53 protein-coding genes (1 of these 53 cut by a window edge) are annotated in these 56747 nt (G+C 63.8%); 22 read left to right on the forward strand and 31 right to left on the reverse strand.

What is annotated here, in order from left to right:
- Window positions 1-213 precede the first annotated feature (213 nt).
- From SZ63_RS04980 to SZ63_RS05010, 7 genes are all read right to left on the reverse strand, one after another.
- Window positions 214-4077 carry a DNA-directed DNA polymerase II large subunit gene (locus SZ63_RS04980; RefSeq protein ID WP_048182085.1) on the reverse strand — a complete coding sequence of 1288 codons (3864 nt, stop codon included), beginning with the start codon at window positions 4075-4077 and terminating at the stop codon, window positions 214-216.
- A gap of 88 nt (window positions 4078-4165) precedes the next feature.
- A complete protein-coding gene (locus SZ63_RS04985) occupies window positions 4166-4759 on the reverse strand; it encodes a CheB methylesterase domain-containing protein (RefSeq protein ID WP_048182087.1) in 594 nt (197 codons plus the stop codon).
- Window positions 4760-4771: 12 nt separating this feature from the next.
- Window positions 4772-5158, reverse strand: a complete 387-nt coding sequence (locus tag SZ63_RS04990) for a response regulator (protein ID WP_048182090.1) — start codon at window positions 5156-5158, stop codon at window positions 4772-4774.
- A gap of 76 nt (window positions 5159-5234) precedes the next feature.
- Window positions 5235-7100, reverse strand: a complete 1866-nt coding sequence (locus tag SZ63_RS12395; protein WP_052959063.1) for a sensor histidine kinase — start codon at window positions 7098-7100, stop codon at window positions 5235-5237.
- Window positions 7101-7129: 29 nt separating this feature from the next.
- The gene (locus SZ63_RS05000) at window positions 7130-7657 is read right to left on the reverse strand and encodes a HEAT repeat domain-containing protein (protein ID WP_048182093.1); all 528 of its coding nucleotides are present in this window, start codon (window positions 7655-7657) and stop codon (window positions 7130-7132) included.
- A gap of 26 nt (window positions 7658-7683) precedes the next feature.
- The gene (locus tag SZ63_RS05005) at window positions 7684-8883 is read right to left on the reverse strand and encodes a HEAT repeat domain-containing protein (protein ID WP_048182096.1); all 1200 of its coding nucleotides are present in this window, start codon (window positions 8881-8883) and stop codon (window positions 7684-7686) included.
- 57 nt (window positions 8884-8940) lie between these two features.
- The gene (locus SZ63_RS05010) at window positions 8941-9495 is read right to left on the reverse strand and encodes a type 1 glutamine amidotransferase domain-containing protein (protein ID WP_048182101.1); all 555 of its coding nucleotides are present in this window, start codon (window positions 9493-9495) and stop codon (window positions 8941-8943) included.
- Between the two features lie 175 nt (window positions 9496-9670).
- Between SZ63_RS05010 and SZ63_RS05015 the strand changes: the two genes are divergently transcribed.
- Both SZ63_RS05015 and SZ63_RS05020 read left to right on the forward strand, forming a co-directional pair.
- The gene (locus SZ63_RS05015; RefSeq protein WP_048182106.1) at window positions 9671-12391 is read left to right on the forward strand and encodes a cation-translocating P-type ATPase; all 2721 of its coding nucleotides are present in this window, start codon (window positions 9671-9673) and stop codon (window positions 12389-12391) included.
- Between the two features lie 215 nt (window positions 12392-12606).
- Window positions 12607-13887 (forward strand): ArsB/NhaD family transporter, encoded by a 1281-nt coding sequence (locus SZ63_RS05020; RefSeq protein ID WP_048182111.1) that lies wholly within the window; start codon window positions 12607-12609, stop codon window positions 13885-13887.
- A 7-nt stretch (window positions 13888-13894) separates the two neighbouring features.
- On the opposite strand, the gene SZ63_RS05025 is transcribed toward SZ63_RS05020, so the two are convergent.
- The 3 genes from SZ63_RS05025 to glnA form a co-directional block, all read right to left on the reverse strand.
- A complete protein-coding gene (locus SZ63_RS05025; RefSeq protein WP_048182117.1) occupies window positions 13895-14149 on the reverse strand; it encodes a HEAT repeat domain-containing protein in 255 nt (84 codons plus the stop codon).
- Window positions 14150-14212: 63 nt separating this feature from the next.
- On the reverse strand, window positions 14213-14485 hold the full coding sequence (locus SZ63_RS05030; RefSeq protein ID WP_048182122.1) for a HEAT repeat domain-containing protein: 273 nt from the start codon (window positions 14483-14485) through the stop codon (window positions 14213-14215).
- A gap of 164 nt (window positions 14486-14649) precedes the next feature.
- Window positions 14650-15978, reverse strand: coding sequence for a type I glutamate--ammonia ligase (gene glnA / locus SZ63_RS05035; protein WP_048182127.1), 1329 nt, complete (start codon window positions 15976-15978; stop codon window positions 14650-14652).
- Window positions 15979-16086: 108 nt separating this feature from the next.
- Between glnA and SZ63_RS05040 the strand changes: the two genes are divergently transcribed.
- On the forward strand, window positions 16087-17142 hold the full coding sequence (locus tag SZ63_RS05040) for a class II glutamine amidotransferase (RefSeq protein ID WP_048182133.1): 1056 nt from the start codon (window positions 16087-16089) through the stop codon (window positions 17140-17142).
- Window positions 17139-18647 (forward strand): glutamate synthase-related protein, encoded by a 1509-nt coding sequence (locus SZ63_RS05045; protein WP_048182138.1) that lies wholly within the window; start codon window positions 17139-17141, stop codon window positions 18645-18647. The genes SZ63_RS05040 and SZ63_RS05045 overlap by 4 nt, the downstream gene beginning before the upstream one ends.
- 263 nt (window positions 18648-18910) lie before the next feature.
- Here the strand turns inward: SZ63_RS05045 and SZ63_RS05050 are convergent, their stop codons facing one another.
- From SZ63_RS05050 to SZ63_RS05065, 4 genes are read right to left on the reverse strand one after another with little or no spacing between them, the layout of a single operon-like run.
- Window positions 18911-20071, reverse strand: coding sequence for an aconitase X (locus SZ63_RS05050; protein WP_048182141.1), 1161 nt, complete (start codon window positions 20069-20071; stop codon window positions 18911-18913).
- Window positions 20072-21313 carry a UbiD family decarboxylase gene (locus tag SZ63_RS05055; RefSeq protein ID WP_048182144.1) on the reverse strand — a complete coding sequence of 414 codons (1242 nt, stop codon included), beginning with the start codon at window positions 21311-21313 and terminating at the stop codon, window positions 20072-20074. It abuts the gene before it with no gap.
- Window positions 21306-21860, reverse strand: coding sequence for a UbiX family flavin prenyltransferase (locus tag SZ63_RS05060; RefSeq protein ID WP_048182146.1), 555 nt, complete (start codon window positions 21858-21860; stop codon window positions 21306-21308). The genes SZ63_RS05055 and SZ63_RS05060 overlap by 8 nt, the downstream gene beginning before the upstream one ends.
- A gap of 14 nt (window positions 21861-21874) precedes the next feature.
- Window positions 21875-23083, reverse strand: a complete 1209-nt coding sequence (locus tag SZ63_RS05065) for an HD domain-containing protein (protein WP_048182149.1) — start codon at window positions 23081-23083, stop codon at window positions 21875-21877.
- 408 nt (window positions 23084-23491) lie between these two features.
- On the opposite strand from SZ63_RS05065, the gene tcmP reads away from it, so the two are divergent.
- The gene (gene tcmP / locus SZ63_RS12625) at window positions 23492-24463 is read left to right on the forward strand and encodes a three-Cys-motif partner protein TcmP (RefSeq protein ID WP_082122655.1); all 972 of its coding nucleotides are present in this window, start codon (window positions 23492-23494) and stop codon (window positions 24461-24463) included.
- Here tcmP and SZ63_RS05070 read toward each other — a convergent pair.
- Together SZ63_RS05070 and SZ63_RS12900 are read right to left on the reverse strand one after the other, a co-directional pair.
- Complete coding sequence (locus SZ63_RS05070) at window positions 24460-25191, reverse strand: SPL family radical SAM protein (protein WP_338151812.1); 732 nt, start codon at window positions 25189-25191, stop codon at window positions 24460-24462. The genes tcmP and SZ63_RS05070 overlap by 4 nt on opposite strands.
- Window positions 25188-25376 carry an AbrB/MazE/SpoVT family DNA-binding domain-containing protein gene (locus SZ63_RS12900; RefSeq protein WP_156168371.1) on the reverse strand — a complete coding sequence of 63 codons (189 nt, stop codon included), beginning with the start codon at window positions 25374-25376 and terminating at the stop codon, window positions 25188-25190. Before SZ63_RS12900 ends, SZ63_RS05070 begins: the two co-directional genes overlap by 4 nt.
- Before the next feature lie 276 nt (window positions 25377-25652).
- Between SZ63_RS12900 and SZ63_RS05075 the strand changes: the two genes are divergently transcribed.
- Window positions 25653-26555 carry a 2-phospho-L-lactate transferase CofD family protein gene (locus tag SZ63_RS05075; protein WP_048182155.1) on the forward strand — a complete coding sequence of 301 codons (903 nt, stop codon included), beginning with the start codon at window positions 25653-25655 and terminating at the stop codon, window positions 26553-26555.
- Window positions 26556-26865: 310 nt separating this feature from the next.
- Window positions 26866-27768, forward strand: a complete 903-nt coding sequence (gene cofD / locus SZ63_RS05080) for a 2-phospho-L-lactate transferase (protein ID WP_048182158.1) — start codon at window positions 26866-26868, stop codon at window positions 27766-27768.
- A gap of 9 nt (window positions 27769-27777) precedes the next feature.
- Here the strand turns inward: cofD and nifU are convergent, their stop codons facing one another.
- From nifU to SZ63_RS12905, 3 genes are all read right to left on the reverse strand, one after another.
- Complete coding sequence (nifU, locus tag SZ63_RS05085; protein WP_082122656.1) at window positions 27778-28167, reverse strand: Fe-S cluster assembly scaffold protein NifU; 390 nt, start codon at window positions 28165-28167, stop codon at window positions 27778-27780.
- Between the two features lie 124 nt (window positions 28168-28291).
- Window positions 28292-28540: a sulfurtransferase TusA family protein gene (locus tag SZ63_RS05090; protein ID WP_082122657.1), complete on the reverse strand. Its 249-nt coding sequence runs from the start codon at window positions 28538-28540 to the stop codon at window positions 28292-28294.
- Window positions 28541-28555: 15 nt separating this feature from the next.
- Window positions 28556-28726 carry a hypothetical protein gene (locus SZ63_RS12905; RefSeq protein WP_156168373.1) on the reverse strand — a complete coding sequence of 57 codons (171 nt, stop codon included), beginning with the start codon at window positions 28724-28726 and terminating at the stop codon, window positions 28556-28558.
- Window positions 28727-28962: 236 nt separating this feature from the next.
- On the opposite strand from SZ63_RS12905, the gene SZ63_RS05095 reads away from it, so the two are divergent.
- From SZ63_RS05095 to SZ63_RS05110, 4 genes are all read left to right on the forward strand, one after another.
- Window positions 28963-30135 carry a HEAT repeat domain-containing protein gene (locus SZ63_RS05095; protein ID WP_052959064.1) on the forward strand — a complete coding sequence of 391 codons (1173 nt, stop codon included), beginning with the start codon at window positions 28963-28965 and terminating at the stop codon, window positions 30133-30135.
- Between the two features lie 287 nt (window positions 30136-30422).
- Complete coding sequence (locus tag SZ63_RS05100; RefSeq protein ID WP_048182165.1) at window positions 30423-30965, forward strand: pyruvoyl-dependent arginine decarboxylase; 543 nt, start codon at window positions 30423-30425, stop codon at window positions 30963-30965.
- Window positions 30966-31088: 123 nt separating this feature from the next.
- Window positions 31089-32378 carry an aspartate--tRNA(Asn) ligase gene (gene aspS, locus SZ63_RS05105; RefSeq protein WP_048182167.1) on the forward strand — a complete coding sequence of 430 codons (1290 nt, stop codon included), beginning with the start codon at window positions 31089-31091 and terminating at the stop codon, window positions 32376-32378.
- Window positions 32379-32439: 61 nt separating this feature from the next.
- A complete protein-coding gene (locus tag SZ63_RS05110) occupies window positions 32440-33342 on the forward strand; it encodes a methionine synthase (protein WP_048182172.1) in 903 nt (300 codons plus the stop codon).
- Window positions 33343-33376: 34 nt separating this feature from the next.
- On the opposite strand, the gene SZ63_RS05115 is transcribed toward SZ63_RS05110, so the two are convergent.
- Together SZ63_RS05115 and SZ63_RS05120 are read right to left on the reverse strand one after the other, a co-directional pair.
- Complete coding sequence (locus SZ63_RS05115; RefSeq protein WP_048182175.1) at window positions 33377-33961, reverse strand: RAD55 family ATPase; 585 nt, start codon at window positions 33959-33961, stop codon at window positions 33377-33379.
- Window positions 33962-34039: 78 nt separating this feature from the next.
- On the reverse strand, window positions 34040-35581 hold the full coding sequence (locus SZ63_RS05120; protein ID WP_048182178.1) for a class I adenylate-forming enzyme family protein: 1542 nt from the start codon (window positions 35579-35581) through the stop codon (window positions 34040-34042).
- 143 nt (window positions 35582-35724) lie between these two features.
- Between SZ63_RS05120 and SZ63_RS05125 the strand changes: the two genes are divergently transcribed.
- Entirely contained in the window at window positions 35725-36195 is a 471-nt protein-coding gene (locus SZ63_RS05125; protein WP_048182181.1) for a GNAT family N-acetyltransferase, read from the forward strand.
- A 121-nt stretch (window positions 36196-36316) separates the two neighbouring features.
- Window positions 36317-37207, forward strand: a complete 891-nt coding sequence (locus SZ63_RS05130; RefSeq protein WP_048182184.1) for a CPBP family intramembrane glutamic endopeptidase — start codon at window positions 36317-36319, stop codon at window positions 37205-37207.
- 141 nt (window positions 37208-37348) lie between these two features.
- Here SZ63_RS05130 and SZ63_RS05135 read toward each other — a convergent pair whose 3' ends face one another.
- Window positions 37349-39766 (reverse strand): CDC48 family AAA ATPase, encoded by a 2418-nt coding sequence (locus SZ63_RS05135; protein ID WP_048182186.1) that lies wholly within the window; start codon window positions 39764-39766, stop codon window positions 37349-37351.
- Window positions 39767-39812: 46 nt separating this feature from the next.
- Between SZ63_RS05135 and larC the strand changes: the two genes are divergently transcribed.
- Complete coding sequence (larC, locus tag SZ63_RS05140; RefSeq protein WP_048182189.1) at window positions 39813-41006, forward strand: nickel pincer cofactor biosynthesis protein LarC; 1194 nt, start codon at window positions 39813-39815, stop codon at window positions 41004-41006.
- Window positions 41003-41680, forward strand: coding sequence for a DNA repair and recombination protein RadB (gene radB, locus SZ63_RS05145; RefSeq protein WP_048182191.1), 678 nt, complete (start codon window positions 41003-41005; stop codon window positions 41678-41680). The genes larC and radB overlap by 4 nt, the downstream gene beginning before the upstream one ends.
- Here radB and dapF read toward each other — a convergent pair.
- Complete coding sequence (gene dapF, locus SZ63_RS05150; protein WP_048182194.1) at window positions 41667-42485, reverse strand: diaminopimelate epimerase; 819 nt, start codon at window positions 42483-42485, stop codon at window positions 41667-41669. The genes radB and dapF overlap by 14 nt on opposite strands.
- Before the next feature lie 84 nt (window positions 42486-42569).
- Entirely contained in the window at window positions 42570-43505 is a 936-nt protein-coding gene (locus tag SZ63_RS05155; protein ID WP_156168377.1) for a hypothetical protein, read from the reverse strand.
- Window positions 43506-43791: 286 nt separating this feature from the next.
- On the opposite strand from SZ63_RS05155, the gene SZ63_RS05160 reads away from it, so the two are divergent.
- On the forward strand, window positions 43792-44076 hold the full coding sequence (locus SZ63_RS05160) for a DNA-directed RNA polymerase subunit L (RefSeq protein ID WP_241481247.1): 285 nt from the start codon (window positions 43792-43794) through the stop codon (window positions 44074-44076).
- Window positions 44077-44083: 7 nt separating this feature from the next.
- Window positions 44084-44716 carry a class I SAM-dependent methyltransferase gene (locus tag SZ63_RS05165; protein WP_048182200.1) on the forward strand — a complete coding sequence of 211 codons (633 nt, stop codon included), beginning with the start codon at window positions 44084-44086 and terminating at the stop codon, window positions 44714-44716.
- On the opposite strand, the gene SZ63_RS05170 is transcribed toward SZ63_RS05165, so the two are convergent.
- The 3 genes from SZ63_RS05170 to ilvC form a co-directional block, all read right to left on the reverse strand.
- The gene (locus SZ63_RS05170; protein ID WP_048182201.1) at window positions 44697-45314 is read right to left on the reverse strand and encodes a translation initiation factor IF-2 subunit beta; all 618 of its coding nucleotides are present in this window, start codon (window positions 45312-45314) and stop codon (window positions 44697-44699) included. The genes SZ63_RS05165 and SZ63_RS05170 overlap by 20 nt on opposite strands.
- Window positions 45315-45426: 112 nt before the next feature.
- A complete protein-coding gene (locus SZ63_RS05175; protein ID WP_048182204.1) occupies window positions 45427-45921 on the reverse strand; it encodes a flavodoxin family protein in 495 nt (164 codons plus the stop codon).
- A 183-nt stretch (window positions 45922-46104) separates the two neighbouring features.
- The gene (gene ilvC / locus SZ63_RS05180; protein ID WP_048182206.1) at window positions 46105-47094 is read right to left on the reverse strand and encodes a ketol-acid reductoisomerase; all 990 of its coding nucleotides are present in this window, start codon (window positions 47092-47094) and stop codon (window positions 46105-46107) included.
- A 129-nt stretch (window positions 47095-47223) separates the two neighbouring features.
- Between ilvC and mptA the strand changes: the two genes are divergently transcribed.
- The 5 genes from mptA (at window position 47224) to frhB (ending at window position 52091) form a co-directional block, all read left to right on the forward strand.
- Window positions 47224-48165 carry a GTP cyclohydrolase MptA gene (mptA, locus tag SZ63_RS05185; RefSeq protein ID WP_048182209.1) on the forward strand — a complete coding sequence of 314 codons (942 nt, stop codon included), beginning with the start codon at window positions 47224-47226 and terminating at the stop codon, window positions 48163-48165.
- Window positions 48166-48389: 224 nt separating this feature from the next.
- Window positions 48390-49757, forward strand: a complete 1368-nt coding sequence (frhA, locus tag SZ63_RS05190; RefSeq protein WP_048182212.1) for a coenzyme F420 hydrogenase subunit alpha — start codon at window positions 48390-48392, stop codon at window positions 49755-49757.
- A 10-nt stretch (window positions 49758-49767) separates the two neighbouring features.
- The gene (frhD, locus tag SZ63_RS05195; protein WP_048182215.1) at window positions 49768-50328 is read left to right on the forward strand and encodes a coenzyme F420-reducing hydrogenase, FrhD protein; all 561 of its coding nucleotides are present in this window, start codon (window positions 49768-49770) and stop codon (window positions 50326-50328) included.
- 103 nt (window positions 50329-50431) lie between these two features.
- Complete coding sequence (frhG, locus tag SZ63_RS05200) at window positions 50432-51193, forward strand: coenzyme F420 hydrogenase subunit gamma (RefSeq protein WP_048182220.1); 762 nt, start codon at window positions 50432-50434, stop codon at window positions 51191-51193.
- 10 nt (window positions 51194-51203) lie between these two features.
- Complete coding sequence (frhB, locus tag SZ63_RS05205; protein WP_048183658.1) at window positions 51204-52091, forward strand: coenzyme F420 hydrogenase subunit beta; 888 nt, start codon at window positions 51204-51206, stop codon at window positions 52089-52091.
- A gap of 706 nt (window positions 52092-52797) precedes the next feature.
- Here frhB and speD read toward each other — a convergent pair.
- The 4 genes from speD to SZ63_RS05220 form a co-directional block, all read right to left on the reverse strand.
- Complete coding sequence (speD, locus tag SZ63_RS05210) at window positions 52798-53244, reverse strand: S-adenosylmethionine decarboxylase (protein WP_048183660.1); 447 nt, start codon at window positions 53242-53244, stop codon at window positions 52798-52800.
- Window positions 53245-53800: 556 nt separating this feature from the next.
- A complete protein-coding gene (locus SZ63_RS12910; RefSeq protein WP_156168379.1) occupies window positions 53801-53953 on the reverse strand; it encodes a C2H2-type zinc finger protein in 153 nt (50 codons plus the stop codon).
- Window positions 53950-54543: a DNA polymerase ligase N-terminal domain-containing protein gene (locus SZ63_RS05215; protein ID WP_048182222.1), complete on the reverse strand. Its 594-nt coding sequence runs from the start codon at window positions 54541-54543 to the stop codon at window positions 53950-53952. Before SZ63_RS05215 ends, SZ63_RS12910 begins: the two co-directional genes overlap by 4 nt.
- A 322-nt stretch (window positions 54544-54865) precedes the next feature.
- On the reverse strand, window positions 54866-56747 hold the 3' portion of the coding sequence (locus SZ63_RS05220) for an ATP-binding protein (RefSeq protein ID WP_048182225.1). 455 nt of this gene lie beyond the right edge of the window; the window shows 1882 of its 2337 coding nt (coding positions 456-2337); its start codon lies beyond the right edge, outside the window; the stop codon is at window positions 54866-54868.

A 56747-nucleotide genomic window follows, 5' to 3' on the forward strand; every position in this document is an offset into this window, starting at 1 on the left:
GAGCACCGTCAGGTGAGAAGTGCGATGTTCCGTCAGGAACAGAGCTCGAGCACCGTCAGGTGAGAAGTGCGATGTTCCGTCAGGAACAGAGCTCGAGCACCGCAAGGTGCGAAGCCCAGTGTCCAGGTGGTGCTAACTCCGTTTTAAGTCGTCACACGAGGCTGCATTGCTCAATACCGGATGTCAAAATCAGTGAAGTGGTGCAACCCGCTCTCACATAAAATCCGCGAGCCCGAGCTGCTTCTCCGGGGGCTCGCCGAAGGTCGACTCGATCTGCATGAAGAGCACCTCCACCCGCTGCTTCGTGTACTCGGTTATCGCGTAGGTCCCGCAGATGTTGCGCGACATCTCCAGGTACTTCTTCACCGAGCCCTCGTGAACGGTCGGGATGACGTTGCCGCCGCAGCGGGTGCACTTCCCCGCAAGCGGCATCCGCCGGTACTTCGCGTTGCACTTCATGCACCGGACCTTTTGCTTCGAGAACGCGTTGAGGTTCCCCTGGAGGTCGCGGATGAAGTGGGTGTTCAGGACCCGCTCGGCGACGTCGTCCTCGTCCACGGCACGGATCCTCTTCGCGAGGTCGAGCTCCGCCTCGAGTTTGTCGAGCATCGACCCGAGTTTCGTGTAGGTGGATTCGAGCGGCCCTGCCGAGATGTTCGAGGTCGGGTGAGTGAAGGAGAACCCCTCGCACTGCGCCGGGGTCCCGAGCCGCCGCTCCACCCGGTCGACGTACTCGTCGAGGTCTTTCGGGTGGGCGTAGGCGAGGCAGCCGTTGTAGACCTCCAGCGGATAGCGGTCGCAGACGTCGACGTTGTGGCTCTCCTTGTCGACTTCCGACGGATCGATCCGGGTCGTCAGGACGAGCGGCGCGTCCATCGTCCCGCCCCGGGTCTCGGGGAGATAAGCGCGGGAGAAGTTGATCAGCCCGTCCAGGAGGAGCATCACGCAGTCCTCGTCGCCGTCGCACTGCCCGCAGAAGACGCCGTTTGCGACCAGGGTGTGGTTGTCGGCGACCGTCAGGCAGTAGACCCGGTCGTCGAGCGCCTGCACCGTCTCGCGGGAGACGACCTCGTCCGCCACGACGAGCCCGCCCTCCTCCACCGGGACGCGGTCGCCGACCGCGACCTCGAGGGCCTTGATCTTGCGGAGATAGTCCGTGTCCCAGACGAGCATCGCGTGGTCGGGCGTCACCGTAAGGACTTTCCCCCGCCTCGTCGCGAACCGGACGAGGTGCGCCGGGGCGCGGTGGACGGAGACGGACGTCACCTTCTTCAGGGCGGTCTTCCCCTGCGGATCGATGCTCCGGACGTAGAACGGCTGGCGGGGATCGGAGTAGAACGTTCCCACGTGGTCGATCCCCGGTTTCGAGAGATCGAAGTTCTCCGTCACGAACTGCCGGATGGGGACGGTCGTCCACTGCCGTCCGTCGGAGACGGTGATCTCCGTGTCGCCTGCAAAGCAGTTCCGCCGTTTCGCCGCGTGGAAGAACGGGTGGCCGTAGCCGACCGGCGCCTTCGAGAACCCGATAAGCCGGGCGAGAACCCCGGCGCTCGTGTGCGGGGCAAGCCCCATCAGGAGGTGGCCGACGAGGTCGAGAGGTTTCTCCGCCCGGTAGAACGGCTCGAGCCCGTAGATCCGCACCAGGAGATCGTCGACGAACTTCGCCACCCGGACGAGCCACTCGCCGCAGTCCTGCGAGACCAGGATGTCCTGGTGGCGGAGTTCCAGCACCTGGTCGTCCGAGACGAGTTCCCGGCCGTAGGTGTCGTGGGTGTAGCCGAGTTCACGGAGCCGTTCGATGGGGACGCCGACCTCGTCCGGCCGGAAATGGGTCAGGGGAAGGTCGATCATATCGTAGCGGACGGTGCCGTCCTTGAAGACATAAAGGTTCTGCAACGCCCGGAGGATCCCCTTCTCGATCGGCTCCACCGGCCGCTCGCGCGAGATCAGGCCCTTCACGCCCTTTAAAAGCGCGACCGAGGACTCGCGCACCCCGAGGCTCTCCATCGCCGCCAGGTACTCCGCTTTCACGTTGATCGTGACCTTCTGGAGACAGACCGTCGGCACGTTGCACCGGGGGCAGACATCCTGGCCGACGTCCTTGTTGCACTTCGGGCACCGGAAGACCGGGTTCGTGTGCGCCCCGCACTCGCAGAGGTTCTTGTAGGTGAAGGCACCGCAGGCGGGGCACTGCCGCTCCCCGACCTCCGCCTCGATCACCCCGCCGTCGGTGTTCGACCGGGGTTTCGAGGAGCAGGCCGCCTGGAACGACCGGCGGGCGCCGCCGTCGTCGCCGATCGGAAAGAGGGAGTGGGGCGGCGGGCGCATCTCCCGCGGCTTCGACTTCCCCGGCCGCCCCATCCGGCCGCCGATCCGGGTTCCCGCCCGCGAGCGCACCGAAAAGCCCGAAAGGTGCATCACGAGGTCGAGCGGGTTCTCCATCGGCGCGTCCTGCCACGCCGGCCGCTTCGTGAGTTGCAGCGTCAGCCCGAGACAGGCGAGGAGCACCAGGTGCTCGCCGATCGCCAGCCGGTCCCCCGAGAGGTGATGGGGAACCAGGATCTCCTCGAGGATCGCCTTCGTCTCCGGGGTGTTTCGGATCATCAGCATCCCGTCCTCGATCGTCCCGTCGGCGCTGACCGCCTCCGCGAGGCGGGCGATATCGGCCGGGGCAATGTCGTCCCACATGTAGGTGTAGTCGGGGTGGAGCGGAGCCCCATCGAGCGCGAACTCGATCGCTTCGAGCTCGTTTTCAGGGTGGCGGGGGCCCCCCTCGAGCATCCACCACTCCTCGCAGTAGGCCGGGGGCATCAGCGGGTGGTTGTTCTCCATGAACTCCCCGAAACTGACCAGCATCTCGCCGACGTCCAGGATCTCGTCCACCTGCCCCGCGAGCCGCCGGGCCTCCGCCGCGTCGTCCACCCGGCGCACCTCCCCGCTCCGGAGTTTGACCGTCGGCCCCTGGATCGAGTCCACCGGCACGACCCCCGCCGCCTTCCCCGGCCGCTCGACCTTCATCTGCGTCCCGACCGCGAGGAAGTCGCCGAGGATGTGCAGCGTCGCCGGGTTGAAACCCGCGGCCGCAAACCCGGTGTTCCGCGCCCGGCCGAGGCGCAGCCGGAACCCGCCCTTCCGCATCGGGTACGAGAAGACCGGCCGGCCGCCGATCAGGTCGCGGATGTACTTGTCTTTCGGCTTGATCGCGGAGCTCGCATCGTCGTCGTCGCTCTTCGCCGAGGCGCCGCCGCCGATCAAGTCCTCGAGCCAGTCCCAGCCCTGTATCTTCATCTTCCGGACGTTCTTCTGGACCTTCGGGGCCTTCAGCGCCAGCCCTTCCGCGACGACGAGCGCCATCCCGCCCCGGACGGTGTTCGTCTCCACCCGCTCCAGATTCCGGTAGCCGCTCACCTCCTGCTGCTCCGTCGGCTCGCCGTCGATGCAGACCGGACAGTTCTCGATGATCATCCGGAGTTCCTTCTCGCTCGGGAGATACTGGAGACTCATGATGTTGTTGTACTGCCGGATCTCCTCGATGTAGCGCTCCACCTCCTCGGGGCGGGGGATGTAGCGGTTGATCCCGAGCGTCTGGCGCACGTAGTCGCCCACCAGCACCGAGAGCGCCTGCGCCGTCCCGCCGGCGCTCCGGATGGGGCCCGCGTAGTAGATCTTCAGGTATTCCGTCCCGTCGTCGTTCTTTCCGAGACTGACCTTTCCAATCCCCTCCGTCGGGGCGGCCACCACGCCCTCCGTCAGGAGCGCCATCGCCGCGCGGATGGCGTGGTCGAGGATCTCCTCCGGCGTGGTCTCGCCGAACTTTCGTGCCGCAAAATCGTCGCCGATGCGGAGCGCCGCCTCTTCGCGGGACATCTCCTGCTCGAGCTCCCGTATCCGGGCCGCGATCCCCTTGTAACCGAGGAGCGCCTCCACGCGGTCGGCGAGGTCGCTTGCCACCGGGATCTCGACCTCCGTCCTCGGATCGAGTCCCCGGGCCCGTGCGGCGGCGGCGAGCCGCATCGCGGACTCAAGCCCGGACATCAGTTCCTCGAAGTACCGGGCGGTAGCAGGCGAGACCTCCATGCATGAAGTATGGGCCCTTCACGCATTTAGAGCAGTCGTTTACGTCCGCGGACCCCGGTTCCGGCAGGCTGTAAAAGAGGGTTGAGCGTCAGAGAATCCCGGCGAAACGGATGATATTCTCGCGGATCCCTTCCGGCGGGAGCATCTGGTCCACCCGCCCGGTCGCGAACGCGGCGCGGGGCATGTAGTGGATGGCGCATGTCCGGAGAGCCTGTGCGAAGGTGGTCCCCCCGATGGATTTGATGTGGGAGATCCCTTCGGCGCCGTCGCTCCCCATCCCCGAGAGGATCACCCCGGCGAACCGGTCGCTGCCGCGCCGCTCGAGCGACATCATGGCGACGTCGATCGAGGGCCTGACGTACTGCACCTTCTCGTCGTTGAAGAGGCAGATCTTCCGGTTTTCGACGAGTTTTAAGTGGACGTCACTCGGGGCCACGTAGATCTTGCCGTGCTCGATCTCTTCGCCGTCCTCCGGAACCCGGACATCCATGAACGAGATCTCTTCGATATGCCGGCAAAGCGCGCTGTTCATAGAGTGCGGCATGTGCTGGACGAGGATGACGGCGGCATCGACAAGCGGGAACTGGGAAAAGACGACCTCGAGCGTTCGCGCCCCGCCGGTCGACGAACCGATGACGACGATCGTCCGTCTGTCGCGGGGAAAGGATAAGGAATACTCCATGCAATCTCCCCCTTACGGAAGGTAATTGAGGTACCCCTTCACGAGGGCCACGATCTCGTCCGGCTCGAACGGTTTCGTGATGTAATCGATGACCTGCTCCTTGAGACATTCCAGTTCCGCGTCCGGGACGTCTTTTGCCGTGAGCATCACGATGACGTTCCCTCCCATGAGATCGCGGTCGATCATCTCCTGGATCGTCTCCCATCCGTCCTTATGGGGCATCATGATATCCATCAGGATGACCCCCCGAAACCCGCCTGTAAGTTCCGCGATACAGGCATCGCCGCTCTCTGCGGCAACGACCCCGATCCCCTCCGGTTCAAGAAGTTCCTCCATCACCTCGAGGATGAAGACGTCGTCGTCGACGACCATAATCCGCCGGCTCGATTCCTCCGCCATCTGCTCCCTCCCCGGGACCCGCCGGGTTGTTCAGTAAATTCTCTCGCCCGGAACAGTATATAACCCTGCGGATTCTTTACAGCGTTTCTACCGCCTCGATGGTGAATATGATGGTCGAACCCCTCCCCTCTCCGGCGCTCTCGGCCCATATCCGCCCTCCGTGCCGTTCCACGATCCGCCGGCAGATCGTGAGGCCGAGGCCCGGCGAGTCGAGGTTGTGCCGGGAGGCGTCGGCCTTGTAGAACTCGGCAAACGCCTTGTCGAGCTGCTCGCGGGTCATGCCGATCCCGGTATCCCTGACCGAGACGACCACGGCTTCCCGCTCGCGGGCGGCGTCGATGGTGATCGTCCCCTTCTCGTCCTCCATGTACTTGACGGCGTTGGCGATCAGGTTGTTGAAGACCTCCCCGAGGAGAACCCGGTCGGCCCTGACGGTGATCCCGGCCGGGATGTTGTTGTTGAGGGCGATGGCCTTCGTCTTGAAGAGGACGGCGTAGTTCCGGAGCGTGTTGTCGAGTTCCGTCTTCAGGTCGAGGGGTTCGAGATCGAGTTCGACGTAAAGGGAGTTCATCCGGGCGAGCTGCAGGGTCTTCTGGACCAGGTCCTTCATGTAAGTGACGTTGTGGCCGGCGATCTCGAGGAGGCGCCGGAGATCCGGGTCCTGCTCCCGCGCGACGATCCTCGGCATGAGCGCGACCAGCGGCGTCAGGGGCGTCTTCAGGTCGTGACCGAGCTGCGATATGAACTCGTCCTTCTGGGCGAGGAGTTTCTCCACGTCGGCGGTCCGCTCCCGGACCATCGCGTCGAGTTCCTGGTTGACGACGGAGAGCTGGCTCCGCAACAACTCCAGTTCCCGGTTCTTCGCCTGGAGGTTCCCGGCAAACCCTTTGAGCGCCTCTTCCGCCTGCACCCGCTGGGTGATGTCGATCCCGAGCTGCAGCATCAGGGGCGACCCGTCCGTATCGGTGAACGGGTAGGCGTGAACCTCGTAAGTCTTCCCGTTCGTATGATCCCACTCCCAGTGCTGCGGGCTCCGGAGGGTGAAGACCATCGCCCCCTTGCAGGGTTTGCAGGGCCTTCGGGAGCCGCGCTGCACCTCGTAGCAGAGCCCGCCCTCCGGATCGCCGAAGGTCTCCCGGAACGCCCTGTTGGCGAACCGGACGGTGTGATCCTCCCCCTGCAGGGTGACGTAAGCGGGAAGGGTGTCCAGGATCGAGAAGAGACGGCGGCGTTCGGCGTTCAGGGCCGCTTCCGCCTCCTTGTACCGGGTGATCTCCGAGACGCGGCAGGTGACGACGACACCGTCGAGGCAGCGCCCCCAGAGAACGAGCCAGCATGTTCTGCCGTCCCGGCCGAGGAACTGCGTCTCGACGACCGCGTTGCCTGCGCCCGGTTGTGCCTGCGCAAAGAATCGCTCGCGGTCGTCGGCGTATGGCCATATCTTCGATACCGGGAGGTTCTCCAGGTCTCCTCTTGCATACCCGAGGAGTTCCGCGAAGTCGTGGTTCACGTCCGCTACCGTTTCGTCCTCCCGCCGGATAAGAAACGCGCCGCCTGGAGCCCGTTCCATGGCCTCCCTGTAGTGGATCTGCTCCCGGGCCGAGTAGCCGACGGTCGAGGCGAGCGACGCAAGAGCAACCATGGCGACGAAGGGGAGAAATATGCTCGGGTTCGGGGGATAGGCGCGCCCTGCCGTGGCGCCGAGATAGGCGAGCCCGAGCACGGTGGCGGCAACGATTCCCTTCTCGCGGTAGAGGTAGCCGACCGCCGCGGCCGGGACGAAGAGAAGGGCCCAGAGAACGAGGTTGGTGCCGGGCGGCTCCACGAGAAGGGCGGCCAGTATCGCCGTGCCCGAAGCGCCGGCTACCAGAACCTTCCCGGGTTCACGGAGGTCGCCTTCCTGCAGGAGCCGGAGGGGACCCCCCGTCGTACGAGATGCCATCAGACCTTAAAGATCTGAAGGCGTCTCGATCATTTATTGTTCGCGGATCGGCTTCCCGTCTCCAGCGCCTCGGTGAGCGGCCCGGCGCCCGCCTCTCCCATCTTCCAGAGGAGGAGGGCGGCGCGTTCCTGTGTCTTCGGGTCGGGGTTCTGCATCAGGCGGAGGAGCGGTTCGACCGCCGGATCCCCGATCCGGCAGAGGGCCATCGCGGCGAACGGCTGGAGATCGGCATCGGCGTTCTCGACGACGGCGACGAGGGGTTCGACGGCGGCGGCGCCGATCCCCGCGAGAGCCGCCGTGGCGTACCGCCGGAAGTCGCGGTCGTCCGCGGCGCGCATCGCCGCGAGGAGGGGATCGATCGCCGGCTCCCCGATCCGCACCAGCGCACGGGCGGCGTACCACCGGACGTCGTTGTTGCCGGCCTGCATCGTGGCGATGAGCGGCTCCACGGCCGCTTTTCCGCTCTCACCGAGCTCGGCGGTCGCCGCCCGGCGCGCCGCGAGAGGGCCGTCCCGGAGATCGGTAATCAGTTCCTCGATCCGGGTTCTGTCAGTCATAGCGTTCAGGTGCACCCTTGCTGTTGTTATGTCTTCCTGATGCTGCCGAGCGCCTCCCGGGCGGCCTCGCGCACCTCCTCCCGTTCGTCTTCGAGCGCCCCGATCAGGAGATCCGCCGATCCGCGATCCCCGATCTCCCCGAGGGCCCGCGCGGCTCCCGCGCGAACGCGCCGGTCGTCGCCGTGCCGGAGCGCCATGGCGAGCGCGGGGACGGCGGGCTTCCCGACAAGGCCGAGGGCGGCGATCGCCCCCCGCCGGAGGAGTTCGTTCTCCGTCCCGAGCGCCTCGATGAGGGGCTGGACGGCGGGCTCGCCGATATCCCCGAGCGCAGCGCAGGCACGCTGCCGCACCTCCCCGTCCGGGTCGCGGAGCGCTTCGATGAGGGCCGCAATACCGCTCTCCCCCCCGATGCTCCCGAGCGCGATCGCCGCCCCCCACCTGACGCGCCCGTTCCCGTCGGAGAGGCCGGCGATAGCCTCCTCCCGGGCCGGCTCGCCGATAGCGCCTATGGCCAGGGCAGCCCTGCTCCGGACGTAGGTGTCTTCATCGTCGAGCGCGCCCATCAGCGCCGGGATCGCCGAGGGGTCGCCGATATCCCCGAGAGCGACCGCGGCCATCCAGCGGACGTCGACGTTCTCGCTCCTGAGGCTCTCCGTGAGCGGCCCGACGGCCGGAGGACCCAGTCTTCCGAGCGCCTCCGTCGCCTTCCACCGGACGCCGACCTCCGGGTCCGCGAGGAGGGCGGCGAGCGGTTCGACCGCGGCAGGATCGCCCGCGTCGCCCAGGCACCCGGCCGCCCGGTAGCGGGTATCGGGGTCGCGGCTCGATAGCCGGGCGATCAGCCTTCTCGTGTCCCGGTCGCACGCGGCTTCGCCGGAAGGCTCGCCTATACGAAAGTGGAGACCGCCGGCACGCCTGCCCGCGGCCTCGAAGAGGTAGCCGAGGAGGTATGCGGCGGCGACGAAGGCGGCCGCACTCACGAGGATGCCGGCGCCCGGGGCGCCGTAGAGGAGGGAATAGACGGTGATGTGGACCATGGCGAGCAGAACCCCGACGGCAGCCGCACGTCTCCGGTACCAGAACGCGGCGAGGATGAGCACCAGGTAGAAGAGATGGGTGTACGCGACCGTGCCGAAGGCGAGATCCAGGAGCACGGCGAGGATCGTGATGAGGACGATGACTGCGGGTCTGCCCCATGCCTCTCCCGACAGACCTGCAGGACTCATCCTGAAGAGGAGGTGCGGGCCGCACCCATAAAGAGTTTATGCGGTGCGGCTCCCCTCTCACCGCCGCCCTGCAGCCGCAGGACGGGCTTCTCGTCCGGCGGCTTCTTCGAGTTTCGCGAGCGACGCCTCGATGAACGCGGGGATGTCGTCCGGCTGCCTGCTCGAGACGATGTTGCCGTCGACGACCACCTCCCGGTCGACGTACTCCGCACCGGCGTTCCTGATGTCCTGCGCGACAGACTTCCATCCGGCGACCCTCCGGCCCTTGAGCACCTGCGCGGTGATCATGAGCTGGGGTGCGTGGCATATGGAGAGAACCGGTTTGCCGCTCTCGACGAAGCGGCGCACGAACTCGACGGGCGCATCGTGTGCCCGGAGTTTGTCGGGCGAGTAGCCGCCCGGTATGAAGAGCGCGTCGAAGTCGTCCGGCGAGAGATCCGATACGCTCCGGTCGATCGTGACCGGTGTCCGGTCCGCCTTCCCGTGCACGGTCTCCCCCGCGGAGAGGCCGACGTGGACGAGATCGTGGCCGGCCTCCCGGAACGCCCCGGCGGGCTTCGTGTACCCGACATCCTCGAACATATCCGTGATCAGGACTGCTATTCTGCTCATCGTCGTTCCTCCCCGGACCGGTCGCCCGGCCCGGCACCGGATCGGTTCGGCCGAAGGATATAATCCTGCCGGAGGGGCGGCGGAGCCGGGGCAATCCGGCCGCTGCTGCGCCGGTTCCGCGGCAGGACGAGCGATCTCTATACCTTTTTATAGCCCGGCGCAGAACCGGGAACATATGCCCGTGCCGACTGGAGAGTCTGCAGGCGGAAGGCCTCTGCCTGACTGGCACGCCCTCTCCGCGGAGGAGGTGCGCCGGGAGGTCGGCACGGATCCCGCGGGCCTCTCCACGGACGAGGCGGAGGCGCGGCTGCAGCGCTACGGGAAAAACGTCCTCCGCGAGGAGGCGCGGGAGACCCGGCTCCAGGTATTTTTGCGGCAGTTCAAGAGCATCCTCATCGTCATCCTGATTATCGCCGCTGCGGTCTCGTTTTTCGTCGGCGAAGCCCTTGACGCCGCCGCCATCCTCATCATCGTCGTCCTAAACGCCATCCTCGGGTATACGCAGGAGTGGCAGGCCGGCGAGGCGATCGAGGCGCTTAAAAAGATGCTTGTCCAGCACGCCGTGGTCGTCCGCGACGGGGAGCGGCGGGAGATCGATGCGGCGGGGATCGTGCCGGGGGACGTCGTGCTCCTGGAGATGGGGGAGCGGGTGCCCGCCGACATCTACATCGCCGAGGCGACGTCGCTTGAGGTGGACGAGGCGCCGCTGACGGGCGAGTCGTCTCCCGTGGACAAGGCGCCGGGCCGGCTCCCTGCCGGGACGCCCCTCGCCGAGCGGAGCAACATGGCGTTCGCCGGCACGACGGTGACGAACGGGCGCGGCCGGGGGGTTGCGGTCGCCACCGGGATGCAGACGGAGTTCGGGCGGATCGCCGGCCTCTCCCAGCGGGTCGCGGACGAGACGACGCCCCTCGCGCGGCAGATGGACCGGCTCGGCCGCGATCTCGGGCTGATCGCCCTCGGGATCGCCGTTCTCGTGGTCGCCATCGGCCTCCTGCAGCAGCGGGGCCTCCTCGAGATGTTCCTCGTCGGCGTCTCCCTTGCGGTGGCGGTGATCCCGGAGGGGCTCCCGGCGGTCGTGACGCTGACGCTCGCCATCGGCATCAAGACCATGATGCGGAGGAACTGCCTCATCCGCCACCTCCCGGCATCGGAGACACTCGGTGCGGTCTCGGTGATCTGCACCGACAAGACCGGAACGCTCACCCGGAACGAGATGACGGTCGTCCGGGTGCGGACGGCCGATACGGAGGTCGCGGTCACCGGGGCCGGGTATCTTCCGATGGGCGCGTTCCTCCTTGAGGAAAAACCCGTCGACCCGCTCGCCGACCCGGGGCTCCGGCAGTTCCTTCGCACCGTCCTCCTCTGCAACCACGCGAGCCTCGCTCTCGAGGAAGGGGGGTGGCGGATCCTCGGCACGCCGACCGAGGGGGCGCTCGTGGTCGCGGCGGAGAAGGCCGGGCTCTCGCGCGACGACGCGGCGGAGCCGGAGAGAGAGTTCTCGTTCAATTCCACCCGGAAACGGATGACGATCGTCTACCCCGGAGATGGGGGATACGTCGCCCACGTGAAGGGGGCGCCGGAGGTTCTCCTCGCCCGCTCGTCCCGGGTGCTCCGGGAGGGGGCGGCCGTCCCGCTCACGGAAGAAGACCGGAATGCGATTCTTCGCGAGCTCGAGGGATACGCGTCGCAGGGGCTCCGGGTGCTCGGGGCGGCCTGCCGCCCGCTCCCCCCCGGCATCGAGTGGACGGCCGATACCGTGGAGACCGATCTCGTCTTCCTCGGGTTTGCCGGGATCGTCGACCCCCCGCGGCCCGAGGCGGCGGAGGCGATCCGGCTCTGCCGGAGCGCCGGGATCGACGTCATCATGATCACGGGGGACAACCCGCTGACCGCCTACGCCGTCGCCCGGGATCTCGGGCTCTCGAGCGAGGGGGCGATGACCGGGGCCGAACTCGAAGCGCTCGGCGACGACGACCTCGAGGAGCGCCTCAAAACAACGAAGGTACTCTCCCGGGTCACCGCGGAGCACAAACTCCGGGTGATCGATATCCTCTCCCGCGACCGGGAGATCATCGCCATGACCGGCGACGGCGTCAACGACGCTCCGGCGCTCAAAAAAGCGAGCATCGGGATAGCCATGGGCATCAAGGGGACGGATGCGGCCAGGGAGTCGAGCGACATGGTGCTCATGGACGACAACTTCGCGAGCATCGTCGCCGGCGTCCAGGAAGGAAGACGGGAGTATGACAACATCGCCCGGTTCACCCGCTACCTCCTCTCCTCGAACGTGGGCGAGATCGTCGCGATCGTCGGCGCGCTCCTCCTCGGCCTGCCGCTGATCCTCATCCCCGTCCAGATCCTCTGGATCAACCTGGTCACCGACGGCCTCACCGCCCTCGCCCTCGGCCTCGAACCCGCCGAGCGGGACGTCATGCAGAGAAGGCCGCGCGACCCGCAGGAGTCCATCCTCACGCGCAACGCCTACGCCGTCATCCTCGTCCTCGGGGCCTGGCTAGGTCTCCTGACCATCTACGTCTTCATGGGCCACTACGCGGTCGACCTCGACCGGGCGCGGACGATGGCGTTTACCGGGCTCATCATCTTCGAGCTCTACAACGTGCTGAACTTCCGGTCGTTCCGGTATCCCCTTCACCGGATCGGGTTCTTCTCGAACCCCGCCCTGCTCCTCGCCATCCTCGGAAGCCTCGTTCTCCAGGCGCTGGTGGTCTACGTCCCAATCCTGCAGGCCTTCCTCGGGACCGCACCCCTGGCCCTCGCCGACTGGGGCCTGCTCGCCCTGCTCGGCCTGCCGGTGCTGCTCGCCGGAGAGATCTACAAGGTTCTCCGGTTGAGGCGGGCGCCGGGTGCGGAGGCGTCCCCGGCAGCGAGTTGAACCCGGCGCGGCAGATCGCCGCCGCCCCGTTTCTCGAGTGCAGGAGGCTGCACCGGCATTATCCCCATAGCAGTGCTGACCGGCATGGTTATGGGAGGAACGCGCATATCTGAATCCTGCAGTTCATTCTTCCCGGAGAGTTCCATGGCATATCGTCAATCTCTCGTTGCATACCCCGCCGTCCGCAGCCCCAACCCTCGCCGGGGTGGGAACGCGTGATCGGCCCGGCACTGATCGCCGTCGCGGTCTTCCTCTTCACCTACGCGCTCATCATCGACGAGCGGATCCATCGTGCGGTGGCGGCGATGTTCGGTGCTTCCGTCATCGTCTTCCTCCACATCGTCCCGTGGGAGAAGATCCCGGAGTACATCGACCTCGGCACTATCTTCCTCCTGATGGGGATGATGATCATCGTCAACACCGCCCGCGGCAGCGGCCTCTTCGAGTTCATCGCCATCAAGACGGCGAAACTCGCGAACGGGAGCCCGATGCGGGTGCTGCTCCTCTTCTCGCTCGTGACGGCCGTGACGAGCGCGTTCCTCGACAACGTCACCACCGTCCTCCTCCTCACCCCGATGCTGCTCTACATCGCAAGCGTGATGCGGATAACCCCCCTGCCCTTCCTCATCGCCGAGATCTTCTCCTCCAACATCGGCGGGGCGGCGACGCTCATCGGCGACCCCCCGAACATCATGATCGGGTCGGCCGCCGGCCTGACGTTCAACGAGTTCATCATCAACCTCGGCCCGATCATGGCCGTCGACCTCGTCGTCGTCATGGGGATGCTCGCCCTCATCTACAGAAAAGTCCTCCACGTCTCGCCCGACGAGCGGGCGGGGATCGAGAAGACGTTTGCGGATCTAAACGAGCGGGAAGCGATCCGTGACGCCTCGCTCTTCAAAAAGTCGGTCGCCGTCATCGCGCTCGTCATCGGAATGTTCTTCGTCCACGATCTTCTCGGGCTGGAACCCGCCCTCGTCGCCCTGATCGGCGCATCGATCCTCCTCTTCTGGAGCAGGCAGAATCCGGAGGAGATCTTCGAGAAGATCGAGTGGCCGGCGCTCTTCTTCTTCGGCGGGCTCTTTGTCGTCGTCGGTGCCCTCGTCGAGACCGGGACGATCGCGGCCGTCGCGGGGTTCGTCGTCGAGAACGTCCACTCGGAGGGAGAGGCCATCATGATCATCGCCTGGTTCGCGGCGATCGCCTCGGCCGTCGTGGACAACATCCCCCTCACCGCCACCCTGATCCCCCTGATCCAGGACATGGGCGTCTCGATGGACACTTACCCGCTCTGGTGGGCGCTCTCGCTCGGCGCGTGTCTCGGCGGGAACGGCACGGCCATCGGGGCGTCGGCAAACGTCGTCGTCATCGGGATCGCGGCACGGAACAACCTCTCCATCTCATTCGTGGAGTTCCTGAAGGTGGGAATGCTCGTGCTCTTCGTCACGGTCGGGATCGGCAGCGCCATCCTCTGGCTCAACTTCGCCGTCCTGTAGGCCGGTGCTACCGGGCCGCCTCGATCTCCTGGAGGCGGCCGACCACCCACTTATACGCGGTCGCGGCCGCCTCCCTGACCGAGGCGCTCGGATCCTCACTCTTCACCCTTGCGAGCGGCTCCTTCGCCCTCGGGTCGGCGAGCGTCCCGAGAGAGAGGGCTGCCTGCGACCGGACGAACTCGTCCTCGTCGTCCAGTGCCCGGATCAGTCCGTCGACGTCCCGGGCATCACGCATGGTATCGACCTCATCGATTGTCGCCATGGCAATCTCCCTGATCGTGTCGCGTAGACGTTCCGGGGATATATATGCCTTACCGGGTGCGGGCTACGATTCGCGGGGTATCCCCTCCGCCGCCTTCCGGTCCGCGAGCCTCCGCATCACCTGGGCGTGCGCGACCGACGCGGCCCGCCGGACGCCCGCATCGGGGTCCGAGAACTTCAACCGCTGCAGCGGCTCGAGCGCCCGTTCGTCGCCGGCGGTGCCGAGGGCTTCGGTTGCGGTCAGCCGCACGATCTCGGCCGGGTCCGAAAGAGCCGTGATCAGCCCGTCGATATCCCGGCGCCTTCGCATGGTGTCGATATCCTTTCTCTGCGTCATGTGTCTACCCTGTTCGACCGATAAGCGCATCTATGCGTTTTTGGGGATATGAACGTTCCTGCGGCGGCCGGATTTGCGTGAGCGATAGCGGCGGAATGAGGATACGGCGTTACACAGGTTTTCGGGGAGGTGCCGGGTGCTCCCGCCGCATAAGAAAAAAGAGTTCAGTAGGTCGCCAGGTACCGGTCGATCTCCCAGGGGTGAACCGTCGTCCGGTAGGCGTCCCACTCGGCTTCGGCAACGCTCGTGAGCGCCTCGACGACGTGGGGGCCGAGCGCGTTGCAGATGAGGTCGTCGGCGAGCAGCGCCCGGTGGGCCTCGTGGAGGTCTCCGGGAAGCGTCTCGATCCCGTTCTGGCCCCGCTCGGCGGACGTCATGTGGAAGATGTTCTTGTGAACGTCCACCGGCGGCTCGATCTCGCTCCGGACACCGTCCATCCCTGCCGCGAGCATCGCCGTGAAGGCGAGGTAGGGGTTGCAGGTCGGATCGGGGCTGCGGAACTCAACCCGGGTGCTGTTGCCGCGGGGCGCCGGGACCCGGACGAGGGCCGAGCGGTTGCTTGCGCTCCAGCTGATGTAGCAGGGCGCCTCGTAACCGGGGACGAGCCGCTTGTAGGAGTTGACCGTCGGGTTCGCGACCCGGGTGATCGCCGGCGCGTGTTTGAGCAGCCCGCCGATGAAGTGCATGCAGGTCTTCGAGAGCTGGAGGGGGGCGTCCGGGTCATAGAACGCGTTCTTCCCGTCTTTCGCGAGCGAACAGTTGGTGTGCATCCCGCTCCCGTTGATACCGTGGATCGGCTTCGCCATGAAGGACGCGTGCAGGCCGCGCATCAGCGCCATCGTCTTGACCGCGAACTTGAACGTGATGACGTTGTCGGCCGTATGCAGCGCGTCGCTATACTTGAAGTCGATCTCGTGCTGGCTCTCGGCGACCTCGTGATGCGACGCCTCGATATCGAACCCCATCTCGGTGAGTGCGAGAATCGCCTCGCGCCGGAGGTCCTCCGCGAGATCGGTCGGCGCGAGGTCGAAGTAGCCCCCGGCGTCCTGGAACTGCGTGGTCGGCCGCCCGTCGAGCATCTTGAAGAGGAAGAACTCCAGTTCCGGGCCGGTGTTGAAGACGTAGCCGTCCTTCGCCGCATCCTCCATCGCCCGCCGGAGCACGGCGCGCGGATCGCCTTCGAACGGTTTGCCGTCCGGTTTGCAGACGTCGCAGATGAACCGGGCGACACTCTTCTCCCGGGGCCGCCAGGGCAGGAGGTTGTAGGTCGAGAGGTCGGGTTTGAGCACCATATCAGACTCCTCGATCCGGACGAACCCCTGGATGGACGACCCGTCGAACCCGATGCCGTCGGTCAGCGCCTTCCCGACCTGATTCGCCGGGATGGAGACATTCTTGGGCATGCCCAGGAGATCGGTGAACTGCAGCCGGAGGAACCGGACGTTGTCCTGTTCGATGCGCTCGAGCATCGCTGAGATGTTGTCGGCACTCATATGGAAGGAAACTTCCTTCCAATATTATTTATACTTGACGGATCTAGATCTATCGGAGCGTTCCCCGACCACCCGGAGGTGGAGGGGGGCGGGTCGACCGTGATGGTTATGTGCGGCATAATTGGCGTAATGGACAGATCTCGCCGGACGATGGATGGTTCCGGCATCCGACAGGCTCTCTCCATGATGAACGAGCGCGGCAGCGGCGAGGGGGCGGGGTACGCAGCCTACGGCATCTACCCCGACTACCGGGACTGCTACGCCCTCCATGTCTTCTTCGACAACGTCCGCGAGAACAAGCCGCTCCTCGAATCGACGCTCGCGCAGTGGGGGACGGTCGAGCACGACGAGGCGATCCCGACCTATGGGCAGCCGAATCTCCGGGCGGTTCATACCCCCTGGCGCTACTTCTTCAAGCCCGACGCATCCCTCGCGCCGCCGGGAAGCGCGACGCCGGAGGACGATATCGTCAGCGCCCTCGTGATGCAGGTCAACGCCGCCCGCCGCGGCGCGCTCATCTTCTCCTCCGGCAAGGACCTCGGGGTCTTCAAGGCCGGCGGGTGGCCCGAGGACGTCGCGGACTTCTACCGGATCGAGGACTACGAGGGCTACATCTGGCTCGCGCACAACCGCTACCCGACGAACACCCCCGGGTGGTGGGGCGGCGCGCACCCGTTCAACCTCCTCGGCTGGAGCGTCGTGCACAACGGCGAGATCACCTCCTACGGGACGAACCGGCGCTACATCGAGAGTCTCGGCTACACCTGCACGATGTATACCGACACGGAGGTCGTCGCCTATCTGGTCGACCTTCTGGTGCGGCGGCACGGCCTTGACGTCGATATCGCGGTTCGGGCGCTCGCCCCGCCCTTCTGGGAGGAGATCGACCGGATGCCCGCGGCCGAGCGGGAGTGGAACTCCGCCCTCCGGCTTGCCTACGCATCCGCCATGATGAACGGGCCGTTCGCCATCGTGGCCGCGAACCGCGACATGATGGTCGGGTTCACCGACCGGACGAAACTCCGGCCGATGATCGTCGGCGAGTGCGGCGACCGGCTCTACATCTCGAGCGAAGAGGCGGCAATCCGGGCGATGGAACCGCGGGTCGAGTCGATCCGGATGCCGGCTGCGGGCGAGCCGGTGATCGGGAGGGTTGTCGCATGATCGGGAGCCTCCCTTCCCGCTACCGGATCAGCATCGACCCCGTCCGGTGCATGGAGTGCGGACGGTGCATCGAGAACTGCTCCTACGGCGTCTTTTCCCGGGACGGCGACCGGATCCAGGTCAACTCCCGGAACTGCACCGCCTGCCACCGCTGCATCGCCTGCTGCCCCCGGGACGCCATCGGCATCGAGGAGCACCCCTGCGACTACCGGAGCCACCCGCTCTGGACGCGGGAGGCGCGGGAGTCGATCTACAACCAGGCCCGGACCGGCAAGATCATCCTCGCCGGGATGGGCAACGCCCTCGACTACCCGGTCATCTTCGACCGCCTGGTGCTGGACGCCTGCCAGGTCACGAACCCGAGCCTCGACCCGCTCCGCGAGCCGATCGAACTCGTGACCCACCTCGGAAAGAGGCCGGCGCGGCTCGATCTCCTGCGGCGGGAGGGCGGCGACGTCGAACTCAAGACCCGCCTCACCCCGAACCTGCGGATCGAGACGCCGGTGATGATCGGGCACATGAGTTACGGGGCGATCAGCCTCAACGCCCAGGTAGCCATGGCCCGGGCGGCAAAAGAGACCGGGACCTATATGGGCACCGGGGAAGGCGGGCTGCACGCCGCCCTCCACCCCTACCAGGACCGGATGATCGTCCAGGTCGCGTCCGGGCGGTTCGGCGTGAACATCGACTACCTGGAGCGGGGCGCCGCCGTCGAGATCAAGATCGGCCAGGGCGCGAAGCCCGGCATCGGCGGGCACCTCCCGGGGGAGAAGGTCTGTGCGGAGATCTCCAGAACGAGGATGATCCCGGAGGGGAGCGACGCGATCAGCCCCGCGCCGCACCACGACATCTACAGCATCGAAGACCTCGCCCAGCTCGTCCGCGGCCTCAAGGAGGCTACGGAGTGGAAGAAACCGGTCTTCGTGAAGATCGCCGCCGTCCACAACGTCGCCGCCATCGCCGCCGGGATCGCGCGCTCGCCGGCCGATGCGGTCGTCATCGACGGGTTCCGCGGCGGCACCGGGGCGGCGCCGACGGTCTTTCGCGACCACGTAGGGATCCCGATCGAGGCGGCGGTCGCGAGCGTGGACAAAAAACTCCGCGACCAGGGGATCAGAAACGAGATATCCGTCATCGCGAGCGGGGGTATCCGGGGGAGCGCCGACGTCGCGAAGGCGATCGCCCTCGGGGCGGACGCGGTCTACATCGGCACCGCGGCGCTCGCGGCGATGGGCTGCCGGGTCTGCGGGAACTGCTACCGCGGCCTCTGCCCCTGGGGGATCGCCACCCAGCGGCCCGACCTCGTGGCGCGGCTGAATCCCAACGAGGCGTCGGAACAGGTGGCAAACCTGATCCGGGCGTGGACGCTCGAACTCGCCGAACTCCTGGGTGCGGCCGGTATCAACAGCATCGAGAGCCTGCGGGGCAACCGCGACCGGCTCCGGGGCTACATGCTCGACGAGAGCCTGATGGAGGTGCTCGACGTCAGAGGAGTGGGGGCGTGAATTGGCCCGTTCGGACAACGGTAGATTCCGGGTGAAGCCGCGAAGGAAGCCGCCTGCACACGTATGCCGAACTTCGCGTCCTTCGCGGCTTCGCGCGAGCTAACAGGTTATAAGCGATGATACGGCCTCACGCGAAGAGAGCGAAGCCGCGAAAGGGAGTTACAAGTAACTATACCGAACTTTGCGCCTTCGCGTGCGATATCGGTTGTTGATAGTGATTCACGGCTTCGGGTGAGGGAATTGGTGAGGATAACGGCACGCCCTCACGACGTCGCGACCTCGACGCACTCTTTCCTCGTCCCGATCCGGGCGAGCGCCCCGCACATCCCGGGAACGTAGGCGAGGGCTTTGCCCGAGTCGACCATGATCGAAGCGAACTCGTCCATCCGGGGCGAGACGACCATGCAGGTGTCCGCGATCACCCGGGCGCCGCTCCGTTCGATGACGCTCACGAGGTCGGGGTTGTGCTTCGCGACCCCCTTTGCGGCAAAGATGTAGAAGGGTTTCGTCGTCGTCTTCCCCCGCAGGAGTTCCGCGAGTTCCCGGAGCTCGTCGGCGGAGCAGTGCGGGCACCCGACCGCGACTGCCTCGACCTCGGTCTCCGTAAAGAGGGCCTCGATCTCGTCCTGTGTTACCGTCACCCGGTCGAGGTCGCCGGTGTCGAACGTGAAAACCCGGGCTTCCGGGGTGATCTTCTCGACGTGGAAGAGGGCGACCGCCCCGGTCGCCGCCATCGCAGCCCCGAGGGCTTTGAGGTGATCGCGGTTCGGCCGGATACCCTCGAAGAGCGGGATCCGGTTCCCCACCTTCTTCCCGGCGACGTGGCCGATGGCGCCCCAGTGGCCGGCGTGCGGGCCGGTGCCGTTCTCGACCTCGACGACGACCTGCGGACGTCGGTTCTCGACGATGTGGAGACCGTAATAGGGGGTCTTTCCGATGATCGCCGCCGCAAGGGCGCTCGGCCCGCCTTCCCGGTTCGTCCGGGCACCGAGAACCGAGTTCGCGTAGGCGACCGCCGAAGACTCCGACCAGGCCAGGTGCTCCCCGTACTCCGTGATCCGCAGGTAATAGGGAGTGCAGGTGCACTCGACCCGGATCCCGAGCTTCCGGTAGGCCTCGACGACCTCCGCCTGGCGGCGGGCGAACTCCTCGTCGATCCCGAACTCCTGCCATCCCTCCCGCGGCATCCCGATGGGATTCAGAACCGCCGGGACCGCCGCCCGGGCGTTGAGGCTCTGCAGCCAGGCAAGCCCCCATCTTCCGATGGTCTTGTAGGACGCACCGCTCACCTGGGCGCTCGTGATCGGGACGAGTTTCTCCGCCCCGTAGACCTCCCCGAGCGCGACCAGGATCTCCATCATCTTCTGCCGGGTCTCGCCGAACTCGCCGGCGAGCACCCGCTCGTCATCGTTGTCTAGATACATCTACACCCACTCCGCTCTCCTGAATTCGTCCTCTCTCCCCATGACCATCGTGGCATCGACACCGACCTTCACGTTCGTCCCGTCGGATAACCGTGTCGGGTCGAGCGACGAGCCACGGACGCCGGCGACGATCATGATGTCGGTATCGCCCCGGACCCTCGTCGCGATAGCGTATTCGACGTCGTAAGGGTCGTGGAGATTGATATCCTCGTCCACCACCACGACGTGCTTGAGGGAGGTGTGGGCGGCAAACGCCGCCATGATGGCGTTCTTCGCGTCGCCCTGCGTATTTTTGCGGATCTTCACCACCGCGTGGAGGTAGCCGGCGCCGCCCTTCGTGAGGAGGACGTCACGCACCGTCGTCACCTCGCCCACTGCACGGTAGATCTTCGGCTCGTACGGCGCTCCCATCAGGAGTTTGTGCTCGTCGCCGGCCGGGAGGATGCCGTGGTAGATGGGGTCCTCCTTGCAGTACATCTTCGTGAACTCGATGACGTGCTGCTGGCGCACGGGGTCGTAGGTGCCGGTGATGTCGACGAACGGCCCTTCAGCCGCCGTTTCAGCAGTGATGTAACCCTCGAGGACGAACTCGGCGTCGGGGACCCGGACGCCGTTCCCGCACTCCCGCACGGCGAGTTCCCCGCCCATCAGTTCCGCGGCGTAGGCGAGCTCCTTACCCTCCGGGACGCGGGTGCAGGCGGCGAAGGTCACCAGCGGATGGGTGCCGACGGTGACGGCGACCGGGAGTTTCTCCCCGCGGGCGAGCGCTGCTTTGAGGAGGGTATGGGTGTGCCTTCCTTCCACCAGGCGGGCGACGACCCTTCCGTCGTCGAGGACCATCATCCGGTGGATGGAGGCGTTCTCGACGCCGTCGTAGCGCGAGAAGACGATCCCGGAGGTGAGGTAGCGCCCGGCGTCGCCGGGGAAGTGCTTCATGACCGGGAGGGCGGAGAGGTCGGCAGGGATGCCACCTTCGAGCCGTCCGGCGTCCACGACGCGGCCGCTGTAGGTCATGCCCGCGAGGTGTCCGACGAGGTCCCGCTCCTCGACGCCGAGCGCCGCTGCAAGCGATCTCCGGTCGGAGAGGAGGTTCATCACCCCCCGGCGGCCGTCGAGGTCGTGGAAGAAGAGGATCTTATCCGTCCGGCTCGCCATACGGGGAGCCTCGTAGACGGTCGAGCAGGGGCTCTCGATCTCCTCGACCCTGCCCTGCTCCCGCATCAGTTCGATAAAGTCACGCATCGTATCCGCTCCATCGGGTTCCGAGGTCGTGTTCGACCCCCATGTGGTCGAGCACCCGGGCCACCACCATATCGACGAGGTCGTCGATGGTCTGCGGGCGCTGGTAGAAGGGGGGGCTTGCGACCATCACGGTCGCGCCGGCATCGTCGGCCGCAAGCATATTCTTCAGGTGGATCCGGGAGAGCGGCATCTCCCGCAGCAGGAGGAGGAGGGGGCGCTTCTCCTTGAGGCAGACGTCCGCCGCCCGGGCGATCAGGTTGTCGGCGAACCCGTTGCTGACGGCGGCAAGCGTCTTCATGCTGCAGGGTACGATCGCCATCCCGTCGTAGCGGAACGAGCCGCTCGCGATATCGGCCGCAAGGTCGCTGTTCTCGGCGTATATGGCGCCGAACCCCTCGAGGTTCACGCCTTCGATCCCGGCGATCTGCCGGGCGGTATCGGAGATGACGATATGCACCGTTGCCCGTTCGCAGAGCACTTCGAGGAGGCGGCGGGCGTAGACGACCCCGCTTGCCCCGGTGACCCCGACGACGAATTCTTTCTTCATGCGCTCTCCATATGTTATGTCACTACGAGTTTATCCTGTTTTGTCGCCCGCTTCACCCGGAGCACCTCCGTCGCCGCCTGCTCGACCGCGTTCCGGTGCTCCTCCACGGTGTAGACGCCGAGGCGCCACTGCTGCCGCCGGGTGTCGTTCAGGGTGTTGATGAGAGGGGAGACCTCCTCGATCTCGACCATCGCATGGCTGTTCCTGACCCGGACCTCCATCGAGAGCGCCCGGGGGAGCCGGGGGATGTCGACCAGGACGCAGTCCTCCGTGACCCCGGCGGTCTCGGCGATCTCGCGGGCGATCTCCCGCTCCCGGGCGGGGCCGGGTTCCTGGCGGAAGGCTGCGGCGTTCACCCGGTCTTCGCCGATGTACAGCGCCCGCTTGTAGAGGTCCCGGGCGTAGACCCGGCGGGCGAGGTCGCGGGTGATCGGGGAGGGGGAGTGCTTCAGCCGCTCCATGCAGGCGGCGTCGTCCATCCGCATCAGTTCGCGGGCGTCCGTGCCCGGGACGTTTCGCACCTCCTCGCGGAGGGCGTGGACGAACATGCTCGTCGCGATCCGGCTCACGTGGTGGAAGTAGACCGCCGGGCGCATCAGCGTCCGGGCGATGAGGAGCGACTCGGCGGCGTTGATCCCGCCTTCGTGCAGGGCGATGCCCGACTCGGTGAAGATGGTGCTCCGGATCAGCCGGTGGGCGTCGACCGTCCCGTAGGGGACGCCGGTGTAGTGGGCGTCCCGCATCAGGTAGTCCATCCGGTCGACGTCCAGGCTGCCGTGGATGATGCTCGCGAGGCGGTGCTTCCCCGCGACGACGGCGCAGACCTCGGCGGGGTCGAGTCCTTCGCCTTCGAGGATACCCGCGGTCGTTCCCTCGCGGACGAGGCGGTCGATCTGGTGGTGGCTCCTCCCCGTGAACTCCTCCATCACCGGTTCGGTGACGTGGGAGAAGGGGCCGTGGCCGATGTCGTGGAGGAGGGCGGCCGTGGTGACGAGTTTCGTCTCGCCGTCGTCGAGCCCGAGCTGGCCCGCCATGAGGGCCGCAAGATGCATCGTCCCGAGCGAGTGCTCGAACCGGGTATGGTTTGCCCCGGGGTAGACGAGGTTTGCAAACCCGAGCTGGGTGACGTGGCGGAGCCGCTGGACGACCTCCGAGTCGAGCAGCCGGAGCGCCGTCGCGTCCGCTTCGACGTAGCCGTGCACCGGATCTTTGATGATCTTCATCGGTTCTGTTAAGATTCTTGGGAGATGAAAGATAAAGGTATTTGAAGGCGCGCGGGGTGCGGGGGGGTTTTCTTTTGGGGGGAGCGGGGTGTGGGTGCGGGGGTGTAGGCATCAAATGGCTGTCCGGGGTGCCCTGGTAGCAAAAGACCGGGCAGATCATTTTCTAGATAAAACGATTGTGCGCTACTCATCATCGCAAAGAACCAAGAGAGGCTCAATGCTAAAGTTAAAGGCGAAGTGTCCAAAAAATCTCAATAATTTTTCCCCACTAATGCTACTTCTCAATTTCCTACCACAGTTAGACATAGACTGGCAGTTCTACAACGAAGCCTCTCCGTATACTTGATTGATTAGACATAAAGCGATTTTAGAAAAACTTTTATTCGAAATCTATGATCATATAGATCTATGGATTACGATAGAGATAAAGACGGGTATATATATGATCGAGTTAAGTGGCATACCCGGAAAAAGCACTTTTTTATCGAATCTTATCTTCAAATCTGGGTTGATAAAGTAAAAAGGAATCAGCCGACGTTAGATATTTTTGATCTATTTGCTGCCACAGGGTTATGCTATTGTGAAGATATTGCAGAGCCCAATTCACGGTGGGAAGGATCGGCTTGTTTAGCTGCGAGATGTTTAGAGGGCTATCCCCGAGGAAGATATCTTTTCCTAAATACATATCATCCTGACGAGGAAATGTTTGCTGCACAAAAGGCTAACTTAACTCGTAAAATATCGGAAATCCGAAAAAGCAAACCTGGATATACAGAAATAGTTTCGAAGGAAATCGATCAGGCAGTTGAGGATGCAATTGCATTTGCTGAGAGTAAGAATCTGCTACAATACCCCACCATCTGGGTACTCGATCCATGTGCAGCCTCAACCTTACCATGGTCTGTAGTCGAGCGAATAGGAAAATTAAGACGCACATACTATTCTCCAAAAAGTGGTGAACGGGTCAGAAAACCGGAACTCATCATCAACTTGATGACATCCGATCTTCAGAGGAATATTAAGACCAATCCCCACGTGATAAGTATTGCATTAGGTCTTGATGAGGGGGTCTGGAGGCCGGAGATTGACGATCTAATGCAAACTAAGGGATATAACACCCGAGAGGCATTGATTGAACTTTATGCCCGTAGGTTGTCGGAACTATATGACAAAGCGCCCATAATCTCTGAAATCAATACTACAAATGAGTCTGCAATTGTGTATTGTCTCTTTTTATGTACCGATAACAATGCAGGTCATTATATGGGGAAACTTCAGGGTTTGAAGGATTACAATACGCGACTATATGATTGGAGACATGAAGCGCGAAGGGTGGTAGCGGAGAAAAAACTACCTCCTGATCAAACAAAGCTGTTTTAATATTTCTTCAAATCATCTTTTATATAGTATTTAGAGTTATACTCGTTCAGTTTGCGAATGACTCCGGCTTTAAATGCCTTCCAATCGACCTTGTGTTGCTGTTTGTTGTAATTCAGTTTTCCAACTTTGAAGAGGTCTACAAACTCATGGGTCAAGTCGATAAGTTGTAACGTCTGTTCAGGGAACCATACTGGCTCTAATGATACATAGGTGAAGATGCCGAGGCCGTAGGCTTTCTTCAGCGATTCTATCCTTTCCACCGTCGGAGCTGCCCTGGGTTCGATTTTTTCTCTCCACGCTTCATCGGTAAACACCAGGGTCGTGCCATACTCGCTCAGCTCCGGATGTTCCGATAGCAGATCAAAATCTCGCTCAGACCTCCTGCCGCCTTTCGTCAAGATGGATACTTTGAGCTTATTCTGATGCAGAATTTTGATTGCCTTCCGTGTAAGTTGCGTCTCCACATCGAGGGGCTGATACGGATCGGTTGTGAAGGATAGCAGTATCGGACGTGTCTCTCCTTTATCCCGCAGTTCGATTGCATCTTTTTCGAACTTGTACATCACACCATCCCGAACCCGGGGCTGGCAAAAATCATCTCTACTCGTTCGGATTGCAAGGGGAGCGTAACAGTACGTACAGCCGTGACCACATCCACGGTACAAGTTCGCCGCTAACTCACAGTATTCTCGGGCTCTACCTTTCGTCTCATATATGATCGTGGTCACTTTCCTCCCTCCTGTTTGATTATTTCAATAACAAGCCGATCTCTATTGATACTCCATCTCAGGCGGTCTCCTTTTTCCAATTCGAATTGGTCTTTGATGAAGGCAGGTATGGTTGCCCTTAAGGAGTTGCTATTCGAAGCCGCCACGGTGATAGTTGTTTCATTCGCCCGGGGATTTCTTGCCATGCTGCTACAGAGTTACTATGCAACTCTGATATTAAAATTAATTGTCTATTAAATTACAATACTAATTGCCCCTATAATTGTCATAATAATTACCTATAGAGTTATGAGAAAAGGTATGCATCGGTGCCTTCTGCCGGGTCGAGGGCTTCTGGTAACACGCTAGGAACCCGGAGAGCGAGATCAACACTCAACCTCCGCCCCACCCCCACCTCCCTCCCCACCACACCAACTGAAACCGTTAACCCCCCTGACACCCCACATAAATGACATTCAGCCATGATCACCTTCCTCTCCGGCGGAGCCGGGACGCCTGCGCTCGTCCGGGGCGTCCGGCAGATCCTCTACGACAGCGAGATCGCCGTGGTCGCGAATACCGCCGAGGATCTCCGGGTATCGGGGGGCCACTGTGCGCCCGACATCGACACCGCCGTCTTCCTCTTTGCCGGCATCCTCGACACCGGCCGGTGGTGGGGGATCAAGGGCGACACTTACGCCACCCATAACTACCTCCCGAAGGTGGCGGGCGGCGAGCCCTTCCCGGTCGGCGACCGTGCCCGGGCGGTCCAGATCGCCCGGGCGGCGCTGCTCCGGGAGGGAAAAACCCTGACCGAGGCGGTCCGGGCGCAGTGCCGGTCGCTCAACATCGGGGCGACCGTCCTCCCGATGACCGACGGCGACGCCGCCCTCTTCGTCGATACCGGCACCGGACGCCTCCCGCTCCTCGAGTACCGGATGGCCGCCGATCCCGGGACGGAGGTCCGGGAACTCGTCGGGCCAGAACCCCCGGCGGTCACGGACGAGGTGCGGGCGGCGATCGAGGAAAGCGACGCCGTGGTGATCGGGCCCGCCAACCCGGCGGCGAGCATCCTCCCCATCCTCGACTGCGCCGGGATGCGGGACCTCCTCCTTGAGAAATTCGTCGTCGCGGTCTCGCCGTTTTCGGGCGGCGTCGCGCCGGACTCGAAAGACGCCGCCCTCATGTACGCCGTCGGCGAAACCCCCACGTCACCGGCGGTCTCCCGGCTGTACGGGGATATCGTCGACGTCTTCGTCCAGGACATCCACGACCCCGACGACGTCCCCGGCTCGCTCCGCCTCGAGACGCGCCTGATGCACGATCGGCAGGCCGAATCGCTCGCGTGGGACATCATGGCGGTCATCCGCCACGCCGTTTCGTGAAAAACAGTCCTGTAGGAGATCGGGTTCTATACCCCTCGCCGTTACCCGCCCCCCCTCTGTATCTCACGCGAAGGCGCGAAGGCGCGAAGTCTGTGTGGTTGTTGGCAACCTTCCTTCGCGTTCTTCGCGTCTTCGCGCGAGGCCATGCGGCTTGCGACACATCACTGATTCACGCGAAACCGCATCGTCGTCCGGGCGAGCAGGAGTGTCATGCGTGGCAATTCTCTGGAACCCGAAAAATCCGCCCCGAATCGTCCCGCCCGATTTGGGAAAATTCATATACGCATGCGCTTGATACGCTAATTATCCAATGATAACCTTCCTCTCGGGCGGGACCGGAACCCCGAAACTCCTCCGCGGGGTGCGGGAACTGCTGGACGAGCGGGACATCGCGGTCGTCGTCAACACGGCCGAGGACACCTGGCTCTCCGGCAACCACCTCTCGCCCGACATCGACACGGTCATGTACCTCTTTGCGGGCATCCTCGACACCAACCGGTGGTGGGGGATCAAGAACGACTCCTACATCACCCACGACCTCCTCGCACGGCTCGGCATAGACGAGTACATCGCCGTCGGCGACCAGGACCGGGCGGTTCACGCAGCACGGGGAGAGATGCTCCGGAGCGGCAAGCGGCTGACGGAGATCACCAGGGCGCTCTGCCGCACGCTGGACGTCCGGGCGACCGTTCTCCCGATGACCGACTCCGTCGTGACGACCTACGTCCGGACGCTCCGGGGCGAGATACACTTCCAGGAGTACTGGGTGAAGCACCGGGGCGACGTCGCGATCGACGGCGTCGTCCGGAAGTTCGATGAGCCGCCGGCCGCGAGCGACGAAGTCATCGAGGCGATCGAGGAAAGCGACGCCGTGGTGATCGGGCCGAGCAACCCGGTCACGAGCATATCCCCGATCCTCGAGTGCGACGGGGTGCGGGAGGTGCTCCGCCGGCAGCACGTCATCGCGGTCAGCCCCTTCATCGGCGATGCCCCGGTCAGCGGCCCGGCGGCGGCGCTGATGCGGGCGTTCGGAAAAGAGCCCTCGTCCGCCGGAACCTACGGTCTCTACGAGGACTTCGTGGACGTCTTCATCCAGGACATCCGCGACCCGGTCGAACTCGAAGGGGCGCTGCGCCAGGACACCCTCATGGTCAACCGGGGCAAGAGTCTCGACCTCGCGAAGAGCATCCTGACCCTGATCTACGGGTGCTGATAAGCCCCCTCACCCATTCTTCTGTTTCTCCCGGTAATCCTGTATCGCCGCGTGGAGCGCGTCGGCCGCCAGGTTCGAGCAGTGCATCTTCCTGGGCGGCAGCCCCTCGAGTTCGGTCGCGACGTCGTCGCGGGTGATCTTCATCGCCTCCTCAAGCGTCTTCCCCTTGGCGAGATCGGTCACCATACTGCTCGTCGCGATCGCCGAACCGCACCCGAACGTCCGGAACCTGATATCCTCGATGACGTCGTCTTTGACCCGGATGAAGATCTCCATGATGTCGCCGCAGACGGGGTTGCCGACCTTGCCGTAGCCGTCCGGGTTCTCGATCACCCCGACGTTGTGCGGGTTCATGAAGTGCTCCATCACCTTCTGGCTGTATCCGATCTGGTCTGCCAAATCCTTCACCTACAGCGGTGTAATAGTCCGCAGGCGTTTAACTGTTTCTTCGACCGCTCCGGGGCACCCGGGCGTCGCGGCCGTCGATCCGGGAGAAGGGGAAACCCGCACGGCCGGTGGCCGGTCACGACGCTTCTGCCGCCGGTGCCGCCCCCTTGCGCACGATGAGGGTCGTCACGCCGCTCGCAACGTGCTCTTCCTCGATCTTATGCCCGTTTTCATCGGCCCAGGATCTGACCGCCTCGACAAGGTCGTGCCTGTCGGCCGTCACCTGCATGACCTGCCCTCTCTCGAGCACCTCCATCTCCTCCTCGATCAGGAGCATGGGCGACTGGCAGCTGCCGACACAATTTACCGTCCTATCCGCGTACATCCATCTCACCTCACTTCATCTTCCGGGTGGAGAGCCGCATCTCGTGCTCCACCGGTCCGCCCGGCGCCGGATACCCTCCTCCGCGGCAGGGTCGGCCGGGAGCGCCTCTTTCGTCATCGCGATCGGCACGGGGCAGTAGAGCCCGATGCAGTCCACGACCGTCACGGGTTCTTTCTCCGGTTCCATCTCCGTACCTTCCGTTGCGGGACGCGCGTGGGAACCCGGGTCCCGTGACCGTCCGCGGCACACTCCCCGGGAGCACCGGATGCTGCCCCATCCCATATAAGCGTTCCTTTGAGGGTGCCGGCGGTAGAGAACGGCAAAGGGAGGTTCCCGTGCCTCCGGGAGAAGATCAGAAAGATTATACTCCATCTCCCGCCACCTACCATCATCGGAGAAGATTGATCATCCGGAGGATGCCGATGGGACTATGGAACCGGCTCGGACGCAGGAAGGGGGAGGAAACGGACGCATCGATCGATGCGGAGGAGGATGCCCGGATAGCGGGGATCGCCGAATCACTTGAGAGCGAGGATATCGTGACCAGGTGGAGGGCGGTTCGGGCGCTCGGGGAGATCGGCGAAGCGGCGGTGCTCCCGCTGATGAAGGGGCTCGGGGATGAGGACTGGTGTGTCCGGCGGGAAGCGGCGGTCGCCCTCGGCCGGATGGGGCCGGCGGCAATCCCGCACCTCATCGGGACGTTCTCGCACGCCGACGACACCATGCGGCAGGACGCCGTCCGGGCGCTCCGGTCGCTCGGGAGCCCGGCGGCGGATGCCCTGAAGGAGGCGGCGCACTACGGGGACGCGGCAGTCCGCCGCGGGGCGCTGGAGGCGCTCGGGGGGTTCCCGGCCGGGGACACCTTCCTGGAGGCGCTCGCCGACGAAGACCCCGGGGTGCGGCGGTGCGCGATCGCCGGGGTGAGAAGTTCCCGTGACGAGCGCGGCATAAAGGGGGTTGTCGCTCTCCTTCGCGACCCGGACGAGCAGGTCAGGGCTCTCGCCGCCGACGCGCTCGCCGCCTTCGGCGAGACTGCGGTCCCGTCGTGCATCGAAGCGCTCGGCGACGATGAGGAGGACTTCCGGCGGCGGAGCGCAGCGGTTCTCGCCCGTATCGGCGTTCCCGCGGTCAGCCCCCTCTCGGCCGCTCTCGGAGACGAACGGCCGCCCGTCCGCCGGTGGGCTGCCCGGGTGCTCGGGGAGATCCGGGCCGGCGAGGCGATCGCACCGCTCATCGAGGCGCTTGCCGACCCCGACCGTGAGGTGCGGTGGCACGCCGGCGGTGCGCTCGCGAGTATCGGCGCGCCGGTCGTCGCCCCGCTCATCGAGACTCTCGGGAACGGCGACGAGGCCGCCCGGCACCGGGCAATGGAGGCGCTCTGGCGGGTCGGAGGGGTGGCGGCACCGGCCCTGATCGATCTTACCGGCGGCGGCGATGCCGAATCCCGCCGCAGGTCGGCCATCGTTCTCGGGGAGATCGGTGCTCCCGGCGCGACCGAAGCGTTGCAGGCCCTTCTCCAGGACGCCGACAGGGATGTCCGGCGGGAGGCGTTCGAGGCGCTGGAGGCGATCAAGGCGCGGGGAAACCTCGCCTGACGGATGCGCCCCTCATTGCCCCCGGCAGATCCGCGGGGGTTTCCCGGGATGCCGGCGAATATGACGGCAATCCCGGTACCGGCCGGCCTCAGGGACGGATCGACGGGTTTCGGCGTAGCCGCAGTCACACCGGGGCATACGAACCACCCGCTTTTTTTTGGCTGATTTCTGGTTTGCCGGCACTTCATTGACCTAATGCCAAAATGGGCGGAAATTTCACTCCATTTTCGATTTGTGACTGTTATAACCGAAAATATTAAAAAATTCAAGCGATAAGAAGATCCCTAATGTTCGTTCCGACCAAGTGTTTCTTTACGAAGGGTGTGGGCATCCACAAAGACAAACTGGCATCGTTTGAACTGGCTCTCAGGCAGGCGGGCATCGAGAAGTACAATCTTGTCTACGTCTCGAGTATCTTCCCCCCGAACTGCCAGCTGGTCTCGAAGGAGGACGGCCTGAAGGAGCTCTCACCGGGCAGCATCGTCTACGTCGTCATGGCCCGGAACGAGACCAACGAACCGAGCCGGCTTGCTTCCGCCGCCATCGGCCACGCGATGCCCAGGGAGAGCAACGCCTACGGCTACCTCTCCGAGCACCACGCCTTCGGGGAGACGGAGGAGATCTCGGGCGAATACGCTGAAGACCTTGCGGCAACCATGCTCGCGACGACGCTCGGGATCGAGTTCGACCCCGACAAAGCGTGGCAGGAGCGGGAACAGATCTACAAGGCGAGCGGCCGGATCATCAGCACGACCCAAATCTGCCAGGCGGCGGAAGGGGTCATGGACGGCCGCTGGACGACGGTCATTGCCGCAGCGGTCTTCCTCTAACACCCGCATCTCCAGGGCGGCCGCTCCCTTTCTTTCTTACGGCTGCCCTGCCGAAGTTTTCTCCCGGACCGGAGCGCAAAACAAAATACCTCCCGGGGCCCACACTGTATCCAGGTTTTTCACATGCGTCAACCAATACGCGCCGTAACCCCGGAAACGGAATCTGCCGAGATCGTCGGCTGGGTGCACGAGGTTCGCGATCTCGGAGGACTTTCGTTCTTCCTGATCCGCGACCGGACCGGCATCATCCAGGTGACCATCCCGAAGAAGAAAGTCCCGGCAGAGATCCTCGACACCGCCCGGAGCGTCTCGAGAGAGTCCGTGGTCAGGGTTCAGGGCACAGTCAAAGCAATCGAGAAAGCGCCCGGCGGGCGCGAGATCGTCCCCGAAGAACTCGAGATCATCAGCACCGCAGAGAGCCCGCTCCCCCTCGACGTCGCCGAGAAGGTTTCCGCCGAGATGGACACCCGGCTCGACTCCCGGTTCCTGGACGCGAGAAAACCGCGTGTCCGCGCCATCTTCTTCATCAGGTCCGCCGCGACCTGCGCCGCGACCGCGTTCCTCGCCTCCCGGGGCTGCATCAACATCACCACCCCGAAGATCGTCGCGGCGGCGACAGAGGGCGGCACCGAACTCTTCCCGATCGCCTACTTCGAGAAAGAGGCGTTCCTGAACCAGAGCCCGCAGCTCTATAAACAGATGATGATGGCTGCCGGGTTCGAGGCGGTCTTCGAACTCGGCCCCATCTTCCGCGCCGAGGAGCACAACACCGTCCGGCACCTCAACGAGGCGACGAGCCTCGACGTCGAGGTCTCGTTTGCCGACCACAACGATGTCATGGAACTCCTCGAGGACCTGATCGTCCACGTCTACGAAACGGTCGCGAAGGACTGCGCCGACGCGCTCGAGGAACTCGGGGTCGACCTCAACGTCCCGGCAAAACCGTTCCCCCGGATCCCGTATGCCGAGGCGATCGAGATCGCGAACAGGACCATCGAGGAGAAACTCGCCTTCGGCGACGACCTCTCTCCGGCGGCCGAGCGGGCGATCGGGGATACCGTCGGGCAGCACTACTTCATCGTCGACTGGCCGACCGATATCAGGCCCTACTACGCGATGCCGTATCCCGACCGCCCCGAGTTCTGCAAGGCGTTCGACCTGATGCATCCCCGGATGGAACTTTCCTCCGGCGCCCAGCGTATCCACGATCACGACCTCCTCGTGGAGCGGATTCGCGCGAAGGGACTCTCTCCCGAGAGTTTCGAGTTCTACTTAAAGACGTTCCGCTACGGCATGCCCCCGCACGCCGGGTGGGGGCTCGGCATCGAGCGGCTGGTGATGACGATGCTCGACCTCGCTAACATCCGCGAGGCGGTGCTCTTCCCGCGTGACCGGCACAGACTGACGCCATGACTTTAATTACCCGGGCGACCTACGGATCGATGTGCTTGCGTAGCGGGCAGAGGATGTTCTCATGACCCTGACAAGCGTGCGCCTCCCGACCACCGTGGTCGGGAGTTACCCGGTGGTGAAAGGCTCGGGGGTTCGCGCCCTCATGGATCCGCTGAAACATGCGGTGGAGATAGCGGTCGCCGATCAGATCGGCGCCGGGATCGACATCATCTCCGACGGCCAGGTCCGGGGCGACATGATCAGGGCCTTCACCTCCCATCTCCCCGGGATCCGCGGGTCGTCGGTCGTCGGGAAGGTCCAGCCTGCCGCACGGCCCATCACCCTTGCGGACACGAAGTACGCCCTCTCCCGGCACCCGAAGGTGAAAGGCATCCTCACCGGCCCGAGCACGCTCGCGCACGGCCTCTCGATCGAGACGCCGTTCTACCGGAACAAAGACGAACTGGTCCTCGATATTGCGCAGGCGCTCGCCGTCGAGGCGAACTACCTCCAGGACGCCGGCGTTGCGCTCATCCAGGTAGACGAGCCCATCTTCTCGACGGGGGCGGCGAACCTCGCCGTCGGCCGCGAGGCGGTGAACGCGATCGCCGGCATGCTCCGGGTGCCGGTATGCCTCCACGTCTGCGGGAACCTCGGGAACGTCATCGACGACGTCCTCAAAATAAACGTCGCCGTCTTCGATTTTGAGTTCGCGAACAACCCCCAAAACCTCGAGGTGCTCTCGGAAAAAGACCTGCGCGGCCGGATGATCGGCTACGGCTGCGTGGACTCGGCCGATCCGGGCATCGAGAGCATCGAGACGATCAAAAAGAGGATAGAGGCCGGGATCGGCGTCTTCTCCCCCGACGCCATGCTCCTCGACCCCGACTGCGGTCTCCGGATGCAGACGCGCGACGCGGCGCTCGGAAAACTGAAGAATATGGTTGTTGCGGCTGGCGAAGCCCGGGCCGAGTATACCGGCTAGACCGTTGGTTTCACGCAAATACGAAGGGGCCGGCCTAGACCACCCTGCTCGTCGTCGAGAGCTCGAGCCCCACCGCCATGATGTTGTAGGGGATCACGCGCTGCGGCACGTCCGAACCTGTGAACTTCTCGACGGCGAGCACCCGCTCGAACTCGTTGCCGTGAACCTGCTGCATGAGAGAGATGTAGATGTCGGCCGCCCGCATGATCCGCGCCTCCTCGGCGGGGCTGTGGATTCCCGTGTAGAGGAGGTAGACGATGTTGGCACCCCCCTCGATGACAGGGCGGGTGTCTTCGAGGATAAACCTGGCGGCCGTATCGATCCCCCAGGCGGCGACCAGCGTGGAGAGCGAGTCCACGATGATCTTCTTGCCCTCCATCGCCGCCGCCATCGCCGCGGGGTCCATGCCTCGTGCGTCGAGCATATTCTCTCCCGGCGCGGTATCGAGCATCAGGTAGGATCCCGCCCCCTCTCCTTCCTTCCAGAATTGCTGTGCCAGGAGTTCAAGGCCGCTCAGCGGAGATCCGGAGATGACGATACGGGTACCCGGAGCGAATCCTCCGTCAAGCGCCAGGTCCAGGCCTGCGATTCCTGTCGAACGTCTGGTGGTGTCTGCCACGTCTGTACCTCGAATATGTTTCCTCAAGCAGGATCTTTGCCGCTCTACCCTAATAACTGCTCTGTCGCATGCAATTCGTCACTCGCCGCCGGCACCGCAGTACTCTTCCCGGAGGCGCTTGCGCAGGAGCTTCCACCCGTTCACCCGGGGTATCTCGCCGGCGATGATGACCCGGCGGGGGACCTTGTAGCCCGCGAGGCGTTCGCGGGCGAAGGCGACGATATCCTCGGGCGAGATGCCGTTACCTGCAGGAACCACCACGGCCACCGGGACCTCGCCCCGGTGCTCGTCGGTGCACCCGAAGACCGCTGCGTCGCGGACGCCCGGGTGCTGGACGAGGACGTCCTCGACCTCGGTCGGGTAGACCTTCCAGCCCGACATCACGATCATGTCCTTCTTTCTGTCGGTGATGTAGAGCATCCCGTCTCTGTCCAGGTGCCCGACGTCGCCGGTCAGGAACCAGCCGTCGGGGAGGAAGACGGCGGCGGTCTCCTCGGGCATCTGCCAGTAGCCGAGCGCCACCCCCGGCCCCCGGAGCGCGATCTCGCCGTCCTCGCCGGGCCCGAGCTCCTGCGCGGGATCGTTCGCATCGACGATCTTCACCTCCGAGAACCCGACCGGGGTGCCGACGCTCTTAAACTCGTCGGCGGTCGCGTAGTGCTCGGGGCGGATGGCGGTTCCGGTGCCGACGACGACCGTCTCGGAGAGGCCGTAGGCGTTGACGACGGGAATGCGGAACCGCTCGTGGAAGGGTTTCCAGACGCCGGGCGTCAGGGGGCCGCCGCCGCTGATCATCGCCCGGGCGGTGGCGAGCGCCGCCTCGGTCCCCGGCGGGGTCTGGACGAGGGAGTGGATCACCGGCGGCATCCCGGCGACGATCGTCGCCCGGTAGTCGCGGGCCAGCTCGAGGTAGCGGTCGAGCTCGAACCGCTCCATGACGACGTAGGTTCCGCCGGCCCGGAGCGCCGCGATCCCCCAGCTGAGACCGACGTGGCCCATCGGGTAGATCCCGAGGTAGACGTCCGCATCGGTGATCCGGAGGACGTCCCGCTCGGCGTCCATCGCGGCGATCCAGTTCCCGTGAGTGAGCATGGCGCCCTTCGGCTTGCCGGTGGTGCCGGAGGTGTACTGGATCTGGCAGAGGTCGTCGAACCGGCAGTGGACGGCACGGCAGTCCGGCGGCGCCCGGAGGAGGGCCGCCCACGGCGTTGCGCCGGCCGCCTCCCCGCCGGCGGCGACGACATGCCGGAGCGACGGCGCCTGGTCCCGGATGCGCCCGACGAGCGCCGCACCCTCCGCGTCGGTGATGACGGCGACGGCACCTGCGTCGCGGACGGCGTAGAGAACCTCGCTCTCCCGGTAGACCCGGTTCGTCGGGACGGCGACGGCGCCGATGCGCCAGAGGGCGAAGTAACTGACGAGGTACTCCGTCGAACTGTCGAGGTAGATGCAGACGCGGTCCCCGCGCCCGACCCCGAGGTCGAGGAGGCCGCGCCCGATCCGGCAGACCCGGTCGAGGAGTTCGGCGCGGGTGTAGGACTCTCCGGTGGAGGGGACGACGAGAGCGGTCTTTTCGGGGTTACAGGCGTTGGCGTCGAGAAACGTGGTGCAGTTCGGCATGGATCGGCTCCGGGCGGCAGGTATGCGCTTTGATGTATATGCTTGTTCATGGGGCGGTAAATAGGTTGCCCCGGGAGGCCGTACCATGGGCGATCTCCGCTCCGGAGCCAAAAGCAGATTACTAAAGAGGCAGATCGGGATATATGCAGAGCCAGACGCCACTCGTCCGGGAGGCCGTCGAGGAAGACCTCGACGCCGTTCTCTTCCTCTATACGCATATGCACGACGCCGACGAAAAGGCCGACAATCGTGCGCTCCGGACGGCCTGGCGGGAGATTCTCGCCGACCCCCGGACCCGTCTCTTCCTCCTCGAACACAAAGGCGTGCCGGTCTCGTCCTGCGTCCTGCACATCCTCCCGAACCTCACCCGGGGCGCACGACCCTACGGGCTCGTCGAGAACGTCGTGACCCGGCGGGAGTTCAGGAACCGGGGGTTCGGCACGGCCCTCCTCAACCATGCGCTCGAGTGCGCGTGGAAAGAGAGTTGCTACAAAGTGATCTTGCTCACCGGCCGTCGCGAACAAAACGTCTTCCGGCTCTACGAGAAGGCGGGGTTCGCGAGAGGCGTCAAGGAAGGGCTCATCGCGTATCCGCCGGAGCCGGGCGGCCTGTAATCCCCACAATTCCGCTGTTGAGCACTTCCTCCACCTGACAGCCGCCCTTTTCCCGTGAGCGGGCACACCGGGCGGGAACGAAACCTGCAGGTATATTACCCCGCACGTGAGAGGGAGACTCATGACATCCTCCGCTGTCGGGCACCCTTACGACCCCCGCTCTCCGTCGACGGCACGACGGGAAGTGATCGTATTTCTGGTGCTTGCGTTTGCCCTGAGCAGTATCGGCTGGTTCTTTACGACCGGGAGCACGGCGGCGGAGGCGCTCCTCCTCTCCACCGTCTTCACGATGTGGTGCCCGGGCATCGCCGCCGTCGTAACGCGGCTCTACTGCCAGCGAAACCTGAGGGGATTCGGGTTCCGGGTGGGAGAAGCCCGGTGGCAGATGATCGCGATCTTCCTCCCCATCCTCGTCGGCCTCCTGATCTTCGGGTCGGTCTGGATGACCGGGATCGGGCCGTTTAACCTCGAGGGGGCTGCAATAGTCTTCAGTATCGGGTTCGTCCCGGTCTTTCTCGTCTCGATCGTCTTCAACCTCTTCGCTGCTGCAGGAGAGGAGATCGGGTGGCGCGGGCTCCTCGTTCCGGAGATGGCGAAGTTCATGGGGTTTACGAAGCTCGCTCTCCTCTCCAGCGCCATCTGGGCCGCATGGCACTTCCCCCCGATCGTCTTCTCCACCTACCACGGGGAAGGCCCGCTCTGGTACTCGCTCGCGGTCTTCGTCCCGTCGGTCATGGGCGCGGGGATCATCCTTGCCTGGCTCCGTCTCCGGTCGGGGAGCGTCATTGCGGCCGTTCTCTTCCACGGGTTCTGGAACTACTTCATCCAGCAGTTCTACCCGCTCCTCACGGTTCAGACCCCGGAGTCGGCGATGATCACCGGGGAGTTCGGGTGGGCGGCCGCGGCGGTCTACATCCTCCTTGCTCTGGTCTGCTGGCACTTCCGGGGGGCTGTCGAGTCCGGAGGGCCGCGTTCACCTCCCGAACACGCAGAGCACGTGCAGCAGTCCTGATTGTATAAAACCTCCAACGAGGCAGGGAATGGAAGCGCGGGGCGCTCCGCCGTTCCGACGCCGGAAGCGGCAGCGACCTGCCGGAGAGGAACTGCTCTCTTGCCAAAAAAGTTCCCCCGGGGAATGTCCCCGGAGATCCGCTCACTGGTATTCCGGGGGCTGGATCTCTTTCGGCAGTCCGCCCTTGAAGTGCTGCTGCACCTTCCCGTAGTACTGCCGCAGCCGCTCGTTCATCGTCGCGTGCACCTTCTCCCGTGCCTGCTCGAGGTGCGACGGCTTCACGACGGCGGCACCCTCCCGCATGGCGAGCATGGCCGCCTCCCGGGCGAGCGCCTCGAGGTCCGAGCCGACGAACCCCTCGGTGTCGGTCGCCACCTTCTTGACGAGTTGATCCCTCGCCGGATCGGCGACGGTCACCTTCTGCTGTGCGAGGAGGTCGACGAGTTTCTTCCGGCGGACATGGCTTGCGAGCCCTTCGTCGTCGCTCGCCTCAATCGCGGCGCGGTGCTCTCTCACTTCTTCGACGCTCACGTGATGGTTGGCTCCCACGGCGAGAACCAGATCTTCGAGATCGTTCTCCGTGAGCCCTTCCGTCATCGCCACCAGGTCTTCCATCGTCGAGCCCTCGATCGGCATGTAGCGGGTGTGGATGGAGAAGATCTTCTCCCGGTCGTCCCGTCCGGGCTCGCCGATGTAGACGAGCCGGTCGAACCGCCCGGGCCGGAGCAGCGCCGGGTCGACCATGTCCGGCCGGTTGGTCGCGCCCATCACCACCACGCCCCGGAGCTCCTCGAGGCCGTCGATCTCGGTGAGGATCTGGTTCAAGACGCTCTCGATGACGTGCGACTCGGTGCCGCCGCCCCGGGCCGGGGCAAGGGCGTCGAGCTCGTCGAAGAAGATGATCGACGGCGCCACCTGACGGGCTTTCTTGAAGATCTCGCGGACAGCCCGCTCGCTCTCGCCGACCCACTTCGAGAGGAGCTGGGGGCCTTTGACCGGGACGAAGTTCGCCCCGCTCTCGCTCGCGACCGCCTTCGCGATGAGGGTCTTTCCGGTCCCCGGCGGGCCGTAGAGGAGGACGCCCTTCGGCGGCTCGATACCGAGGTTCTCGAACCGCTCGCGCTCGGTGAGCGGATACTCCACCGCCTCGCGGATATCCTGCTTCGCGTCTTCGAGCCCTCCGACATCCCCCCAGGCGGTATGGGGCACCTCGAGGAGAACCTCGCGCATGGCGCTCGGGCCCACGTCGCGGAGAGCGTCGCGGAAGTCCCTGGCCTGCACCTCCATCTTCTCGAGGATCTCCGGCGGGATCTCGTCGGCTTCGAGATCGATCTCGGGGAGGTAGCGCCGCAGCGCCTTGATCGCCGCCTCGCGGGCGAGTGCGGCGAGATCCGCCCCGACGAACCCGTGGGTCTGCTGGGCGACGTCGCCGATCGTCACGTCGTCCGCGAGCGGCATGCCGCGGGTATGGATCTGGAGCACCTGGATCCGGTCGTCCTCCGAGGGAACGCCTATCTCGATCTCCCGGTCGAACCGTCCCGGACGGCGGAGGGCAGGATCGATGGCGTCGAGCCGGTTCGTGGCTCCGATCACCACGACCTGCCCCCGCTCCTCGAGCCCGTCCATCATCGTCAGGAGCTGGGCGACCACGCGCCGCTCGACCTCTCCGGTCACCTCTTCGCGCCGGGGAGCGATCGAGTCGAGCTCGTCGATGAAGATGATGGCGGGAGCATGCTGCCGTGCATCCTCAAAGACCTCCCGGAGCCGCTGCTCGCTCTCGCCGTAGTACTTCGAGATCACCTCCGGCCCCGCGATCGAGATGAAGTGGGCTCCGCTCTCGCTCGCGACGGCCTTCGCGATGAGGGTCTTGCCCGTTCCCGGCGGGCCGTAGAGGAGGACGCCCTTCGGCGGCTCGATCCCGAGCTTTCTAAAGATCTCGGGATGCCGCATGGGCAGTTCGATCGTCTCGCGGACACGCTGCAGTTCGCCCTTCAGGCCGCCGATATCCTCGTAGCTGATCCTCTTCACGCCCTCGAACCCGGCCGCAGGCTTCTCGGAGAACTCGATCTTCGTGTTCTTGGTGATGATCACGGCGTTCTCCGGCTCGACCACCACGGCCTTGAACGCGACGAGCTGGGGCTGCATGAACGGGAGCCCCGCCTGGATCGGCACCGAGTCGTTCTTCACGACCGGGAAGTCGATCAGTTTGTTGACGACGCTGCCGTAGTTGATGGGGAGCTGTTTGGGGAGGTCTTCGGGAGGCGCAAGCACGACCCGTTTCGCCTCGGCCTCCTCGTCGAGCGTCCGTATCTTGACCCTGTCGCCGATGCTCGCACCGGTATTGAGCCGGGTAAAATTATCGATCCGGACCTTGCCCTGGTGCCAGTCGTTCACCATGGCGCGCCAGACCTTGGCTACGGTGCGACGCTTTCCTTCGATAGCGACGAGGTCTCCCGGGTTGAGCCTGAGCTGCAACATGGTATCGGGGTCAAGCCGTGCCTTGCCTGCCCCCTGATCCTCCGGATAAGCGCTATCTACCTTCAAGTATATCTCGGGCATTACCTCTAGTTCTTATATTTCGGGGATTTATAAGTACTGGAGACGCATGAACGTACTTCTCTTCGATCCGTTCAACGGAGCCGCAGGCGACATGATCATCGGAACTCTTCTCGATCTGGGGGCCGATGAAGGGCTCGTCCGGGCAGCCATGCGTTCCGTCGTCGGCGAACCGACAATAGAACGGGTAGACCGCTCCGGCATCCGGGCCGTCCAGGTGAGAGCGCATGCCCCGGTCGAGCACCGCACCCTCGACGAGGTGCTCGACCGGGTGGCCAAGAGCGACGCCCCCGCTCCCGCACGGGAGACGGCACGGCGGGTCTTCCTCCGCATACACCGGGCCGAGGAGAGTATTCACGGAGAGGGGGCGCACTTCCACGAGGTGGGTGCGGACGACGCGATCGCCGACGTGGTGGGAGCATGCACCGCCCTTCATTCCCTCGGCGTCGACAGGGTCGCCGTCCGCCCGGTCGCCCTCGGCCGGGGATTTGCGGTCGGCGCCCACGGCACCTTCCCCGTCCCGGCTCCCGCGACCGTGGCAATCCTCACCGGATCGGAACTCCAGACGGTTCCCGGGGACGAGGAGCGGGAACTCTGCACTCCGACCGGAGCCGCGCTCCTCGCCGAGTTCTCGACGGTCCGGCCGGAGGAACTCGGCCCGGCGGAGATCAGGGCGGTCGGCTACGGGGCCGGGAGCAGGAACCCGCCGGGGAGACCGAACGTTCTCCGCTCGATGCTCCTCTCTACGAAAGAGGCTTCTGGAGGCGACCGGGTCGACATCCTCGAGACGAACGTGGACGACGTCACCGGCGAAGCCCTCGCCTACACGATCGGCCGCCTGATGGAGGAAGGGGCACGGGACGCAAGCGCCGTTCCCGTGGTGATGAAGAAGGGGCGGAGCGGTCACCTCGTCCGGGTGATCTGTTCTCCCGATGCGACCGACCGCCTCACGGGAGTGATGGCGCGGGAACTCGGGACGCTCGGGATACGGTGCCTCCCGATGATCCACCGCTCGGTCGCCGAACGGACGGTCGAGCCGGTCACCGTGACCGTCCGGGGGAAGGAACGGACGATCGACGTCAAATGCGGCTGGTCGGGAGGAAAAATAACCTCCTTCAAGGCGGAGTACGAACAGGCGGCGGCGTGCGCACGGGAGACCGGACTCCCGTTCCGTGAGGTCGCCGGGACCGTCGAGGCGGCCGCACGCCGTCTCTTCGTCGAGCGGGGTGTGCTCGAACCATGAAGACCGACCGGGTCGGCACGGGAAGCCAGGCCCTCGACGACCTGCTCGGCGGCGGGCTCGAGCGGCGGGCGATCACCCAGATCTACGGCGAGCCCGCGAGCGGCAAGAGCACCCTCTGCCTGATGGCGGCGGTGGCCTCTCTCCGGGCCGGGAACTCGGTCGTCTTCATCGACACCGAAGGGTTCTCGGTGGAGCGCTTTGCTCAAATCGCCGGGGAGGACGCCGGGGCGCTCGCCGACCGGCTCTACCTCTTCGAGCCGCTCGATTTCGCCCAGCAGGGGACGATGATCGCCGACTCCGAAGGGTTGCTCAAGAGGAACGGCCACGCACCCGTGGGGCTGCTGGTGATGGACTCGGCCACCGCCCTCTACCGGACGGAACTCGATCTCGGGCGGGAGGCGATACGGAAACTCTCGCACCACATGATCAGACTCCTCGGGCTCGCAAAGAAGTACGACATCCCCGTCCTGATCACGAACCAGATCTACATGGACGTGGAACGGGACCGTGTGGCGGGGCTCGGGGGGACGGCGCTCGAACATCTCTCGAAGGCCATCATACGGCTCGAAAAGAAGGATGGCGTCCGGCGGGCGATGCTCCGGAAGCACCGGTCCCGGCCGGAAGGGCTCTCGTTCGACTTCGTGATCACCGAAGACGGAATCAGAACGGTATAACGCCCGTAAAGACCGTCTCGGCGGGGCCTTCCATCGTGACGGCCTCCCCGAAGCGGATGACGAGCGGGCCGCCTTTTGTCTCGACCCTGACCGTGTCGCCGACTTTGCCAAGGTGATGGGCGACCGCGGCGGACGCCGTGGCCCCGGTGCCGCAACTCTCGGTCTCGCCCTCGACACCGCGCTCGAACGTCCGGATCCGGATCGTGTCGTTGCCGGCCTCTTCGACGAAGTTGACGTTCGCGCCCTCGACGAAGGAGGGGTGGTTCCTGATGGCCGGGCCGACGGCGGCGATGTCGACGGCGCCGATCTCTTTGACGAAGACGACCGCGTGGGGGACGCCGGTGTTCACGGCGTAGACAGTGAAGTTGCGGATCTCCTCTCTGTATTCGCCGTTCCCGACGGCCGGGATACCGCTTCGCTCGAACGCCGGTTTCGGCATGGCGATCGTCGCGGTGAACTCGTCGTCGGCGTAGCCTGCCGAGACCCCGACGATCCCCGCCCCGGTCTCGACCGAGCAGGACTCTTTGACGTAGCCGGCGTCGTAGGCATACTTCGCGAGGCACCGAATACCGTTCCCGCACATCGCAGCCTCGCTCTCGTCGGGCTGGAAGAGCCGCATCCGGATCTCGGCGGCATCGGATGCCTGGAGGAAGAGGATGCCGTCGGCACCGATGCCGAACCTGCGGTCGCAGAAGAGCGCCGCAAACGCTCCCTTCATATCCTCGGGAATGACCTCGCCGTCGTGCTCATCGATCAGGACGAAGTCGTTGCCGTTTCCCTGCAGTTTGGTAAACGCGATCTCCATGGTGTAGCCTCTCCTGTAGGTATGGGAGCGGCGGGTGATAAACCGTGGGGGTTCGCGGGGGACGCGGGACCGGGGATTATGACCTCACCCACCACATAGTCTCATCCACCCTGACGAATCCACTTGAGGACCAAGAACCGGATCCGGCGGGGAGATGAAGACCGTGAACCTCACCGGGATGCTCTCGATTCCCATCTCCCGTGCCCGCGTATCAAGCATCGCATACACCGCGTCTATCGAGGAGACGTTCTCCGGCGGAGGCGGGCCGTTCCAGATGCCCACCCGGAGATACCCGTCGATGTCGTAGCCGAACCCGATGAGAGACCCGTTGGGGTAGAGGTAGTGTTCCCGTATCAGACCCTCTGTGGCGGCGGTGAAGGCTGAGAGCGCTATCCCTTTTCCGCCTTTCGAGAAGGGGAGCCCTCCGAGCGTGAGGGTGACGGGATCCCGCGTGTTCAGGGCGGCTTTGAGGTATTCGACCCCCGGTCCGGTGAAGAGTCGGGATGGCTGGAGGTTCGCGGCAGACGCTGCCGGCCCCGGATCCCGGAGGCCTCCGGAGGGGCACAGGATTGTTTTAGCGGCCCCCGGATTGGAAAGGGCGACGGCCGCATCCGGTTGAGAACCGGGTTGTGTATGCGGAATGCCAATATATCCGGGTCCCGAAGCCCGGTCTTCCATCGGGAGATCTATCCCGCCGTGCATCGAATAGTTCAGTTCATCCCTTGCCTGCTGCAAAAGGGGCGATACCCGCCTGTCGTCCGCCTCCGTCCATCCGCCAAGGTATGAAACTCGCGGCAGGCTACGGATCGCCTCGGCAATCCCTTCTTCGGAGCACCCCTCACTTCGAAGTTCGCTGATGAACGAGGGAGATCGTTCCCGGAGTGTTGCAGCATCCACGATGTCCACCTGCTCAATATCAAGTGCCCCGGCATCCGCAGCCATCGCCGGCACCACTGTCACACTCGCCAGCAGCACGGCGAGGGAGACGGAGAATACCTGCATTCCAATTTTTACGCTCACCTTACACCCCTTCAGGGAGCTCGCGGAGGCAGAGGAGGCATGCCGTCAAGTGCAGGAAGAGCATGTGCTCCCATCGTCTGCGAAACCCATGGTTGGGAACTCAACGTTCGTCTATATCCCTTTTCTGTCACCATCATCTACACACCGAGGCATTTCGATCGAAAAGCATGCCGCAACCGACCGGAGGCCACGACCGGTCGATACGGGGACCGGCACGGCAGGAAGAACCGGCGCCGTGCCCCACCCATACGTATATACCACTCCCGGAACCAAAACATAGGTGCGTATGGCCATGAAACTCAAACTTCTGGAGCTGACTGACGACAAAGCCCGGATCCTCTTTGAAGGCGAAGGCAACACCTACATCGACGCGCTCGCCGCCGAACTCATCCGCGATCCGCAGGTGGACGTGGCGCAGCGCAAGCAGGCATTCCGGTTCACGGACCCCGAACTGGTCGTCACCACGGTCGGCGGTCGGTCACCTCTTCTTGCAGTTACGGACGCGGCAAAGCGACTCTCCGGCTACGCCGGCGAACTCCTCTGCCAGATGGAAGCGCTCGAAACAGCGTAGGCGTCCCATGACGAAGAGCGCCGAAGGCTTCGCCCGGGTTGCCCGGGAAGTCTTTGCTCCTATCTACCCCGTCATCGCGGAGCAGGCGCTCGCGTGGTCGGGGATACGGGACGGGATCGCGCTCGATATAGGGAGCGGGCCCGGCCTCCTCTCCGTCGCGCTCGCGGAAAGAAGCAATCTCTCCGTCATCGCGCTCGACGCCGACCCGGCGATGTCCCGGATTGCCCGAACGAGCGCCGCCGGGTGCGCTGGCCGGGTGATCCCGGTCACCGGCGACGTCCATTGCATGCCCGTTCGGGACGATACCGTCTCGATCGCCGTCAGCCGCGGCTCGATCTACTTCTGGGAAGATCGGGCGCGGGCGTTTTCAGAGATCGAGCGCATACTCCGGCCCGGCGGCGTCGCGTACGTCGGCGGCAGCTTCGGAACGCCCGAACTCCGGGAAGCGATCTTTACAGAGATGCGGCGGCGAAACCCGAACTGGGATCAGGACGTCGCCCGGCGGAGCGGGCGGGCGACCCCCGATACCCTCCGCCGCGAAGTTGCAGAGAGCGGTGTCCTCCATGCCCGCATCCGGGAAGAGGAAGAGGGGATGTGGGTGGAGATCAGAAAAGGCGCGATCAGTCCACGCGCTCGGTGAAGATGATCGTCCCGGCGATCCGGGTAATTTTTATCTTCACGGTCTGGCCAGGTTTTGCATTTGCGACGTACATCGTGTAGCGATCGAGCTTCACCACGCCGTCGCCGCGTTTCGAGAGGAACTGCGGGGTGACGTCCATGATGGCGCCCTCGGTCGGTTTCGACGCTGCAGAGGGATCGACCGTCGCTTTCCGCTTCCGCACCGGCCGGTGACCGCCGCAGGCGTCGCACCGGAGCGTCAGAACCCGCTCGGTCTTGACCAGGCGGGTATCGGGCTTTCCGCATTCCGAGCAGATGACGTAGTCATCGACGTAGCCCTTGATGATCGTGTTGATCTGCTCCTGCTCGAACTTCCCGGAGAAGACCGCACGGGTTCCCTCCACCTTGCCGGCGGTACCGAGCTCGCCGAGGAGGTGCTTCATCAGGTGATCCTGGTCGCGCCGGAGGGTATCCGCGATCTCGGCGAAGTTCTCGAGAACCGTGGTCTTCCCCTCGATAAAGACGCGGGCGGTCGGAACCGTGAACCGGTCCTCGAACTCCGTCGGTTCCGTGATATTGGTATACGCCTTCTTCAGAAGGTCTTCGTATGACGGGCTCATACCTCACTATTGATCGCGCGACGTCAAAAAGTGGTTACCTCCCGCCGGGACTCGCGCGCACGTATGCAGGTGGGCGGCCAAACAGGTTCACAGCATGCTGCCGTGCGGTGCGTTACCGGACGACCATCTCTTTTCGCGATTGCCGGACGAGATCGACCAGCGGCTTCACCGCCTCCGGTTTCTTCGCGTCACGTGCGGTGAGCGGGACCGCACCGCGGACGTCGGCACCCCGGCCGGCAAGCATCGCCTTCAACGTGTCGAGCGTCTTCCGCGGCGACCCGCCCGAGGTACAGAAGACGACCGTGGGTTTTCCCTCGATGTTCCGGAGGGCGGCGACGGCCGCGTTGACCGCGGGGGTAGGGCTCCCCGCCCATACGGGGGTTCCGACGACGACGATGTCGTAGCCGGAGACGTCGATGGTGGCGGGTTCGATAGAGGCAAGATCCTTCCTCATGGCCCGGCGAGCGCCCTTCAGGTACATCCCCACCTTCGAGTAGTTCGCAAGGTCCCTTACCGCGACGAGATCGCCGCCGGTCGCAGCAGCGAGCTGTTCGGCCACGGCCCGGGTGTTGCCGGTCTCCGAGTGATAGATGATGCAGACGGACATACCGGAGGGTATGCCAGACGTGTATAAACGGGTATCGGGTGAGGCCGCGTGGAGCGATGCTCACCGCCCTCACGTGAACTCCGGCGCAGGTACCGGCGACATCCCTTCGCGTGAAACTATATCGCTGTCCTTGCACCGGTAACCTCACGCGAAGGCGCGAAGAACAGAAAAAAGGGGAAATCTTTACTTTCTGAACTGCGGCATGAACGAGCGGATCTCCGCGCCGACCTGCTCGATCAGGTGCTCCTCGTCCGCCCTTGTAAGCGCGTTAAAGACCGGGCGGTTCACCATGTTCTCGAGCATCCACTCCTTCGCGAACTCGCCGTTCTGGATCTCCTCGAGGATCTCCTGCATCGCCACGTAGGTCTCGGGCCCGATGACGCGGGGGCCGCGGGTCAGGTCGCCGTACTGGGCGGTGTTGCTGATCGAGTCGCGCATCTTCGTGAACCCGCCCTCGTAGATCAGGTCGACGATGAGTTTCGTCTCGTGCAGGACCTCGAGGTAGGCCATCTCGGGCGCATACCCGGCATCCACCAGGGTCTCGAACCCGGCCTTGATGAGCGAGGTGATCCCGCCGCAGAGAACCGCCTGCTCACCGAAAAGGTCGGTCTCGGTCTCTTCGGCAAACGTCGTCTCGAACACGACCGCGCGGGTCGCGCCGATCCCGCGGGCGTAAGCGAGCGCGATGGCCCGTGCCCCTCCCGTGGCGTCCTGGTGGACGGCGATGAGGGCAGGCACGCCCTTCCCCTCCTCGTAGGTCCGCCTGACCATGTGGCCGGGGCCTTTCGGGGCGACCATGATCACGTCGACGGTGGGCGGGGGAACGATCTGGCCGTAATGGATGTTGAACCCGTGCGAGAACATCAGGCAGGCGTTCTCCCTGAGATTGGCGCTGATCTCGGCGCGGTAGACGGCCGCCTGGTTCTCGTCGGGGAGGAGGATCTGGACGACGTCGGCGCGCTTGACCGCTTCGGCCACGGAATACACTTCGAACCCGTCTTCGGATGCTCTCTGCCAGCTGCCGCCCGGACGCAGGCCGATGACGACCCGGCACCCGGAATCACGCAGGTTCAGCGCCTGTCCGCGCCCCTGGGATCCATAGCCGACGACGGCGATGGTCTTGCCCTCCAGGGTGCGAGGGTCCGCATCGGACTCATAGTATTTTTGCACCATAGGTTCTCACTCCCGGTTGGGCAGCAAACCTGATAAATATTATATCGGAAAACCTCAGTGGTGCACTGAGGGTCATTTTAAGGTTGATGAAGAGAAACCTTACTCTCAATACGCTATTGAGGATTTGTAATGGAACTGCCAGATGTCCAGTCCAGCCTGCCGGAAGTCCGGATCAACCTGACCAGGGTGGGTGTGAAGAACGTCCAAAAACTCGTTGAAGTCGCCCGGCCCGGTAAGCGGCCGGTCATCTTCATCTCCAACTTCGACGTCTTCGTCGATCTCCCCGGAAGCCTCAAAGGGGCGAACCTCTCCCGGAATTTCGAGGTGATCGACGACGTGCTGCAGCAGGCCATCGACGGCGACGTGAACGAGATCGAGGAACTCTGCAGCGCGGTGGCGAGGAAACTCCTCGACCGGCACGAATACGCGGAACGGACCGAGGTCCGGATGCGGAGCAAGTTCATGGTCCGGCGGGAGACGCCCGTCAGCGAGACGAGCTGCCATGAGGTCGTGAACGTCCACGCGAAAGCAATAGCCCAGAGAAACGAAGGGAACCCGATCATCAGAAAGAGCATCGGTGCCGAAGTGACCGGGATGACCGCCTGCCCCTGCGCCCAGAACATCATGAAGGACCACGCCCTGCACGTCCTCGAGAACCTCGGTGTGGAGGAGGATAAGATTGCGGCGTTCCTGGACGAGGTGCCGATGGCCACGCACAATCAGCGTGGGCGCGGTTTCCTCTGCATCGAGATCGACGACGACCAGCATATCAGCCTCGAGAAGATCATCAAGATCCTGAAGGACTCCATGAGTGCACGTATCTACGAGCTCCTCAAGCGGGGCGACGAGAGTTACGTGGTGATGGAAGCTCACAAGAATCCCCGGTTCGTTGAAGACTGCGTACGCGAGATGGCCCGCAAGGTGATCGCGCAGTTCCACGATCTGCCCGGAGACTCCGTAGTCACCATAAAGCAGACGAACGAGGAGAGCATCCACCAGCATAATGCATACGCAGAGCGAAAGGCAACGATAGCCGAACTCGTCTCGGAGATGGACAAAGGCACACTGTAAATCCGACATAATTTCACATTTTTATACGGGATCCTCGTATTCTGATATTAAGTAATACCATTTTACAATATCGTAATATTAGGGAGTGTCCTGAAGCGAAAGATATAAACTCTGTTTTCTTCATAATCCTTGTTGACGTACTCGCGTACGTTTTCAGTACAGAATTGTGTGGTAACACCAGTATAGTGTTCAGAACACCAGAATATCGGAATGAGGCGATATATTTGTCGAAAGTTGTAGAGATTTCCCCAACTACGAGACATGAAGGCCATTCTAAGCTCGTTCTGAAAGTCAATGATGACGGCATCATCGAGCGTGGAGACTGGCTTAGCATCACCCCGGTGAGGGGTGTCGAGAAACTCGCCATAGGCAAGACGATGGAGCAGGTTCCAAAGATCGCATCGCGCGTCTGCGGTATCTGTCCCATTGCGCACACCCTGGCGGGCATTGAGGCGATGGAGGCATCCATCGGGTGCGAGATCCCCGAGGACGCAAAACTGCTGCGTTACATCCTGCAGTGTGCCAACAGGATGCACAGCCACGCCATCCACAACATCCTGTCCCTCCCGGACATGTACATCCCCGGAACCGACGTAAAGATCAACCCGTTCACCAAGGAAGAACCGGTCAGGAGCGTTGCTCTCCGGATCCAGCGGCTCCGTGAGATCGGCCAGACCATCGGCGAGATCGTCGGCGGCGAGGCAATCCACCCGAGCAACCCCCGTGTCGGCGGTATGTACAAGAACATCACCCCGCGGGCGAAGGCGAAGATCTACGATCTCGCGAAGGAATCCCGGGTCCTTGCCCAGGAACAGATGGAGTTCATGATCGCGGTCTTCCGGAACTACCAGAACCGCGACTGGTCCGAAGTCGGCGGCGTCGAAGTCCCGATCACGAAGGACCTCGGCTACCACAACCAGGGCTACATGGCCACCGCGCCGGTCTACGGCAGCTCGAGCCTCGACGAGACCCCGATGTGGTTCCCCGACCGGTTCACCGAAGTCCGCCCCTGGGACTGGTACATGGGCGAGGTTGAGATCAGCGAGGCCGACCCGAACTACCCGATCGGCGGCACGACCCCCGTAGGGAACAAGGCCTGGCCCCAGATGGAAGCCTGCACCGGCGTCCCGCTCTACGACGGCCAGCCCGTCGAGGTCGGACCGCGTGCACGCCTGGTCCAGTTCAAGAACTACGACGAGAAGGGCGCCATGGGCCTGCAGATCGCACGCCAGATGGAGTTCCCCGAGACCGCCTACGGCATCATCGACGCGCTCGACGCGCTCGACCCCTCCGGATCGGTGCTTGCGGACGAGATCCCGCAGGGTGACGGATCCTTCGGATGGGCCGCAAACGAGGCTCCCCGTGGAACCGACGTCCACATGGCCAAGGTCAAGGACGGCCGGGTGGAATACTTCGGGATGCTCGTTCCGACCACCTGGAACTTCCCCACCTGCAGCCGTGCACTGACCGGTGCACCCTGGCGGCTTGCGGAAGTCATCATGCGTGCATACGACCCCTGTGTCTCCTGTGCGACGCACATGCTGGTGATTGACGAAGACAAGAGACTGGTGGCCCAGAAACTCATTCAGTGAGCGTACACGCATGCTATTCCGTGAGATCGTGATCGCAGGATGCGGCAACCCCCTCTACGGAGACGACGGGTTCGGTCCTGCAGTCGTCGAGGAACTCCAGAAACTACAACTGCCCGACAACGTCAAGGTGATCGATGCCGGCCTTGGCGCCCCTCACTTCCTCTTTACATTGATGGAAGATGCGGAGGTGCCGGTGAAGAAGCTCGTCATCATCGATATCGCCGATTTCGGCGCTAACCCAGGTGATGTGACGAAGCTCCGGCCCGAAGACCTGCCGCCGGGCACCTACCGGGACGCCCATTCATGGGATCTCTCAGAACCGCTACAGCGATTGAAAGACGTCATTGATATCACGATCATCGGGTGCCAGCCCAAGCGTGTCGCGAGCCATGAGTTTGAACTGGGGCTCACTGAGGAGGTTGAGGGTGCCATTCCCAAAACAGTGCGTATCGTGCTGGAAGAAATTGGGGTAGAATATGGGGCTACTATCAACCATCAAGGAACGCATCTTTGGGCGTCGCCGGGAGAAACCGCCGGAGATACCGGGAAGAAACCCGGAGAGAACGCCTGAGGCGAAGCCGGCGGCAATCCAGCCGCAGGCGAAGCCCGCGGTGAAGCCCTCTGATGTGATTGTAAAAGAAAAGGTGGAAGTTGTACAAAAGGAGGAAAAGCCTGTGGCAGAAAAGATTACGATAGGTGAATTACACCTGAGCGGATGTACGGGATGCCTCGTTACGCTTGCGGATAACTACGAGGGTCTCTTCAAGCTGCTCGATGATTACGCGGACCTGGTCTACGCGTTGACCCTGGTCGACGTGCGCCATGTCCCCGAGATGGACGTGTGCCTGGTCGAGGGTTCGTGCTGTCTGAACGACAAGATCTCGGTAGAAGAACTGAAGGAAGCAAGGGAGAAGTCGAAGGTGCTCGTCGCCTACGGCGGCTGCGCGGCCTACGGCAACATCACCCGGTTCGCCCGTGGTGGCCAGTGGAACCAGCCCGGTCACGAGGCGTACGTGCCGATCAGCGAGGTCGTCGATGTCGATCTCTACATCCCGTCGTGTCCCCCGTGCCCGCAGCAGGTCAGGAACGTCGCCGTCATGGCATACCTGCTCCTGAAGGGCAACGACGAACAGAAGAACCTCGCGACCGCCTACCTGACGCCGCTGATGCAGCTTGCACAGCGCGGCAACGAGGCATGCGGCTGCGACCTGATGTACGATGTCATCAACCAGGGTCTCTGCATGGGATGCGGGACCTGCGCCGGCACCTGCCCGGTCCGTGCCGTCACCATGGAGTACGGCAAGCCGAACGTGAACCGCGACCTCTGCATCAAGTGCGGTGCCTGCTACTCGCAGTGCCCCAGGAGCTGGTTCAACTTCGACGTCATGAACAACTACGAGGGCATCATGGATGCCATCAAGGGAGCCATGCAGTGAGGTGAGAAAGATGGACGTACTCGGTAACTACAAGTCCGTAATCTCGGCACGCTCGACCGACAAGGACATCACGAAGCAGTCCCAGGACGGCGGCATCATCACGACGCTCTTCGCGTACGCACTCGAAGAGGGTATCATCGACGGTGCCATCGTCGCAGGGCCGAGCGAAGAGCCCTGGAAGCCGGAGCCCGTGGTCGCGACCACGAAGGCCGAACTCCTGGCCGCTGCCGGAACGCGCTACACCATCAGCCCGAACCTCTATCTGATCAAGGAGGCGACCCGCAGCTACGGTCTCGACCGCGTCGGTATCGTCGGCACGCCCTGCCAGATGCAGGCTGTTCGGAAGGCTCAGCTCTACCCGATCGGCATGCGCGACGTCGACGACAAGATCGCCCTCGCGCTCGGCATCTTCTGCATGGAGAACCTCTCCTACCAGGCGCTCGAGGCAATCGTCGAGGACCACTGCAACCAGAAGATGGAGTCCGTCAAGAAGATGGACATCGGCAAGGGCAAGTTCACGGTCTACACCGAGCGCGGTGCAGTCAGCCAGATGCCCCTGAAGCTGATCCACAAGTACGTGCAGCCCGGCTGCAACGTCTGCCTGGACTACGTCGCGAACCTCGCCGACATCTCCAGCGGCTCCGTGGGCAGCCCCGACGGCTGGAGCACGGTCTTCGTGCGGAGCATGAAGGGTAACGCGGTCTGGGACGGCGCGATCGCCGCCGGCTGCTTCGAGACGAAGCCGATGGACCAGGTCAAGCCCGGCCTCGACCTCGTGACGAAGCTCGCCACGGAGAAGATCACGAAGAACCAGAAGAATGTGGATGCTCGTAAGACGTTCGGCCTCAAGGCGGACGGAACCCCCAAGGGTCTCCGGAACCCCTACGAGACTCCCTGAAACACTCTTTTTTTCGGTCGCTTCGGCATCTCTTTGAAAGCCTCCCGGAACCCTCTTCCAGAGAGGCATCTCTGAAAGCCCGAGAGGAGTTCACGGGGTGACGGGTCGCAGGGCCGGACATTAGTCGCAACTGGTGCATGTTGCAGCAAGCAAAACAGCGAAATAAGGGAAATGTCCCGGTACAGTGGACCGTGGGGATATCGCCTTGGGGAACGACGCTCCGGTGAACGACTGTCCGTAGGATGCGATGGCCCGCTGGGCCGGAGCTTGAGAAACCCAAAGGGTTTCAGACAGGCGTTTGAGAAGACCGGAGGTCTTCGAGGAGTGGAGTTCGAGCACCGAAGGTGCGAGGCGCGAACGTAGTGAGCGTGAGCACCGTTAGGTGCGAGGAGGGGCTGACGGGGAGGGCGAGCTCCGGGCGTTCCGCCCATCGCACTTTGAAGACTCTCGAACACTCAAACCCCTGATAGCCGCCCGTCCTTCAATGACAATCTCCACGACCAGAAGAGGGTTTCCAACAGAGCCGATTGTTCGCCGCTATCCGGCCAGACGTCCTTACCGGAGGTAGGGGCCATCTTCTCCAAGAAAAATCGAGGGTGGGGGCCGCCCCCCGCCGCAGTCCCGGTTACGCGCACGGAGGATGGCAGCGGCTCTCTGCCGTCGTATCGTTACCGTTGAAGTGTTTTTCCGGGTATTGTGTTCGTATTCAGTCCCTGAACAGTACCTGGTAGGTTACCGAATCTGCTCCAAAAAAGTCCCTGCAAAACTCCGCTGCTTTGGCGGGCTCGTATTCCTTGCAGCTGAAGATGTCGAGGTAGGCTGCGTTGGTCTCGTTCGCGAAGTGACCGGAGACGAGCGATGTCTCGATGAGCTGGGTCATGGAAAACCCTGCGACCCTCTCACAGGGGCCGAAGTGAATGATCTGCGGTTCGCCGAACCTCTTCATGTCGATGAGGTCGCACAGTTCGACGATGAACCGGTGGATCTTCTCTGCGTCCCTGATCGATGCCGGGTCGCACCCTTTCAGGTCCACGCTCGTGTACAGGCCCCAACACCCGCGCTGTTTGAACTGTGCAACGATCTCTGCGTCGCTTACGGTCTCTGCCATAACGTTGCCTGCAGCAACGTTGTTTGCCATTACTTTACTAGCCATGATCTCACCTTCGAGACAAACTCTGATCGATTGATCTCTGTAGATTTTGATAGTTCTGATTTTAAACTTATCCATATTACTAATGGGAAATAGCCCTTATTTCCCGGTTAGGCGTGAGCAATTCCGAGGTATCCAAAATTATAAGGCATATTTTTGACCGATTTTCAAATTGGTGACTTTACTCGGCCTATTCACCTTTTAGTAGCCAAAAACCCGTAGAAAAATCATACCAAGTATGAATAACTCCTGACGGGAAATTTTTTCCGCGGGCCCTGCTCCGGGGGTTTTCCGGCAGAAGGGGCCTTAAAAGACAGGTCTTTTTTTGGCACGGCTTCCCGATATCTTTCCGGATTTGAAAAACCAATAAGTCGGAGATAGGAAATATCCGCTCCCGCACCGGTCTCGATCCCGACCGAAAAGCAGCCGGGCAACGACTACGGAACCCCTCTTCCGGCACCTGAAATCAGGGCATCTTTGCCGGACAACGCGCACCCCCGGCCTCCCGTCACCCGCCCTGCCGGGGTCTCGGGACACGACCTGCCGCAGGCAGAGCCCTTCACCGGACCTCCGGGGGGCACCGGTGCGTGCGCCGGACGTGCGCATGAAGGTCTTCAAGCGTGGGATATCGCCTGCCGCAGACCGGGCAGATGAACTCGCCCATCTCCAGAGGGATATCGCGAGGCCTCCTCCGCGGCGGCTCGCCCGTCATTCATCCCTCCCCGCCCCGATCTCCTCGAGCGTTCGCCCGGAGACGACCGAACGGGGCTCCGTCGCGACCGGGTTTCTGCCGGGGTCGGCCTCGGCATCGTCCATCTTCACGAGGAGCCAGGCCTCGCCTTTCCCGGTCCTGAAACGGGTGAGGGCGTACCCGCCCCGGATCTTCTCCCCCTCGAGCCGGAACGATACGTGGCCCCGCCGGAGAGCCTCGGCGACCCCGATCCTCTCCCCCTCCCTCTCCGTGAGGTTCTGGTAGGTTCCCCGGTCCCAGACGAGGACCGTCCCGGCCCCGTAACTCCCTTCCGGGATGACACCCTCGAAGTCGGCGTAGTCGAGCGGATGATCCTCCGTCGGCACGGCGAGGCGCTTCTCCTTCGGGCTCATTGACGGCCCTTTCGGAACCGCCCAGGACTTCAGCACACCGTCGACCTCCAGGCGGAAGTCGTAATGGAGCGCGGTCGCTGCGTGCTTCTGGATGACGAAGATGGGACGGGAGGCTGCCTGCCGTTCCCCCGGCGGCTCCGGCGTCCGGGAGAAATCCCTCTTCTCGCGATACTCATCAAGCGCATCAGGGCCGGCCATACCAGAACTCCGGCGCTACCGGGAGATAAGAGTTTTCCCGGTCCCGGTGCTTCGCTGGAGCCTCCGAGGAAAAACCCGGAGGTCAAACCAGCGACCCCCCTCGCACGAAGCGGGGCAACTCGTAACCAAACAGGTCTTCGCGTTCTTCGCGGCTTCGCGTGAGTTAACGGTTTATAAGCGATGATATGGCCTCACGCGAAGAACGCGAAGCCGCGAAGGGAGTTACAGATAACCCTCTACCGTCCCTCGCGGCTCGCACTTCGCGAGAGATGACAATCCTCCCCGCGCATTGGGAATCACCGGAGCAACGTGCACTGCTTCACTAATGGTTCCGCTCGGACGCGGGGACGATTCTGACGTTCATCTTCTCCGAACCGATGATCAGGATCCCCTCTCCCGGCTGGAAGTTGAGAAGATCCTTCTCGCTCACCTCGAAGAACTTGGCGTTCTCCTGGGCCTGCTTCTTGTTCTCGGAGCGCATACAGAACTTCACGGCGATGTTTGCGAGGATCTCCTCGTTGAAGTGGGCGATCAGCTGCGACGCGAGGATCAGCGAGACCCCGAACTTCCGCATCTCGGTGGCGTACTTGTTCAGGACCGCCTTGATCGCCGTCTTCGATCCGCTCTTCTGGCTCACCAGGAGTTTCGCCTCGTCGACGATCACAAAGAGCCGGAACTTCGCCCGCTCGTCTTCCGTTCCGCGCGGGATCTCTCCCATCGCCTGGAGGGTGTAGTAGATGCGCCGCAGAAAGAGATCCGCAAAGAGGTAGCGCAGGTTCTCCGGGAGGGCGTTTAAGTTGATATGGGTGATTCCGCCGGAGAGGATCGTTGGGATCGAGATCTTCTCCTCCCCCGAGAAGAGCTTGTAGTCGAAGATGTCTTCGAGGTAGGCCGGGATCGCCTCGTCCTCGCAGTTCATGATCTCGCCCTCGATGGCATCGAAATCGAGCACCCGCGACCACGTCTCGGTATTCCCCGTGATCCCGGACATCCGGTAGCAGTCCTTGATGATATTCTTGATCTTCCGGCGCTGCTGGATGCCGAGCGTCGGGAAGTTGATCGAGATGGCGTCGACGAAGTCCGAGGTCGCCCGGAGCGGGGTGATCTCGTCGATATCGGGATCGAGTTCCAGCGGGTTGAAGTAGTACTGCCCGCCCTCGCGGATCTTGTAGGACCGGATATCCCCGTTGCTCGCGGCCATGTCGCCGTGGAAATCGATCAGGACGACCGGCATCGCCTGTGCCGCGAGCTCCGAGGCGACGCACCGGATTGTCTCGGTCTTGCCGGCACCCGAACCGCCGAGGATGATCATGTGGCCGTTGTTGAGCTGGCCGGGCGACCAGTCAACCCGCTGCCCGTCCTGCGCATGCCCGAGGAAGATGTCGAACCCCCCGGACCGCGGAACGGTCGCGGGGACGCGGGGCGGTCCGTCGAAACGACGTTCCGGAAGAGCGGGGGTTGCGGGGGCCGGCCTGGGCCGGGCGGCACGCCGGGGTGCGGGCGGCGGCGTGATCGGGAGCAGTTCCTCCGTCTCTTCCTCTTCGTCGGGGAAGACGAACTCTTCCCACTCGTCCTCATCAGCCGCGGGTACGGGCGTCAGGACCGGGATCTCTTCCGCAGCGGGAGACGGCTCCTCGCGGATGGGGGAGGAAGGCTCCGCTGCCGGGGCGGACCGATCGATGACGATCTTCTCGGCGGCCTCGGCCATCAGCGCCCGCCCGAGATCGCGCAGACGCATATCGTAGAGGGTCCGGTCCTTGACGATGAACCGGGCGAGGTCGACCCCGTCCTCCTCGTGCACCCCTTCGAGGACGTAGATCGCGTCGTCGAGTTCCGAGAGCACCCTCGAGAGTTCGCGGCGGTGGGCAGGCGATGCGCGGATGCGGTCGTAGTCCTCGCCGCAGGCAAGGTAGCGCAGAACGGTGAACGTCGAGTAGAACGACTCGAGGAGCATGTCGTAGTGCTCCCTGATCGCCGGATCGATCCGTTCGAGCACCCCCTTGAGGATGTACGCGAACTCCGGCGGGAAGGTGTAGACGACGCCGTCGGCCCGTGCGCCGTCGAGATCGTAGGCGTAGGCAAGGACCGCGCACCCGGCGGCCCTGAGCCGGGAGGCGAACCGCTCGCACTCGAGAAAGAGGCCCGGACTGTTGTTGAGGAGGAAACTGATGAACGTCTCCTCGGTGCGGGGGAGCGTGGACGGG

This window comes from Methanoculleus sediminis, from assembly GCF_001017125.1.
GTDB classification, from domain to species: Archaea; Halobacteriota; Methanomicrobia; order Methanomicrobiales; family Methanoculleaceae; genus Methanoculleus; species Methanoculleus sediminis.

Bases quoted from the DNA above. Each gene is read 5' to 3' on its own strand.
- SZ63_RS04980 (WP_048182085.1), bottom strand. From the start codon at position 4,077: ATGGAGGTCTCGCCTGCTACCGCCCGGTACTTCGAGGAACTGATGTCC.
- SZ63_RS04985 (WP_048182087.1), bottom strand. From the start codon at position 4,759: ATGGAGTATTCCTTATCCTTTCCCCGCGACAGACGGACGATCGTCGTC.
- SZ63_RS04990 (WP_048182090.1), bottom strand. From the start codon at position 5,158: ATGGCGGAGGAATCGAGCCGGCGGATTATGGTCGTCGACGACGACGTC.
- SZ63_RS12395 (WP_052959063.1), bottom strand. From the start codon at position 7,100: ATGGCATCTCGTACGACGGGGGGTCCCCTCCGGCTCCTGCAGGAAGGC.
- SZ63_RS05000 (WP_048182093.1), bottom strand. From the start codon at position 7,657: ATGACTGACAGAACCCGGATCGAGGAACTGATTACCGATCTCCGGGAC.
- SZ63_RS05005 (WP_048182096.1), bottom strand. From the start codon at position 8,883: ATGAGTCCTGCAGGTCTGTCGGGAGAGGCATGGGGCAGACCCGCAGTC.
- SZ63_RS05010 (WP_048182101.1), bottom strand. From the start codon at position 9,495: ATGAGCAGAATAGCAGTCCTGATCACGGATATGTTCGAGGATGTCGGG.
- SZ63_RS05015 (WP_048182106.1), top strand. From the start codon at position 9,671: ATGCCCGTGCCGACTGGAGAGTCTGCAGGCGGAAGGCCTCTGCCTGAC.
- SZ63_RS05025 (WP_048182117.1), bottom strand. From the start codon at position 14,149: ATGGCGACAATCGATGAGGTCGATACCATGCGTGATGCCCGGGACGTC.
- SZ63_RS05030 (WP_048182122.1), bottom strand. From the start codon at position 14,485: ATGACGCAGAGAAAGGATATCGACACCATGCGAAGGCGCCGGGATATC.
- glnA (WP_048182127.1), bottom strand. From the start codon at position 15,978: ATGAGTGCCGACAACATCTCAGCGATGCTCGAGCGCATCGAACAGGAC.
- SZ63_RS05040 (WP_048182133.1), top strand. From the start codon at position 16,087: ATGTGCGGCATAATTGGCGTAATGGACAGATCTCGCCGGACGATGGAT.
- SZ63_RS05045 (WP_048182138.1), top strand. From the start codon at position 17,139: ATGATCGGGAGCCTCCCTTCCCGCTACCGGATCAGCATCGACCCCGTC.
- SZ63_RS05050 (WP_048182141.1), bottom strand. From the start codon at position 20,071: ATGTATCTAGACAACGATGACGAGCGGGTGCTCGCCGGCGAGTTCGGC.
- SZ63_RS05055 (WP_048182144.1), bottom strand. From the start codon at position 21,313: ATGCGTGACTTTATCGAACTGATGCGGGAGCAGGGCAGGGTCGAGGAG.
- SZ63_RS05060 (WP_048182146.1), bottom strand. From the start codon at position 21,860: ATGAAGAAAGAATTCGTCGTCGGGGTCACCGGGGCAAGCGGGGTCGTC.
- SZ63_RS05065 (WP_048182149.1), bottom strand. From the start codon at position 23,083: ATGAAGATCATCAAAGATCCGGTGCACGGCTACGTCGAAGCGGACGCG.
- tcmP (WP_082122655.1), top strand. From the start codon at position 23,492: ATGGATTACGATAGAGATAAAGACGGGTATATATATGATCGAGTTAAG.
- SZ63_RS12900 (WP_156168371.1), bottom strand. From the start codon at position 25,376: ATGGCAAGAAATCCCCGGGCGAATGAAACAACTATCACCGTGGCGGCT.
- SZ63_RS05075 (WP_048182155.1), top strand. From the start codon at position 25,653: ATGATCACCTTCCTCTCCGGCGGAGCCGGGACGCCTGCGCTCGTCCGG.
- cofD (WP_048182158.1), top strand. From the start codon at position 26,866: ATGATAACCTTCCTCTCGGGCGGGACCGGAACCCCGAAACTCCTCCGC.
- SZ63_RS05090 (WP_082122657.1), bottom strand. From the start codon at position 28,540: ATGTACGCGGATAGGACGGTAAATTGTGTCGGCAGCTGCCAGTCGCCC.
- SZ63_RS12905 (WP_156168373.1), bottom strand. From the start codon at position 28,726: ATGGAACCGGAGAAAGAACCCGTGACGGTCGTGGACTGCATCGGGCTC.
- SZ63_RS05095 (WP_052959064.1), top strand. From the start codon at position 28,963: ATGGGACTATGGAACCGGCTCGGACGCAGGAAGGGGGAGGAAACGGAC.
- SZ63_RS05100 (WP_048182165.1), top strand. From the start codon at position 30,423: ATGTTCGTTCCGACCAAGTGTTTCTTTACGAAGGGTGTGGGCATCCAC.
- aspS (WP_048182167.1), top strand. From the start codon at position 31,089: ATGCGTCAACCAATACGCGCCGTAACCCCGGAAACGGAATCTGCCGAG.
- SZ63_RS05110 (WP_048182172.1), top strand. From the start codon at position 32,440: ATGACCCTGACAAGCGTGCGCCTCCCGACCACCGTGGTCGGGAGTTAC.
- SZ63_RS05120 (WP_048182178.1), bottom strand. From the start codon at position 35,581: ATGCCGAACTGCACCACGTTTCTCGACGCCAACGCCTGTAACCCCGAA.
- SZ63_RS05125 (WP_048182181.1), top strand. From the start codon at position 35,725: ATGCAGAGCCAGACGCCACTCGTCCGGGAGGCCGTCGAGGAAGACCTC.
- SZ63_RS05130 (WP_048182184.1), top strand. From the start codon at position 36,317: ATGACATCCTCCGCTGTCGGGCACCCTTACGACCCCCGCTCTCCGTCG.
- SZ63_RS05135 (WP_048182186.1), bottom strand. From the start codon at position 39,766: ATGCCCGAGATATACTTGAAGGTAGATAGCGCTTATCCGGAGGATCAG.
- larC (WP_048182189.1), top strand. From the start codon at position 39,813: ATGAACGTACTTCTCTTCGATCCGTTCAACGGAGCCGCAGGCGACATG.
- radB (WP_048182191.1), top strand. From the start codon at position 41,003: ATGAAGACCGACCGGGTCGGCACGGGAAGCCAGGCCCTCGACGACCTG.
- dapF (WP_048182194.1), bottom strand. From the start codon at position 42,485: ATGGAGATCGCGTTTACCAAACTGCAGGGAAACGGCAACGACTTCGTC.
- SZ63_RS05160 (WP_241481247.1), top strand. From the start codon at position 43,792: ATGGCCATGAAACTCAAACTTCTGGAGCTGACTGACGACAAAGCCCGG.
- SZ63_RS05165 (WP_048182200.1), top strand. From the start codon at position 44,084: ATGACGAAGAGCGCCGAAGGCTTCGCCCGGGTTGCCCGGGAAGTCTTT.
- SZ63_RS05170 (WP_048182201.1), bottom strand. From the start codon at position 45,314: ATGAGCCCGTCATACGAAGACCTTCTGAAGAAGGCGTATACCAATATC.
- SZ63_RS05175 (WP_048182204.1), bottom strand. From the start codon at position 45,921: ATGTCCGTCTGCATCATCTATCACTCGGAGACCGGCAACACCCGGGCC.
- ilvC (WP_048182206.1), bottom strand. From the start codon at position 47,094: ATGGTGCAAAAATACTATGAGTCCGATGCGGACCCTCGCACCCTGGAG.
- mptA (WP_048182209.1), top strand. From the start codon at position 47,224: ATGGAACTGCCAGATGTCCAGTCCAGCCTGCCGGAAGTCCGGATCAAC.
- frhD (WP_048182215.1), top strand. From the start codon at position 49,768: ATGCTATTCCGTGAGATCGTGATCGCAGGATGCGGCAACCCCCTCTAC.
- frhB (WP_048183658.1), top strand. From the start codon at position 51,204: ATGGACGTACTCGGTAACTACAAGTCCGTAATCTCGGCACGCTCGACC.
- speD (WP_048183660.1), bottom strand. From the start codon at position 53,244: ATGGCTAGTAAAGTAATGGCAAACAACGTTGCTGCAGGCAACGTTATG.
- SZ63_RS12910 (WP_156168379.1), bottom strand. From the start codon at position 53,953: ATGACGGGCGAGCCGCCGCGGAGGAGGCCTCGCGATATCCCTCTGGAG.
- SZ63_RS05215 (WP_048182222.1), bottom strand. From the start codon at position 54,543: ATGGCCGGCCCTGATGCGCTTGATGAGTATCGCGAGAAGAGGGATTTC.